We start from the raw sequence: 56612 nt of genomic DNA, 5'->3' as shown, positions 1-56612 counted from the left end.
CGCTTCTGTCCCTCATCACCGGCACGCTTGCGCCCGCGTTCCGCTTCGACGGCCGCGTGCTTCTGGACGGCGCCGATATCAGCAGGGCCGCGCCCGAGGCCCGGCGGATCGGCATCCTCTTCCAGGACGACCTGCTGTTCCCGCATCTTTCGGTGGGCGCGAACCTGGCCTTCGGGTTGAGCCCCGGGGGCAGCGCGGCGGAGCGGCGCCGGAAGATCGCCGAAGCGCTGGAAGAGATCGGCATGGCGGGCTTTGCCGAGCGCGACCCGGCCACGCTTTCCGGTGGGCAGAAGGCGCGCGTCGCGCTGATGCGGATGCTCTTGTCGGAACCGCGGGCGCTGCTTCTGGACGAGGCGTTTTCGGGCCTTGATGCGGATCGCCGCGACCAGATGCGCCGTCTCGTGTTCGACAGGGCCCGCGACCGGGGCCTGCCGGTGATCATGGTCACGCATGACAAGGCCGACGCCGATGCCGCGGGCGGGCCGGTGGTCACGCTTGGCGGTTGAGCGCGCCCGCCACCTGCCTTAGCGTCGCCGGAGCCACGCCGATGGAGGCCCCCGGATGATCCAGAACGTCGCGATCCTGCTGCTGTTCCAGCTGGGCGGAGAACTGGCCTCGCGCGGGTTCGGATTGCCGGTGCCGGGGCCGGTCATCGGCCTTGCGGCGCTGTTCGCCACCTTCATCGCCCTGCCCCGCCTTGCCGACCGAATGCGCGAGACGACATCGGGGCTTCTGGCGCATCTTTCGCTGCTGTTCGTGCCCGCAGGCGTGGGCGTCACGGCGCATCTCGGCACCTTCGCGGAGAACGGCCTTGCGCTGGCCGCGGCCCTGATCGGCTCCACCACGCTGGCGATCCTCGCCGGGGTCTGGGCCTTCATCCTGACGGCGAAGCTGACCGGTGCGGCCGCCGATGACTGATCCGTTCGAATTGTGGTCCTATCTCGCGGAAGAGCCGCTGCTGTGGCTAACCGTGACGCTTGCGGCCTATGTCATCGCCGACCGGATCGCCGAGGCGTTGCGCCGCCACCCGCTGGCCAATCCGGTGCTGATCGCGATCATCCTCATCGCGCTGGTCCTGACGATCAGCAGCACGCCCTTCGAGGCCTATTTCGAAGGCGCGCAATTCGTGCATTTCATGCTGGGGCCCGCGACCGTGGCGCTGGCCCTGCCGCTTTACGACAACCTCGGACGGGTGCGGAAGACGCTTCTGCCGATGCTGGCCGCACTTCTGGCGGGGGCGGTGACGGCCATCGGCAGCGCGCTTGGCATTGCCTATGCGCTTGGCGTGCGGGGCGAGGCGCTGCTGTCGCTGGCCCCGAAATCCGCCACAGCACCCGTGGCCCTGGGCGTGTCGCAGGCCATCGGCGGGGAGCCCACCCTGACCGCCGTCCTCGTGATCCTGACGGGGATCACCGGCGCGATCGTCGCGACGCCGCTGCTGAACGCGTTGCGGATCACCGATTGGCGCGCGCGGGGTTTCGCGGTGGGCCTCGCGGCGCACGGGATCGGCACGGCCCATGCCTTCCGCGTCAATTCGACCGCCGGCGCCTTCGCGGGCATCGGCATGGGGTTGAACGCGATGCTGACCGCCTTGCTGGCGCCGCTGGTGGTGGGCGCGCTGTTCTGAGCGGCGAAGGCCCCCTGCCCTACCGGATGGTGATCTCGACCCGCTGCGTGTCGCCAGTCGAGCCGGGGATCTTCAGCTCGTAGGTGCCGGGCTTGATCGCGACGAATTCGATCTCCATCTCGCCCGCCTCGTCGAATTCCACCGATTCAAGGCCGAAGGGCCGGATTTCGAGGCCGTTGACGACCACCTCGTTGACCCAGATCGCCCGGAAGAAATCGGGCCCCGTGAGCGCCAGTTCCGCCGATCCGTCCGCGGTGATCTCCATCTCGTAGACCTTGCCGGATTCGAGCGTGATGGGCCCGTCTGCGATGGGTGCGCCCACAGACAGGGTGAGGCCCGGCATCTCGCCGGAATTGCCGTTCGAGAGGATGCCCGCAAAGCCGTATTCATGCGCGGCGGCAAGGCTCGCCGACAGGCTGAGGGCGAGGCCCAGGACGATGGGTTTCAAGGTTTCACTCCTTTGGTTTCGACAGGATGGGGCGCGAGGGTCGCGGGGCTGCCGCGCAGCGCGAGGGTTCGGGTGGCAAGGCGCCGCGCCTCGGCCGCGGCATGGGTCACGAAGAGCGTGGCGGGCCGCGTCTCGGCGATAAGCGCCTCGGTCAGGCCGAGCATCGTCTCTGCCGTCGTTTTGTCGAGCGAGACGAAGGGCTCGTCGAGGATCAGAAGCTCCGGCGCGCCCGCGAAGGCGCGGGCCAGCGCAAGGCGTCGCTGCTGACCGAGGGAAAGCTGGCCCGGAAAATCCCCCGCCTTGTCGGCAAGGCCGACGCGGTCGAGCCGCGCGCGCGCCGCATCATCCCCAAGCTCCGGATGCACCAGCGTGAGATTCTGCAGCACCGAGCGCCAGGGCAGAAGCGTCGGTTCCTGGAACACCATGGCGATGCGCGGGGGCGTGGTCACGTGGCCTTCGAATTCCGTGTCGATCCCCGCGACGATGCGCAGGAGCGTCGATTTGCCGATCCCGGACGGGCCGGTGACGGCGACCGTCTCGCCCGGCGCGATATCGAAGCGGATCGGCCCCAGGACGGGACGGTCGCCGAAGGACTTCGCGGTGATGGCGATCTCGATCATACCACGCGCCAGCGCCGCACGCGCCGTTCCCATGGCTGCAGCAGCGCCCATTCGACCAAGAGCATCACGCAGATGAAGGACAGCGCGTAGACGAGGACCATGGCCACGTCGAATAGCTGGAAATAGAGATGGATCTGAAAGCCGATCCCCGAGGAGCGGCCGAGGAACTCCACCACCAGCACGATCTTCCAGATCACCGCCACGCCCGACCGCGCAGCCCCCGCGATGAACGGCGCAAGCTGGGGCAGCAGCACGTGACGCAGACGCGTGGCGGGCGGCATCCGGTAGACCCGCGCCAGGGCGTCGAGCGCGGGCGAGGTGGCGCGCGCGCCTTCGCGGATCATCGTGGCCACGTTCGGCACCTTGTTGAGCACGACCGCGACGATGGCCGCGGTCTCGTTCAGCCCGATCCAGAGATAGCAGAGCACGATGAGCACCAGCGCCGGCAGGTTCAGGAACACGACCAGCCAGGGATCGAGCCAGCGGTTCACCCGCTCCGACCGCCCCATGACGAGGCCGAGCGCGATGCCGAGCGCCATGGCCAGCGTGAAGGCCCAGGCGACGCGCAGCAGGGTCTGGCTCAGATGGTAGAGCAGTTCACCCGAGGCGAGCTCCGCCCGGAGCGGCGCGATCAGCGCGTAGGGCTGCGGCAGAACCGAGGCATCCGCGGTCAGCGCCGCCGCGCCCATCCAGAGCACGAGAAGCCCGAGCAGGGAAAGCGCCGTGACCGCGCGCTGATCCGGCCCGGACGTCACGGTCACTCGACCTCGGCGAAAAGGCCCGCGGGCACGCTTTGCGCGTCGCCGACAAGATCGGCGCCCCCAAGCGCGTTCATGAGCGCAAGGAAGGCATCCGCGCCCGCGCGGTCGATCGGTCCTCGCTCCGGCACGCCGGCGATCCAGTCCGCCTTGAGCTGCGCGAACTGCGCCTCGGTCTGGGCGTTCATGCTCGGACGGATCGCCTCCCACGCGGCGGGATCGGACATCAGGAGCGCCTTTGCCTCCCGCGAGGCGTTGTAGAAGGCCTGCGCGATGCCGGGGTTCTCGGCGACGAAGGCATCCTTGAAATAATAGCCGAGAAGCGGCGTTTCGGGATTGAGGCCAAGCGCCGTCGCGGCGGTCTCGACCGAGATCAGCTCACGCATCCCGGCGGCTTTCATCTTTGCGAGGAAATGCCAGAAGTTGATGGCACCGGCATAATCCCCGCCGAGGCCGGATTTGAAGATCAGCGGCGGGGCGCCATAGACCTGTTCGGTCCCGGCCTTGAGATCGAAGCCGTATTGCTTCTGCGCATAGGCCCGCAGGATCAGCCAGGACTTGTCCAAGGGACCGCCAGCGATACCGATCTTGCCGCCTGCGAGATCCGCCAGCGTCTGCGCATCGCTGCCTTCGGGCACGACGAGGCTGCCGACCGCCTTCGAATAGGGCACGAAGGTGTAGTCCTTGCCCCCTGCCCGCTGGCGCGCCACCCAGATCCAGTCGGCGACCGCCATGTCGGCCTCGCCGCCTTCCACGGCCACGCGGGTCGCGCCATTGTCGGCGAAGGGCATGATCTCGAGCTTGAAGCCGTGCTTTTCGTCGAGACCGTTCTCGACGATGGTCGCCAATTCCCAGTTCACGGTGCCGATCTTGAGCACCGCGCCGCGAATGGTCGGCAGGTCCTGCGCCAGCGCGGAGGTTGCCAGCACGAGCCCGGCAAGCGCCGCGCCGAGGCGGGTGAGGATAGGTGTCATCGAAGCCTCCCGTGCCGGGCGGCGGGCCCGGCTCGCTCCAAGACTGACACATGACCGGCGCCGGGGAACCGCGACTTTTGGGGGAGAGACAGCAAAACGCCCGGGCCGCCGAGATGGGGGCCCGGGCGTGATCGTTGCGACGAGGCGGCTTACTCGGTGGTGCGGGTGCCGTCGGCGTTGTAGGTCGCGAGATAGGCGATCACGTCGTTGCGCTCTTCTTCCTTGCGCAGGCCCGCGAAGGACATCTTTGTGCCCGGTGCCCATTCGCGCGGGTTCTCGAGGAAGGCCGCGAGGGTCTCGGGCGTCCAGACCACGCCTTCGGCGTTCTTCTCCATCAGCACGTCGGAATAGCGGAAGTCTTCGACCGCGCCCACGGTGCGGCCCAACACGCCGTTCTGCTGCGGACCGACACGGTTCTGCGCGTCCTCACCCACCATGTGGCAGGCCTGGCACTTGCGGTAGACCCGCTCACCCGCCTCGGCATCGCCAACGATCTCGAATTCCATTTCGCCCGACGAATGGCTCTCAGCCATGGCGAAGCCCGCGGGGAGCGCGAAGAGGCAGGTGGCTGCAAGAAGTTTCTTAAGCATGATCGTCCTTTCTGATCTGGTTTGACCCAAGGATACCGTCGCCGTTTCGCCGTCGGGCATGTTCTCCTCCCTCATCGAAACGGGTGCCGGTCGTCCTTCATCCATGCAGATGTCGAGCTTAGCCCTGTTTTCGTGATTGGCTATGCCTTCCTTGGTCTCAAAGCGAAATTCCACTATTTTCGAGCATATACATCCTCGTAGCGGATGATGTCGTCCTCGCCGAGATACGCGCCGGTCTGGACCTCGATCAGGACCATGTCGAACTTGCCCGGATTCTCCAGGCGGTGTTTCTCGCCCAGAGGGATGTAGACGGACTGGTTCTCGGTCACGAGCACCACCTCCTCGCCGATGGTCACGCGCGCCGTGCCCTGCACCACGATCCAGTGTTCGGCCCGGTGATGGTGCGATTGCAGCGACAGCGCGGCGCCGGGATGCACGACGATCCGTTTCACCTGGAAACGCCCGCTGATGACGAGGCTTTCGAACCAGCCCCAGGGGCGGTAATCGCGCGGGAAATCGGTGGCCTGATGCGCCTTCTTGGCCTTGAGCGCCGCAACCGCCTCCTTCACGCGTTGCGCCTGCGACTTGCGCCCGACCAGCACGGCATCCTGCGTGGCCACGGCGATGATATCGTCAAGGCCGATGCCCACCAGCTCGACCCGTTCGCTGTCAGAGCGCAGAAGCGTGTCGGTGCAATCGATGGCGGTGGCATGCTCGGAGGTCACGTTGCCCGCCGCATCGGGTCCGCCCTCGGCCCAGACCGCGTCCCAGCCGCCGAGATCGGACCAGTTGCCGCCATAGGGCATGACGGACAGGCGGTCGGACTTCTCCATGATCGCGAAGTCGATGGAGATGTCGGTGACGCGCGACCAGGGCTCGGGGGCAAGGCGGGTGAAGGCGAGGTCACGCTCGGCCTTCTCGACGGCTTCGGTGACGGTGGGGATCAGGTCGGGCGCATGCGCCTTGAAGGCCGACAGGATCGCGTCGGCCCGGAACAGGAAGATCCCCGCATTCCAGAGGAAATTGCCCGATGCGAGCATCGCCTCGGCCCGTTCGAGGTCAGGTTTCTCGACGAAGCGGGCGAGCGGCTGCACCTCCCCTGCCCCGGCATCGGCGTCGGGAGCGAGTTCGAGATAACCGTAGCCAGTCTCAGGCCGGTCGGGGGTGATGCCGAAGGTCACGAGGCGGCCTGCCTCGGCGGCCGGAAGCGCCGCCGTGACGGTTTGCCGGAACCGCTCCGCATCGGCGATCTTGTGATCCGAGGGCGCCACCAGAAGAAGCGCCTCCGGGTCGGTCTTTGCAGCCAGAAGCGCCGCGGCAAGAACGGCGGGGGCGGTGTTGCGGCCCTCGGGCTCGATGACGATGGCCTGCGCCTGGATTTCCAGCGCGGCCAGCTGTTCGGTCACGATGAAGCGGAACGGGTCGCCCGTGAGCACCATGGGCGGCGCGAAATCCGGGCCGGACATGCGCCGCGCCGAGGCCTGGAAAAGGCTTTCAGGACCCGTCAGCGGCGAAAACTGCTTGGGATAGGACCGCCGCGATGTCGGCCAGAGCCGCGTACCGGAGCCACCTGCCAAAAGCACGGGAATGATCGTCATCTCAAGCCTCGTTCTGCCCGCGGGCCCTTTTGCAGCGCCCTTCGCGCGCAAGGATGCCCGGACTGCGTGGCGAATTTAAGAAGAATTGCAGACGAAACTACGATTCCCACGCGGTGCGGAGCCCGGGACGCGTCGCGAAGACCCGATCCATGGTCACGAGCGTCAGATCGTCCAGTTCGGCCGTGGCAGCGAGGAAGCGATCGAACGGATCGCGATGCGGCCAGTCCATCTGACCGGCCAGAAGGGCGATTGCGGCAGTGACCGGCGCTTCCTGCGTGCCGTCGCGCCCGATCAGGTCCGGAAACCGGCCCACCAGATGCGCCGCTTCCGGCCATTTGCCGACACGGACCTTCTGCGCGATCTCGAACGCGCTGATGGGTGAGATGAAGATCGCATCGGCGGTTTCCAACTCCTGCATCATGCCGGTCGGGATTCGGGATCGGTCGAGATGAAGGAACGCCCAGGCGTGGGTGTCGAGCAGGAACCGGCTCACCGGCCCTCCCACGCGCGCAGGTCGTCTTCGTCCATCGGCTCGAGGAAATCGGGGATGGTCGCGACTTCACCTTCGAGCAGTCCGAAGGCGAATTTCGGCTTCTCCACCGGCACGAGCCGCACGACCGGATCCTTGCCGCGGGCGATCACGACCTCTTCACCGCGCAGCGCGGCTTCGATCAGTTTCGACAATTGCGTCTTGGCGGTGTGGACGGTGACTTTCATGGGCGCGACCTCTCTTCTTAGCTAAGTTAGCCAAGCATTCGGGCCATTTCAAGATATCTCAGAGATCGTCGAACGCGCCGGGCACCATTTCGTCCCAGAATTTCACGATCGCGGTGCGATTTGTGGCACTATCCCAGCCCGATTTGCCGAAATCCGCACGCGCCGCGCTGTCCTTCAACCGCGCGAGAAAGAGCCGCTTGTCCGCGTCGCGTTGGGTCGGGCTTCGATCCGCCACGAGCGCGCGGATGCGGTCGAGCTGGCGGCTGCGCAGCGCGCGCATCTCGTCGAGCGATCCGATCTCGGCGGCACCCGGAGCATCCGCGGCATCTGCGGGTTTGTAATCGTCGCGGATCGCGGCGGTGAGGTAGCGCACCGGGCTTTCCACACCGTCACGCCCGGCCAGGTAGTCCAGCTTTTCGTTCACGTAATCCTCGCCATGCTGGGCGATCCATTGCCGCGCCAGACGGTCGCTGACCCCGACCGCGATCAACCGCCGATAGGTCACGCCCTGCCGGATGCCGCCACCGTCGTCGATGTTCAGCAGACCGAGCTGCGGGTTCTCCTTGATCTTGAAGCGCAATTCCACGACCTGCCGGCCCATCTTCCGGAATTCGGGCTCCAGCAGGATGTTCGAGGTCTTGTTCACCTCGGCCACGGCGGGTTTGATGACCTTGGCGTTGAGATGCTTGAAACTGTCGTAATAGGCGGACCCATCGACCCCCATCAGGCGGCGGAACAGGTCAATCGGCCACCAGCCGGTCGATCCGGTGCGCACGAACCGGTAGCAATTCTCATAAAGCGCGAGTGCATGGCCCGAGGTGAAGCGGCGCTGGATGTTCAAGTTGATCAGCGCGAAGACCTTGGGGTCGTGGAGCTTCTCGGCCAAGGCGGGCGAATAGGCGTATTCGCAGATACCGCCCTTGAGCTTGGCATAGGACAGAAGCGAGGACACACCCCATTCCTGCCGTCCCTGCTCGTCGAGCATGTCCCATTCCGCCGTCGTCTCTGCAAGGCTGCGTAGAGACTGTTTCAGCGTCTCCATGTCGTTGGAATTGTACCCGACCATCAGGCACAGCGTGCGCGCGTCGATCTGGTGCTTGGGCCGAGAGATCAGCGTGTCGTAGGCATTCAGCAAAAGCACGTTCGAAAGCTTGCGCTGCAGAAGCGTGAGCTTGCCCGATACGTGGATTGCGGCCACGTTCTTCTTGACCGAGGGCCGCCGGAGCGATCCTGTCAGCTTGTCCCGGGGGATGCCGTCCCCGGATTCCGATTGGGTGAGATCCTGCATCGCCCTGCCCATATGTCTTGCCTGTTGCGGCGCCCGTTTTCGAGTCGCCCTGCCTCTCACACAGGATGGCCGAAAAGGCGCCCGCACACAATTGCGTTCTGGGTACCTTGTTTCGGGGAGCCTGCGCCGGGAAATGCGTCCCGCAAACGGGTGCCTAACGCGCTCATTCGTCCGGGAGGGCGGTCTTTAGGGGACCCGTTTACGGGAAGGCAGCGCAGGAGATTCGAGACTATTCAAGCCAATCGGCGCGCTCCCGAGTCTCGGCGCCCAAAAACCCGCGAATCGGGACCGATCACACCGCAGATGGCACCCCGTCATCCTGCAAACAGGTACCGAACGTCCTGTATCCGGCGACCAGAAGCCTTTTATATCATTGTTTTTATTTGGTATTATCTGGATAAAGATTCAAAAGACCTAAAAGATCCTTCAACATTATATGTCGTGTTGATCTTTGAATTTCTTGGATTTTCAAGAAAGGCGGGCTCGCGGACTGCGCTGATGCCAGAAAAACCGGCCGAGCCCGTTTCCACGATTCACCTTCAGCAAAAGATGTGCGATGATTTTGGTAATAACGCCGAAAACAGGCGATATCCAAGAGGTGAGCGAGCATGGCACGAAAACCGGAGGTCCCCCTCCCCCCCTATTTCAACCTGGACCCGAAGACGGCAGCGGGCAAGATCGGTGACCCGGTCGACACCGCGCGATTCGCCAAGGCGGCGGCCTTCGCCGGGCGCGGCCGCGACGACCTGGCCAAACGGGGCTATTCGCCGGACGGGCGCAAGCGGCTGCGCAAATTCTCGATGTGGGAAATCTGCCGGTACCTGATCCCGGTCGCTCCCGCGCATCTGCGGCGCGTGCTGAACAAGCATCCCGATCTGCCGCAGGGCGAAGGCCAGGGCAACGGGAAGTGGTTCACTCTCGAAGACGTCCTGAAATTGCGCGATCACTTCGCGGAAGAGGGCGTAAGCACGAAGGAATACCGCCCCTACCGGCCCGAAGGTCTGCCGGCCAAGGTCGTCGCCGTGGCGAATTTCAAGGGCGGTGTCGGCAAGACCTCGACCGCGGCGCATCTGGCGATGTCGGCGGCGCTCGACGGGTACAAGGTGCTGGTGGTCGACCTGGACAGCCAAGGCTCGATGACCTCGATCCTCGGGGGCCGGGTGGCGGATGAATGGCAGACGGTCTTCCCGCTGCTCGCCCGCGACTACGCCAACCATCTGCAGGCCGAGAACAAGGTGCGTGAGGCGGCGGGCGAGCCCCCTGCCCCGCTGGACGAAACCCTGACCGAGGCGCTTGGCATCGGCTTGCACGATGTCGTTCAGAAGACCCACTGGCCCAATATCGACCTGATCGGCGCGCAGCTGAACCTCTATTGGGCGGAGTTCCAGATCCCCGTCTGGCGGATGGGTCTCAGGAACTGGCCGCTCTGGGATGCGCTGACCGCCTCGCTGGATCAGGGCGGTGCGCTCGATGAATACGACATCATCCTGCTCGATACGCCGCCGGCGCTTGGCTACCTCACGATCAACGCGTTGGCCGCGGCGGATATCATCCTCGTGCCGCTCGGGGCGTCCTTTCTCGAGTTCGACTCGACGGGGCGCTTCTTCGACATGCTGTATTCGACCTTTGCCTCGATCGAGGACGGTGAGAACGCTGCGCGGGCGCGGGCGGGGCTTCCGGAAATGCGGTTCGAATGGGATGTCGTGCGGGCGATCATCACCCGGTTCGATGCCAGCCAGCAGACGGACCTTGCCAACGTGATCCAGGCCTATTTCGGCGACATGATGAACGCATATAGGCAGGAATACACCGCGCTTGTCGGGCAGGCCGGCGAAACGGTGTCGGGCATCTACGAAGCCGATTACCGCAACTTCAATCGTGAAACCTATACAAGGGGGCGGGAAGCCTTCGATCGGACCTACGCGGAATTCAAGGAGCTTCTGATCGGGTCCTGGTGGCGGGATGCGCAGGCAATAAAGGAGGCCGAGCATGGCGAAACGCAGACAGCTTGAGGTGCCGTCGGCCGACGCGCTGAAGGCCCTCGAAGAGGGTTTCGCGCGCGAAACCTCCCGAACCGGTATGCGTCCGCCCATCGCGGACGTGGTCGCCGATGCTGCCCGCCTGTCGGACCCCCTGCCCCACGGTGAACGTGCGGAGATCGCGCGCGACCGCAGCGATGCGGAGACACTGCGCGCGGCGCGCCAGAAAGGTCTCGTCGCGGTGGAGGTGCCGCTGGGCGAGATCGCGGTCGATACCCTGGCGCGCGACCGCATGGGCATCGACGACGAAGAGATGCAGGAGCTGGTCCGCTCCATCGACGCGCATGGTCTGCGCCTGCCCATCGAGGTCTATGCGCAACCCGATGGCAGCTATGCGCTGATTTCGGGCTTCCGGCGGCTTTCGGCGTATCGCCAACTCAATGCGAGCTACGGGTCGGTGCATTACGCCACGATCCCGGCCTTCGTGCGCGCGCCGAAATCCTCGGTTGAGGCGATCCAGGCGATGATCGAGGAAAACGAGGTTCGTGCCGGGATCAGCCAGTATGAGCGCGGACGAATCGCGGCGATGGCGGTGCATGGTGGTGTGTTCTCGAACCTGGATGAGGCCGTGTCGACGCTCTACGCGTCGGCGTCCAAGGCGAAGCGGTCGAAGATCCGCTCCTTCGCGCTGATCCACGAGGAGTTGGGCGACATGCTGCATTTCCCCAAGAGCCTCAGCGAACGCCAGTGCCTGCGGCTCGCGGGCGCGCTGCGCATGGGCTTCGGAGATGCAATTCGGGCAGAGTTAGAGACGCAAGTCATCGCGGATCCGGACCGGGAATGGGCGGCGCTTGTGCCGTCGATCGAAGCCGGGGAAGCCGCGGGCGCCGGTGAGGCGCGTCGCGACCGGGGCGGGCGTCCGAAAAAGAGCGCCAGCGCTGCTGATCCGGGGCGCGACCTCGGTCGGGGCATCCGTATGAAGGTCGGGCGCCGCGCCGACAGCGTGTCGATCACCCTGTCGGGTGCGACGCTCAAAGGCGACGATATCGACACTGTTCTTGCCCGAATCGAGGAATATTTCGCCGACTGACCTTCGCGAAATCGCGACATCGTTCCGACGGGGTTTCGCATGCGAAACCCCGTTTTTCGTGCAACGCGCGGTGGGGTCGTGCGCCATTAGGGTTTTCCGGCAAGGGTCTGGGCGTCCCCGATCAGGAGAGAGCAGATGCCGATTTACGATCCCTTCAAAGGCCAGTCCGCCGGATACGATTCCCCCGCGTCCCACGCCTTCGCCATCACACCCGACGATGCCGCCGACCTCGCGGCCCTGCCGCGCGGTCTTGTCCTTGGCCAGGGCGGCGACCTCTCGGTGGTGTTTCAGGGCGGCGAGACCGTGACCTTCCGAAACCTCGCCGAGGGCATCGTCTATCCCTTCCGGGTCCGGTCCGGTCCGTTCTGGCCACAGGCACCACGGCGACCGATATCGTCGGGGTGTATTGATGCTGGCGATCAAGGCGGGCCTGGGCATGGCGGCCCTGCCCGCATCGCGCCACGCGCCACCGGCGGGCCTTGGCGGCGGCTCGGTTCTGTCCGCGTTGACGCCGGTCTTGTCGCGGGGGCGCGTCACGACCGGGATCGACCCGCGCAGCCTTGTCGATCCGGCGATCTGGACCGGGCCGGTCTATCACGTGGACGGGTCCGCGGGCGATGACGCGAATTCCGGGCTGGGCGCGGTTGCCGGAGACTTCTCGAATGCGCTGCGCACGATCTACCGGGCCTTCGAGCTTGGTAACGCGACCAACGCCGCCTACCGGATCGCCGTCCAGCCTGGCTCTTAAGAAGAAGCAGCGTTCTCGAAGAACGGCCAGCGGGAGCCGTCCCAGCCCGTGGCGATCCTCGGATGGGGCGGGCCGGTGCGTTACCGGACCGGGCCTCACAGCGTCACCTGGAGCGACGCGGGCGGCACCTATAGCGCGGCGGTCTCGTCCGTGCGCCGGGTCTTCCGGTCCGATGAGACGAGCGCGGCAGGCATCGACCGGGAACTCGTCCAGGTCGCCGATGCGGCGCTCTGCGCGGCGACGGTCGACAGCTGGTGCGATGTCTCCGGCACGGTGCATGTGAATATCGGACGGGTCCCGGGCCCGAGCGATATCGTCCTGTTGCGCAGCTTTCACGGCGCGCGCTTTCTGACCCACGCGCATGACCTCTACATGGAGGATATCCATTGCGAGGGCGGGATCACCGGCACGTTGCATTGCGACGCGGCGGCGGCGCGCAACATCGTGGCGGTTCGGTCGAGCTTCCGGTTCTCCGCGCCCTCGAACCCGAGTGCGCCCTATGACGCGGTGCGGATCCGGCGCACCGCCGGGCTCTGCGCCTTCTTCGACTGCGAGGCGTCGGGCGGGGCGAAGGACGGCTGGTCTTTTCACGAGGACGGCACGCCCGGCATGAACGTGTTGCTGGTCAATTGCCGGGGCGTCGGGAACGGCGACGGAACCGCGACCTCCTGCAACGGCTTCACCACCCATGACGGCGTCGTGGCGGCGGTGCTCGGCGGAACCTACGGGCATTCGGTCAACGGCACCGAGGTGCATTGCATCCAGAGCACGAAGACCTGGTGCCTGGGAACCAGCGTCGTGGCGCGGGACGTGGACGGCACATCGGTGGCCTTCAAGTGTTCCAATGCCGGGACCATGTGGCTCGAGAAGACGCGCGCCGATGCGGCGGGGGCAGGGACCGCCTATGCGATCGAGGCAAATGCGGGCCTCGTGCTAACCCGCGGCCACCGCACGCTTGCGGGTGGCATCGCGACGTCGAACGGGGGTGCGGTCCTCGACTACTGAACCAGCGCACGGGCGAGTTCGGACCAATCGGGCAGCCGTTCCGGACGGCGCGTCCAGGTTTCGCAGCGAAACGCGGCGTCGGGCGCATCGTACCCGACGAGGGCCGGAATGGATGGATGGCAAAGCCGTTCCGGCCCGAGGATCGGCAGGCCGTAATGGCGATAAAGCTGGATTCGGTTGGAGTGCGCGCGCTGGTACTCGACGCCCGGACGATCGCGATAGGCGGCCAGCCCGACATCGGCATGGGCCACGAAGCTCAGCATGTCGCGATAGGGCATTTCTCCGTGCAGAACGAGATTTCGGGGCAGGGAGGGGGGGCGCGCCTTCACACCGCCGATCACGTGGCACCGCCAGGATGCGTGGCCTGCAGCCCAGTCGCACAGCGTCGGAAAGTCGATATGGCTGGTCCCGGCGCAGACCGCTTCCATCGGGTGGCGCGGCAGGAATGGGTCAAGAGTGCTGTCCTTTGACGGAAGCGCGCCGCGGGGCACTCCCATCGGGTCGATGGTCACGTTCGGATGCTCGAAGCGGCGTCCCAGCTCGGCGCTGGCCAGGCTGATCCGATCGCACATCGCGGCCAGCGGGGCTTCGGCCTCCTTGAGCCAGTCGGGCAGGCGCATCCCGGTCAGATCGTCGTTCACGCGGTAGACGATCGGTACGCGCGGCGCGATCTCGCGCAACAGCGGGACAAGGGTCAGGGGTGCGCCGCTTTCCACGATCACCACATCGGCTCTCAGGAGGGACGGACGCAGGATAGGTACCCATTTACGGGACGCCCTGCGCCATACAACGCCGAGGCCGTGGTCGAGGGGCGAAAGGCCGGTGCGCAGCGGATGAAGCAGCTGCGGCGTGAAGAGATGCCAGAGCCCCGGCGCGACCTCCGCGCGGCCGGCGACGGGCTGGCAGTCGGAGTGCCGCCCGGATCCCCGAAGCCGCGCGAGCCGCGACTGCCCGACCGTCGCGAAATCGACCTGCCATCCGGCGCCGCAGAGCGCTTCGGCGATCCAGTGGAAACTCGCGCGGCGGTCTGACCACGGCAGATGGGTCGACAGGAGGAGCGCGCGCTTCATGTGGGAACGACGCCGGGCCGGAACGCCATGAGGCGCGTGACGCCAGCATAGACCGCCGAACCGAGGCAGAGCAGCAGGCCCAGCCTGAGCGGCGAGGGCGGCAGCGCGAGAAGCGGCATCAGGCCGATCATCATGCAGGTTCCGGCGATGATGGCGGTGCGGGGCAGGGCAGGGGCCACGCCTCGGTGCCGCAAGGCCACGACCGCGAAGGGCGCGGCCCAGAAGACGCAGCCGATCACAGCAAGGGCATGCGCCGCCGCGATCACCGACAGATCCCTGCTGAGCCAGATCGCCCCGCCGGACAGGAGCAGAAGCGCTGCACTGCGCCACAGCAGGAACCGCGTGCCGCGCGCGGCGGCCACCGCCTGCAGCCAAGGCATCGAGAGTGCGCAGAATAGCCCGAACGGGGCCAGCGCGCGCAGCACCGGGGCCACGGCCTCGGCATGCGCGGGACCGACGGCGATAAGCGCGATGTCCGGCGCGGCCACGTAGAGCCCCGGCCAGGCCCAGAAGGCGATCCGCGCGGTGGCATCGGCGGTGTCGGACAGAAGGCCCGGCACACGGCGCAGCGCGGGCAGGGCGGCGAATTTCAGAGGCGCGAGAGTCAGCGCCTCGGTCAGCTGCACCAGCCGCACCGCCATCTGGAAGGCCCCGGCTGCGGCGAGCCCGAACACCGCGCCGACCAGCACCTGCGCCAGCGGATAGAGACCGGAGGACAGCATGTCCCGGCAGGTGATCTGCGCCGGTCTGCGCAAGAGTGCGATGCGCCGACGCGACGGCCAAACAGGCCCGATGGGCGCGGCACGAAGGGCAAGGAAAGACGCGGTGCCGGTCGCGACGACGGCAAAGAGGGCCAGCGCCTCGATGCCCGCGCCGCGCCACAACGCGATACCGGCGACCAGCGCGGCGAAGGTCTGCGCCAGCGCGGTCCGAATCGCGAGAGCGCGGAGGTTCATGCGCTTGCGCAGGATGCCTTCGGCGACCGCACCAAGGGCGCCCAGGAAGGGCAGGGGGGCCAAGGCCGCCAGAAGCGGCATGCCGAGACCCCAGGCGGCGACACCGAGGCCGAGCGTCGCAAGCGCCCCCGCCGCCATTCCGATCCCGCTCAACGCGCGGTGGTAGCCTTCACGATCCGGCCCGAGGATCACGGTCTCGGACAGGCCGACGCGCAGGGCGTTCTGGAACAGCCGGATCGGCGCCAGAAGGACGGCATATCGGCCGATCTCCTCGATCGGCAGCAGGCGCGCGGCCAGCAGGAAGACGAAGGCCGACAGGCCCACCCGCGACCATTGCAGAAGCGCCGCCCAGCCTGCACCGCTCATCTCTGCGGAACCGGCTGGCTGCGCGGCGATGCCGAGACGAGCGCGGCGACGGGCCGTTCCACGAGGGTGAAGACCAGCCAGCCGACGCCAGCCGCAAGCGCCACGGCAAGCACGCAGAACAGCGGGGCAGCCCAGGGCGCGGCGGGCAGCAGCGGCAGCAGCACCAGCGTCAGGGCGCGCAGGGTGAAGCGGTGCGAGAGATAGATCGCGAAGCTCGCATCGCCGATCCGTTGCAGCGGCCAGCCTTGCCACGGCGCCGGCCAGATGACCGCTCCCACGATCATCGCCGCCGGCACGCCCGCGGCGAGGAAGCGCGGCAGGTCGGTCGCATCGAGTGCGACAAGCAGCACCGCGCCACCGATGCCGAGGCCCCACGCGATCCGCGCCGATACGCGGCGCCGCGGCCAGAGCCGGGCCAGCACCATGCCGAACAGGAATTCGAGGCAGATGGGATTGGTCGCGAAGGCCCAGATCGTCTTGATCTGGGACGAGGTGGTGCTGGGGAAGGGGCCCTCAGGGCCGCTCAGCGCCCCGAGGAGCGCGAGCGCGCCGAAAAGCAGTCCCATGGCCAGTACGGGCCGTCTGAGCGTCAGGCAGAGACTCAGCGCGGCGTAGAAGGCCATTTCGTAGTTCAGCGTCCAGCCGACGGAGAGCACTGGCGCGATCCGGCCATCGTAGCGTTCGGTCGGCCAGAACGGGTAGGAGCCGACGATCTGGCCGGGCGCGAGGGCGGTGTCCTTCACCGCACCCGGTGCGGCGAGCAGTGTCAGCACCATCAGCGTCGTGAAGAGGTAATAGAGCGGGGCGATCCGCAGGAAACGCCGGGCAAGGAACGCCCCGGCCCCGGCCTGCCACCGATCCGCCGCGCGAATGACGATGAACCCGGAAATCACGAAGAACAGATCCACCCCGCGCGTCCAGGGGATCGCGTCGCCCGGCAGGTCGATGGCGAAGTAATGCTCGGCCTCGGCGATGACATGGCCGGTCAGCACCATCAGCACGGCGATGGCGCGGGCGAATTGCAATCCCTCAAGCCGGGGCATGATGCACCTCCTCCTGCAACTGCGCGGCCCGGCGCCTCCGGGTCCCGCGGCACAGCCAGAGAATGCAGAGCGCCCCGAAAAGCAGGTTCTGGTGCAGCATGTAATTGCCATGCGGTGCGAAGAGCAGCGCGGCGCCGATCTGCGCATAGAGAACCGCGCCCAGAAGATGGCTGCGGGCGGATTGGAACAGCATCTGCGCAAGAAAGACCGAAAGGGCCACGAAAAGCGCGCCGCCGAACGGGCCGAAATCGACGTAAGGTGCTGAGAAGAATGAAGACTCCCCGCCGCCGCGGGCCTTGTCGAGCGCTTCGATCTGGGCCGGGAAGGTGGCGTCATAAGCGCCGTCGAGGCTCAGCAGGATCAGGGGGCCGCGGAAGCTGACGGCGCCCAGGGCGTGCGGGATATCGCTTTCGAACGGGGCGAAGCTGTTCCACATGTCGTTGACGAAGTAGAAGGCCAGCTTCTGCTTCGCGACGTCGAAGACCGGATCGGACAGGGTGGGATTGGTCAGCGCTTCGCGCAGGAACCAGATGCCGCAGAAGAGACCGATGAGAAGCGGCAGCAGAAGCAGCCCGCGCAGCCGCCCGCGTGCGAGGCTCCAGGCGAGCCAGGCCGAGACCAGGAACTGCATCAGCAGGATGCGCTGGCTGAGCACGATGGGCAGGATCACGAGGCAAAGACCGGACAGCACGACGATCCGCCACGCGCGCCGTTTGCCGATCCGGGACAGCGCGCCCGAGGCCAGAAGCCCGGCAGCAAGGCAGGCGAGCGCGGGCAGCGCGCCATAGGCCAGCCGCATGCCCGGAAACAGCGTGTTGTCGAGCAGGATGGCGCGCAGGATCGCGGGCTCTTCCTCCGCCAGATGCAGGAAATGCGCGGGCCCGCCGGCCTTGGGCACGCAGAGCGCGATCCAGATCAGCGTGATGCCCACGAACAGCCGGGTCATGATCTCGACCCGCCGCACGACGCGGTCGGGTGAAAAGCCGATGCGGAAACCGGTGCGCGGCGCGGCCACGAGCTGCGCCGCAAGGCTGCCCGTCACCGCCGAAAGCGCCGCGACGATCAGCCAGAGCCCGCCGAGCAACCCGAACCGGCTGGGGTCTATGCCGGAGCGCGCCATGAAAAGCGGGATGAGATCGAACGTGTCGGGCAGGGCGAGCGCGATCCAGGCGACACCGCCCGCGACACACCAGGTCACGGTCAGGAGAGACAGGGGAGACAGAAGTCCGATCATGCGGCGCACCGGTCGGGGAACTGGGTCTCGAAAAGCTCCAGATCGGCGGTACAGACGGCTTCGATCCGCCGTCGTAGGGCGGCGGACAGGACGAAAGGCGCCGCGGCGCGGTTGCGCGTGAGGAAAGGCAGCGGCGTGCCCACGGCGCGCGCGAGATCGCAGCGGAAGGGGGCGGCGTCCTCGAGCCGTCCGACGAGGTCGTAGGCGTCAAGCGCCTGCCGCGCGCGGTCGAGTTGCGGCGCGAGGTCCAGGCCGGGCCGCGCCCAGTCGCCGCTGAAATAGAACAGGCACTGGCTGCCGATGCGCAAGGCGTCGGGCCCCTCGGAGAAGGCCTCGAGCGACGGGGCGCGGGCGGGGTCCGGGTGCCTGCGCTGAAGGTAATGGTAATGCGAGGCGAAGCGGGTCACCGGATCGCGCAGGAGCGTGACCCAGAGATGCGACCGACCCGGCCCGAGGCGCAGGTCGGGGGCGTCCAGCGCATGCGCTGCGATGACCTTGGTCCCGCGCAGGATCGCCCGGGTCAGCGCCTGTTCGCGCAGGGCGTAATCGGCCCGGATCAGGGCCGTGCCGCGAAGGTTGGGATCCTGCGCCAGCGCCGCCTTGCGGGTTGCCGCGATGTCGATCGTGGTCTGCGAAAAGAAGGCGCGCATCCGGAGCGCCGCGCCGAAGCTCGACCCGCCGCATTTCGGTACGTGGATATACACCACTCGGCGCATGCCGGGTCTCCTCCGCCGCATTAGGCTTTTGGTAACCATCGCGCGCCCAAGGTTAACGCGAGTTTAACGCAAGGAGGCGGAATGCGAATCGTTCACATCCTGACGCGGATGCAGCGCGGCGGCTCCGAGGAGAATACCGCCGAGGTCTGCCGCTGGCAGGCCGCAGCGGGCCACGAGGTCTGGCTGATCCATGGCGGCGACGCCCATCCCTGCTGGCACGGGGCCATGCCCGGGGTGCTGCGCCTCTGCCTGCAAAGCCTGGTGCATCCGGTCGATCCGGTGCGCGACCTGAATGCGCTGCGCACCCTGCGGCGGGTGCTGCGGGATCTCGCGGCGGACGTGGTCCACACGCACCAGTCGAAGGCCGGGGTCCTCGGGCGTCTCGCGGCGGCAGGGCAGGGGGCCCGCGTGGTGCATGGCATGCACATCATGCCCGCCGAGGGCACGCTGATGCGGGCGGCGGAACGGCGGGTCACCGCGGTCACGCACCGGTTCATCGGTGTGTCCCATGCGGTCTGCGCGGCGCATCTGCGCCACGGGCTCGCGCGGGAGGCGGACACGGTCTGCGTACGCTCCGGCCTCGATCTGGAGCGCTTCCGCAACGCCGCGCCGCCGCCTGACCGGGCGGGCCTGCTCGGGCTCGACCCGCTTGGCGCGGGGCTTTCGAGCCCGCCGACCGCACTTTTTCTGGCCGCGCTCGAGCCGCGCAAGAACCACGCGGCCTTCCTGCACGCCTGGGCCGCGGCGGCGGCGATCCGGCCCGATGCCCGCCTGCTGATCGCCGGCGACGGGCCGCTTGCGGCGGAGCTCGGGGTGCTGGTGCAGACGCTCGGTCTGGGCGACCGGGTGCGCTTTCTCGGCCATCGGGACGATCCCGAACGGCTGATCGCGCTGGCGGACGTGGTGTGCCTGCCCTCCGAACGGGAAGGATTGCCGCGCGTCGCCGTGCAGGCGCTGGCGGGTGGACGGCCCTTCATCGGCACGATGCTGCCGGGGCTGACGGAACTGGTCGTGCCGCAGCGCACCGGGCTGGTCGTGGACGGACCGGGCGCGGTGGCGCGGGCCACGCTTGCGCTTCTGGCCGATCCTGCGCGCCTCAGGTCGATGCAGGCCCAGGCACGCCGCGCCGATCTGTCGGACTGGGCGTTGAGCGGGCTCGGCCCCGCGACGACACGCGCTTACGCTCGGCAGACCGATGCCTCGGTGCAATCTTCCGACGCGCGGGCGACGCTTTTCGCATGACGCTGGCGATCAATGCGCGGTTCCTGACGCAACCCGTCTCCGGCGTGCAGCGCTATGCGCACGAACTTCTGGGCGCGCTCGATACGCTGCTCGATACCGATCCGGCGCTGGCCGGGCGGATCGGGCCGGTCACCGCGTTCACGCCGCGCCTGCCGGAGGTGATGCCTGCCTGGTCGCGGATCGCCCTGGCCTGCCGCCCCGGCGCGTCGGGCCATGTCTGGGAGCAGACGCAGCTTGCGACAGCGGCCCGCGACACGCGGCTTCTGAGCCTCGGCAATAGCGGGCCCTTGCGGCATCGCGATCACATCGTCGCCTTCCACGACACCCATCTGTGGGACATGCCCGAGGCCTATGACTGGCGCTACCGGGCGTGGCACAAGGCGCTTCGGGGCCCGCTCGCGCGGCGGGCAGCGCATGTGCTCTGCGTGAGCGATCATGCCCGGCGCGCGCTGTCGGAGCGGCTGAACCTGCCTCAGGCCCGCGTCACGATCGTGCCCAATGCGGCCGATCACATCGCCCGCCATTTGGCGGATCCGACGGTTTGTGCGCGCTACGGTCTTCAGGCGGGCGGGTATCTTCTGACCGTGGGCAATGCGTCTCCCAACAAGAACGTCGCGCGGCTTGTGGCGGCCCATCGGCGCCTTGAGGCCCCGCCGGTGCTGGTCGTCGTCGGTGGCGCCGTGCCCGGGATGGCGGCGGCGCGCGGGCTCTCGGCGGATGTGGCACACCGCTTTCTGGGCCGGGTGCCCGACGTGGATCTCGCGAACCTCATGCGCCATGCGCGCGGCTTCGTCTTCCCGTCGCTGCACGAAGGCTTCGGCATTCCGCCGCTCGAGGCGATGGCGCTTGGCGTCCCTGTGGCGGCGGCGTGGTCCGGTGCGCTGCCTGACGTGCTTGGCGCGTCGCCGGTCTGGTTCGATCCCGAGGACGTGGACGACATCGCCCGGGGTATGCGCGCGCTTCTCGACCAGACTGGGGCGATGCGGGCGCGATCCGTCGCGCTAGGCCTCGCGCAATCCGCGCGCTTCGGTTGGGCGCAGAGCGCGCGTCGCCTCGCGGAGGTGATCCTGACGCCGCGCGCCGCTTAACTCCCGGTCTTGGCGAAGAGCACCAGCGCGGTGCGGCCGAGGATCTTCACGTCGCCGCCGAAGTCGAGCGCGCGGGCATAGTCCCGGTCGCAGGCCACGCGTTGCACGTAGCAGCCCGATGTGCGGGCCTCGACCTGCCACAGGCCGGTGATCCCGGGGCGCAGCGCCAGGTACGAGGACAGGTCGTTGCCGTAGCGGTCGAGTTCTTCCGCCGTGACGGGACGGGGACCGACAAGCGACATCTCGCCCCGGATCACGTTCCAGAGCTGGGGCAATTCATCGAGGCTGGTGCGGCGCAGCAGGCTTCCGAACCTTGTGACGCGCGGGTCGCAGCGCAGCTTGCGGCCTTCCTGCCACTCGTGCGCCGCATCCGGGTTCTGTCGCAGATGCGCTGCGAGCAATGCGTCGGAGCGTGGCAGCATGGTACGCAGCTTGATGCATCCGAACCGCTGCCCGCCCCGGCCGACCCGTTCGTGCACGAAGAAAGCCGGGCCGCCCTGGCAGCGCAGAACGAGCGCCAGCACGACGATCAGCGGCAGGGCCAACACCAGAAGGAGGCTGGCCGCGACAAGATCGAAGAGCCGCTTGCCGAGGCGGCCATAAGACAAAGCTGGCGCATGCTGAAACAGGGCGCCTTCGGTGATCGACACGTGATGAACTCCAAAAACGCGAGCCCACCCACGCTTTGGTCCATCTCAGGTGACAAAATTTGTCTTAATACATCGTTAAGCCTGACGGGTCGTGTCGCGGTTTTTCACGGCCGCGACCGTGTTTGCCCGGTCAGGTGGCGATTAGCTCGATGCCCTCGGGCGCGATGACCGCCGCCGTCAGACGCCCGGTGGCAAATGCCCCCGTATCGAGGGAAATCCGGCCCTCGGACACGATCGCCTCATCGACGATCGTGTGCCCGTGCGCCACCCACCAGCCATCCTGGCGCGGCGTCGTCATGAAATCGCGATGACCCCAGATCAGCGTCTTGGGCGGATTGTCCTCGATCGGGACCGCGGGATCGGCCCCGGCATGGACCACGGCGATGTTGCCCGACCACCGGATCAGCGGCAGGTCCTCGACCCATTTCACGAGGTCCTCGCCCATCTCCTTCACGAGCGTGTTGCGCGCCTCGCGCAGTTTCATGCCGCGCGTCATCTCGGACAGGCCGCGCACGCCCAGATCGGCCAGCGTCTGCAAGCCGCCATTGCGGATCCATCGCGGCCCCTTCTCCTCGGGCTCCTTGATGAAGCTCAGGAGCATGTCCTCGTGATTGCCCTTGAGGCAGGTGATGTCGGGACGGTCCTTGAGAAAGCGCAGCGTCTCGATGGATTGCGGTCCCCGGTCGATATAATCGCCCACGCAGACCACCGGGACGCCGTCGGGCAGCTTGGCGAGAAGGCCCTCGAGCAGGTCCAGCCGGCCATGCACGTCGCCGATCACGGCAAAGGTCGCATCGGGCCTCGGATCCTCGAAAACAGCCGTCGGAGCGGGACGAAGCCGGGTGAGCAGGGATTTCAGCATGAAGCTTCCAGTTTTTTGGGCATCGCGTGATTTATCCCGTGGGTCGCGGCGTGACAACGCATTTTACCGCGAGCGCATCTGCCGCGCCGGCAGCGGGTTTCCGCGCAGGGCCGGCACAACATGCGCAATCCCGTGGCAATTTTGTGTCGCTTGGGCAACACGGTCCGCGGGCGCGACGAATTGTGAGGGGGGCAGGGGGTGCCCGTCACAGCGTCTTGGCCTAAGGACAAGCTGTTTCCAAGGGGGGCTTCACGTGACTCGCGCACCGGCTACGATTGCGTTCATCTGCGCAGCAAGCAGTGCCGTAGCGCAATCGAGCTTCGAGACACGCTACAACTTCTTCGGCATGCCCGGCATGGTCGACATGCCGAACGCGCTTGTCCTGCCGGATGCGGAGCTTGGCTTTTCCGTGAGCCAGTTCGAGGGCACGACGCGGATTACCGGCGCCTTTCAGATCCTGCCTCGGGTGACCGGATCTTTTCGGTATTCCAGCATCGATGACTTCCGCGGCGGCGACACGAATTTCGACCGAAGTTTCTCGATCCATTACCAGATGCTTGAGGAACGGCAGTATCGGCCTGCCCTTGCGCTCGGCATCAACGACCTGTTCGGCACGGGCATTTACTCGGGCGAATACCTTGTCGCCACGAAGCATCTGATGCCCCGCCTTCTGGCCACTGGCGGTATCGGTTGGGGGCGACTTGGAGAGCGGAACGGGTTCCGCAACCCGCTGGGCGTGCTCAATGACGCCTTCGAGACGCGCCCGGGCCGTGATTTCGGGGTCGGTGGCGAAGCCGAATTCGACCAGATCTTCCGCGGCGATGCGGCCTTCTTCGGGGGGCTCGAGTTTCAGGCCAGCGAGCGTCTGAGCTTCGCTGTCGAATATTCCTCTGACGAATATTCGACCGAAGACGGCCCGACGTTCGACTACGAGTCGCCCTGGAACTTCGGGATGACCTACAAGGTCCGGCAGGACCTATCCCTGACGGCGGCCTACATGTACGGCTCCGCCGTCGGGCTGCAGCTGACCTACGCCATCAATCCGAAACGGCCGCCGAATTCCGTGGGTCTGGAGGCCGCGCCCTATCCGGTCACGCCGCGCTCCTCCGTTGATGCCGAAGCGCTCGGCTGGACGCTGCCGGACAATGGGCAAGCGGCCATCGGCCAGGTACGGGACGTGATGCTGGCCGACGGGATTGCGTTGCACGCCTTCCGGCTCGACGCCAGCACCGTTCGCGTGGAAATCGAGAACCAGCGCTACCGCACGACGGCGCAGGCGGTGGGGCGGACGGCGCGCATCCTGACGGCCTCCATGCCGCCGGCGGTCGATACCTTCGTCATCGTGCCGACCGTGCGCGGTATCCGCGCCTCGCAGATCGTCATCCGGCGCGACGACATGGAAGAGCTGGCCTATGACCTCGACAACAGCTGGTCCAGCTATGCGCGGGCACGGATCGAGGCTGCGACCACCGAGGTCCGGCCGTTCGCCGATATCTACCCGCGCTTCGACTGGAACATCCGACCTTACCTGACGCCCAGCTTCTTCGATCCGGACGATCCTGCGCGCTTCGACGTTGGCGTGGAGGTGAACGCCTCGGTCGAGCCTGTGGCGGGCGTTCTCTTCGAGGGCGCAGTGCGCCAGCGCATCGAGGGGACGCTGGACGAGTCCACCCGTCCGTCGGATTCAGTGCTGCCGAAGGTGCGCTCCGAGACGAACATCTTCCAGCGCAACGCCGACACCTTCATGACCTACCTGACGGGCAACTATTTCTTCAAACCCGCGCAGGACTTCTATGCGCGCGTCACGGTCGGCTATTTCGAGACGCAATATGGCGGCATCTCGACCGAGCTTCTATGGAAGCCGGTAGGCAGCGACCTCGCCTTCGGGGTGGAGGCGAATTACGTCAAGCAGCGCGAGTTCGAACAGGGGTTCGGCTTCCAGGACTACGAAGTGGCGACCGGCCACGCCACGGTCTACTACACCTTCGAGAACGGTTTCGAGGCGCGGGTCGATGCAGGGCGCTATCTTGCGGGTGACTGGGGCGCGACCCTGACGCTGCAGCGCACCTTCAAGAATGGCTGGCGCGTGGGCGCCTTCGCGACCTTGACCGACGTGCCCTTTGACGAGTTCGGCGAAGGCTCCTTCGACAAGGGCCTGATGATCACCATTCCGATCGACTGGGTCCGCGGTACGCCCACGACGAACGAGTTCAACTACATCCTGCGGCCGATCCTGCGGGACGGCGGCGCCAAGGTGAATATCCGCAACCGTCTCTACGAGTTGGTGGACGACAATCATCGTCCCGACCTGCAGGACGATTGGGGCAGGTTCTGGAAATGACGCGGATCATCAGACTTTTCCTTCTGACGGCCCTTCTGGCGGCCTGCACAGAGAGACCGCCGCTCGGCACGTTGCGCGCGGGGCTGACGCCCGAGATCGTCGCGACCGTCGAGAACGAGCTTCTCTATATCGCGGTCGAGGGCATTCAGACCGAGTCGACGGTACAGCCCGCGGAACGGCTCTACGGTGTCATCAACTGGCGCACGCTCGACAATTTCTCCGAGATCTCCACCAGAAACGGCGTGATCGTGGCGACGCGGTCGCTTGGCGACGACCTGATGTCGGCGGATGTGACCGGCACCATAGCCGCGCTCCAAGGGCGCGACGGCGGCGATTATTACCCGCGGTTCCACACCATGCTCGACGGCGAATACCAGCCGTACTTCGAGAGCTTCCAATGCATCGTGGAAAGCCGCGCGCCCGAGACGCTGACCATCATCGACCGGACCTACCGCACCACCCGGATCGAGGAAGTCTGCGCCACGCCGGAACGCACGGTCACCAATCGCTATTGGGTCGGGTCGGACGGGACCGTGTTGCGTTCCCGGCAATGGATCGGCGAAAGTGTCGCCCACATCCAGACCGAAAGACTGAAATGATCCGGCCGCACCGGATCGGAAAGAGGGACGTGTTATGAACAGAGCGCTGTTCGGATCGATCTTGGCGACACTGGCCATCGCGCTGGCAGGCTGCGGGATCAGTTACAATTCACCCAGCGTGTCCCAGCAATCGGGCGGCACGGAGGTGCGCGTCGTGGATGTCGACCCGCAGACCGTGCTCGTGGCCAACCGGCAAAGCTACACGCCGCGGTCGCTGCCCGAGATCTATTTCCGCGCGGCGGGTGGCTCGCAATTGCGCGGCATCGACGCGCTGCCGCCCGAACCCTTCCTGCCTGACGAACAGCGTCGCACGCTGGAACTGCGCATCCCCCCCGACGTGGCGCCGCAGCCCTACCGGATCGGTGTCGGCGACGTGGTCCTGCTGGCGACGAAATCCGCGGGCACCACGGTCGAGGAATTGTCGGGTCTGCTGGCGGCGCAGAACGCGCGGCAAGGCTACACGGTCCGCGACGACGGCGCGATCGCGATCCCCGATCTGGGCACGGTGCAGCTGGCAGGCATGACGATCGAGGAAGCCGAGGCCCGCGTCTTCGAGGCGCTGGTCGACAACCAGATCGACCCGGCTTTCTCGCTCGAGATCGCGGAGTTCAATTCGAAGCGCGTGGTCGTGGGCGGTGCGGTCGGCAATCCGACCCTCGTGCCGATCACGCTCAATACGCTCGATCTCGGCGAGGCGATCACAGCGGCCGGCGGTGTCCAGGTCTCGAACGAGGAATTCGCCTCCATCCGGATCTATCGCGACGGCTCGCTCTACCAGATCCCGTTCGAGGATTTCCTCGCGCGGCCCGACCTGCAGCGCAAGACCCTCATCAACGGGGACGCGGTCTACGTGGATACAAGCTATGACCTCGAGCAGGCGCTGGAATTCTACCGGTCGCGGATCGACGTCATCAATGTCCGCCGGGATGCGCGCACCGCCGCCATCGAAGAGTTGCAGGCGACGGTCAATCTGCAGCGCGGCGAGCTGAACGAGCGGCGCGAAAACTTCACATCCCGGCTCGAGCTTGGCGCGGAAGCCCGCGATTACGTCTATCTCGCGGGCGAGGTCACCGAACAGAGCCGCTACGTGATGCCTTTCGAGCAGCAGGTGACGCTGGCGGATGTTCTGTATGACAGCGGTGGCATGCCGACGGTCACGGGCGATCCGTCGGAGATCTACGTGCTGCGCGCGTCAAACAACCCTGCGGAGTTCGGCGCGGTGACGGCGTGGCACCTGGACGCATCTAATGCGGCCAACCTGACGCTGGCCACCCGGTTCCAGATGCGCCCGAACGACATTGTCTTCGTCGAGGAGCAGCCGATTACGAAGTGGAGCCGCGCCCTGAACCAGGTCCTGCCGTCGCTGATCAACGTGGCGGCGTCCTCGCTGCGGACGGCCGTGCAATAAACTCAGGAAACAGCCCCGCTGCGCGGCGGGGTCATCTTCGAAGCCCCTGCGACCGGTTCGCAGGGGCTTTCCTTTGTGTGGGCCCGTATCGGATTTGCGAACGATTTGTTTCGAATTCGGAAAATTGCAAAGCCATGTTTTCCGCCCTGACACGGAATGGGGAAAGACTGCCCCGGACTTGCCCCATTTCGACCACGATCGGTCGCCATGCTCGACCCGATATAACAACGCCCTTCTCGGAACGGACAGGAGCCCATCATGCGAATCCTCGCGGTCGACGATGACCCCATCATCCTGGACTTGCTGGAAACGAGCCTCGGGCAGGCGGGCTATACCGACCTCGTGACGGCGCGCTCGGCCGAACATGCGCTGTCTGTGCTGGAAACCGTCGAGCAGCCGTTTGACTGCCTGCTGTTCGACATCGTGATGCCGGGCATGGACGGTGTCGCGCTGTGCGAAACGGTCCGCCGCATGCCGACCTATGCCACAACCCCGATCCTGATGATCTCTCGTCTCGACGAGAAGAAGCATTTCGACCGGGCATTCGCCGCGGGGGCCAACGATTACGTCACCAAGCCGCTCGACGCGACCGAGCTTGGCGTGCGCCTGCGCCTTGCCGATCAAATCTCGAGCCAGCAGCGCCAGATCGCGGCGCAAACCGGCACCACGACGGCCAGGAAGGTGCTGGTGTCCGAGGCGTTCATGCTCGACGACGTGCCGGGTGCGATCGACAACATGGCGCTCGACGCCTATCTTGAACGGATCCCGAACGGCTTTGCAGGCATGCAGTTCTTCGCGGTCAAGATCGCCAATATCGTCGATCTGCACCGCAAGGCCACGCCCGACGAGTTCCGCCTGATCGTCAATTCCGTGGCCGATGCGGTGACCGACGTGCTGGCGGGCAGCAGCTTCTTCATCACCCATAGCGGCAACGGCATCCTGTCCTTCGTGGTCCACGGGCACACCGACATGACGGTGGACGAGGTCGCGCGGATGGTGCTGACGGAAGCGGGCGGGCTCGATTTCGTGCTTGCGTCGGGCAACACGGTGATCCCGGAAATCATTATCGGGACCGGCACCACGCGTACCCTGACACGCGCGGGCCGGATCCAGGCGCTGCGCGAGGCGGTGATGGATGCCGAGGAGGTCGCGGCGACGATCACGCGGCTCGGTGTGCAAAGCATGGCGCATTCCGCGCCGCGCAGCGGATTTCTCGATCGTTTGATGGCGGGGATCTAAACAGTGTCGCAGGCCAATGCAGTCAGATTCGCGACGGATGATCCCATGCAGGCGATCCGTCAGCGCTTTCTCGATGGTCTCGAGGAGCGGCTTGCCGAGATGGAAAGCCTGGTCGACCTGCTCGACGACCCCAACAGCGCTTCCCGCGTCTGGGCCGAGATCCGGATGCGGGTGCATCGCATTGCGGGCGTGGCCGGGAGCCTCGGGTTCGCGGCGCTTGGCGCGCGCGCGGCGCAGATCGACAATGCCATCGAGGCGATGCCGCAGCAGGGCGCGCCCCTGAAGGACGCCACGCTGCGTGCGGCCATGGATTCCCTTTTGGACGATATCGACGAGATCCTCGAAATCGAAAGCGCCGCTTAACCCTGTTTCAGAAGCGCCTTGATGTCGTCGGTCAGGGTCATCGGGTCGAACGGCTTCGAGATGAAGCCCGCCGCGCCCGTCCGTGCCACCAATGCAGCGGAACTGTCATGCGTCTGCGCCGACATGAACACCACCGGAAGCGTCTCGTAGCCCGGCACCTCCCGCAGCGCGGCCAGCGTTTCCTCGCCGTTCATCTCGGGCATCATCTGGTCGAGCAGGATCAAATCGGGCGAAAGGGAAGGGGCCGCGGCCACTGCTGCCTGGCCCGCCGAAAATTGGTGCACCTGCAAGCCGCCCACCATTTCGAGCGCAAGGCGGGCGATTTCCTGAATGTCGGCGTCGTCCTCCACGTGGAGGACAGTGTTCAGTGCTGGCATCTTCGACCCCGTTTTGGAGATGCTACTCGAAACCGGAAAAGATGCCATCCAACATTGCGTTGACTTTTGGCAACGTATTTACGGCCAGAGTGTTTTAGGCCTGTAATATCATTGGATTATCCGGATAATCCTCCCGGATTGGTTGTAGCCCCGTTCTGTGTTTCGCGTATCAAAAAATATCGGTAACCTGGGTGGTCTCCGTGATGCTGAAGAAACGGTCTTCTCTTCCACGCCATACGACTATCGCGATTTCGATCCTCATCGCGGTCTGCGTGGCAAGCCTGTTCGTCGTTGACAAGTCCCTGTCATACGACAAGGCGACATCACGGCTGGAGGTCGAAGCGCAGGCACAACGGCTTGCCGATCAGATCGAAGCCAACATCGAAGGCCTCGCCTTCATTGCGCGGGGCGTGGCCACGGCCGTCGCGCGCGATACCGATATCTCTGACGAGGTCTTCGCCAAGATCGCGGCGCGCTTCAGCGCGGATGCCGTGGGATTGGACGACGGGATCGAAATCCTGAACATCGCCGCGGCTCCGGATCTCGTGGTGCGCCATGTCTACCCGAGGGGCCCGAACGACAGCGTCATCGGCATCGATTACCGAAACCTGCCCGATCAATATCCCGGCGTCCTGACGGCCATGGCCAGCCGGAAACCGGTCATTGCGGGCCCCGTGGATCTGGCGCAGGGCGGACGCGGACTGATCGTCCGGGTCGGGGTGGACGATTTGATAACCAATAGCCCCTGGGGCGTTGTGTCGATCGTGGCCCGGATCGACGATGCGTTCGACGCGGTTGCAGATGTCGCGACCGCCAGCGGGCTCGATTTTGCGGTTATCGGCGATCCGGTCACGGGCAGACCTTCGGTGTTCGGTGCCTCCGACCTTCTGCCTTCCGCGGCGATCGAGGTGCCGGTCGAGGCCCTCGACCAGAAATGGACGCTGACCGCAGCGCCGAGCGTGGGATGGCCGACCTCGGCCTCCGATACCGCTTCGATCTGGGCGCTCTTCGCCGGTCTCGGCGCGTTCGTCTTCTTCGTTTACATTCTTCTCGACCGCTTTCATGCCGCGCGTCGCCGGGCCGAGGACCGTCTTCAGGATTCGATCAACGCGATTGACGACGGCTTCGCGATCTACGACGCCAATGATCGCTTCCTGACCAGCAACGATGCCTATCGCAATTACTACCCGCTCTCCGCAGAGAAGATGACGCCCGGCACCTCCTTCGCCGACATCATCCGGTTCGGCGTGGACAGGGGCGAGTACCTCGATGCGATCGGTCGCGAAGACGCCTGGTTCGAGGAACGGATGCGGCGGCATCGCACCCTCGATGGTGCGACCGTCCAACGTCTGACCGATGGCCGCTGGCTGAAGGTGTCGGAGAAACTGCTGGCCGATGGCAGCACCGTGGGCTTCCGCGTCGACATCACCGAGCTGGTTCAGGCGCGGCAGGCCGCCGAGGCCGCGAACCATGCCAAATCGATCTTTCTCGACCAGATGAGCCACGAATTGCGCACGCCGCTTTCGGTGCTGCTGGGCTATGCCGCGTTTCTCGAAAATCCGCAGAACCTCGGAAGCTACAAGGGGCTGCCGGAGGACGTGTCCAAGGAATCGCTCAGCCCGTTCGTTGAGGATATCGCGAGAACCGGTAACCGCATTGGTGCCTCGGGGCGGCAGCTTCTGGGGCTTCTTGACCGCATTCTGGATATCTCCGACATCGAGGCGGGTGGCAACGCGGCGCCAGTGACGGACCTTTGTCTCGAAGGCCTGCTGTCGCCGCTCGTGCAGGGCCGCACGGTGCTGGGTGAGCCGATCGCACGGGTCATGCCGGATTACGCCCGCCTCTCGGTTCAGGGCAGCGCCAACGAGCTGTCGCGCGCGCTCAATGCCGTGTTGCGCCACATCTCGCACGCCTACCCGGCGCCCGATCTGTCCGTCGATCTGCGGGAAGAGGACGAATTGCTCGTCCTTGTCTTCGAGGTGACGGGCCCGCGCTATCCGAATGTGCTTCCGGGCACGGTCTTCGGGGATCGTTTCACGCTGGATTGCGGCAGTGCCGAGGGCGACGATCCCGGCCTCGATCTGGTCATTGCGGATCGTCTCGCGCGCAAAGGCGGGGCCGCGCTTCGGTATCGGCGGGTCGGGTCCGAGACCGACCGGATCGAGTTCGTGTTGACGCGCACGGCATACCGCGCGCGCACCAGCGACGCGGCATGACCCGTAAAGCGTCCCTTACCTGCCAAAGTCTTGTCCTAATTCGGGGATAATAAAGGATTTACGAGCCGAATTGTGCGGCAGGAGGGGCAAGGATGAGAGCAGAACGGATCAGGCGGGCGCTGTCCCGGTATCGTTCCACTCTGGGCGGTGCGCTTGTCGTGTCCGGTCTGCTGGTTGCGTTCGCGATCCTGACCATCCTCGAATTCTCGCCCGCGACCGATTACCTGTCCTTCGATATCTACCTGCTGACCAGTACCGTGCTGATCGTGGCGAGCTGCGCGTTCTTCCAGTTGCAGACCTATAACAAGCAACAATCGCAGATCCTCTCGATGCAGTTGAAGGAAAACGCGGCGATGCGCGGCGCGCTCGATACGCATGCCATCGTGTCGGTCACGAATTCCGCCGGAGAGATCATCGACGTGAACGAGCGGTTCGCCGAGACCTTCGGCTATTCGCGCCATGAATGCATCGGCCGGACACCCCATTTCCTTTACGACGGGAAGGACGGGACGCGGGTCTTTCTCGAGATCCGCGAAAAGATCTCGAAGGGCATCTCCTGGTCGGGTGAACACTCCGCCGTAATGAAATCCGGCGAGCGACGCTGGTTCCAGGCGACGATCGTGCCGATCACCGACAAGTCCGGGCGGCTCATCAAGGCGATCTCGATCCGGTCGGATGTGACCAGCCTGCGCGCTGCGGCGGCGGACAGGCAGGTGCGCGGCCTTCTCGATAACCTGCAGGACGAGGTCTACATCTACCGGCTGACCGACCTGTCGATCACCTACATGAACAATTCCGCCTGTCAGCGCCACGGCTGGACACAGGACGAGGCCTTGCGGCGGCGTATCCTCGACATCGATCCCCAGCTTGACGAGGCCCGTATCCGCGAGCGGCTCGCACCGCTGGTGCGCGGTGATGTCGAGACGACCTTCTCGCTGACCAACGAGTCCGAGACACCGACCGAGATCTCGACCCGGCTGTTCGAGCAGGCCAATGGCGAAATGGTCTTCATCTCGCTCGTGCGGGACGTGACCGAACGGCAGGCGCTGGCGCGGGCCAAGCTGTCCTCAGTGTCCATGGTCAGCCATGAATTGCGCACGCCGCTGACCTCGATCGCGGGCGCGCTGAAGATGCTGGAGGGCCGCTTCACGAGCGATCTGACCTCGCAGGCGGGCGAGCTTCTGAAGATCGCGGCGCGCAACACCGACCGGCTTTTGTTCATTGTCAACGACATACTCGACCTCGAGAAGATCGAGGCGGGCCAGATGCGGTTCGAGAAGGAGCATATCGACCTCGATGTGCTGATCCGCGACGCGGTCGTCTCGCACCAGACCTATGCGAGCGGGCTCAAGGTCGGCCTCGCCTATTCCTCGGATCGGTCGGGCGCGATGATCGAGGGCGATCCGGCGCGGCTGATGCAGGTCATGGCCAACCTGATCTCGAACGCGGCGAAGTATTCCTACGAAGGCGACGTGGTCGATGTGTCCGTGACCGATCACGGCACGGCGTGGCGCGTCGCGGTGCGCGATCGCGGTCCCGGCATCTCCGAGGACGGGATCAAGAAGCTCTTCGATACTTTCGCGCAGCTTCAGGCCGCCGACGGCGTGCGCCGCGAAGGCACCGGCCTCGGCCTCGCCATCACCAAGCGCATCCTTGACAAGCACAGTGCCTCCATTCACGTGGAGAGCCGCCTGGGCGAGGGCAGCTGCTTCTACTTCGACATGCCGAAGGCGCAGATGCAGGCGCTCGAGACCGACAAGGCCGCCTGAGCCATCCGGGCCGTCGCGCCGGCGCATCCCCAGGTTTCCCACAACCGCCAAGCCCTGTCGTCCGGCGCGCGAAGATGCGCCGGAAGCCTGCGTGACGCCGCGCGGGACGGTTTATGTCATGCCCCTTCCTGTGCGATACAACGGCAGACGGATCACGCCCGTTTCCGATGATCGCCGGTGCGGGATCGCGGGGTTCAGATCTTGGGACCCACAAACGCACAGGCTGCAGAAATTTCGGTAGACCATGGTATACCGAACGGGTATAGAGCGCTCAAACGGATGAAAGGACACCAGCCATGTCGGATTCGCACACGCCCGATATCATCTACACCAAGGTCGACGAGGCCCCGGAACTCGCGTCGCACTCGCTTTTGCCGATCATCCGCACCTTCGCGGCGGCGGCGGGCGTGTCCATCGGCATGAAGGACATCTCGCTCGCGGGGCGGATCCTCGCGGCCTTCCCCGAGCGTCTGAGCGACGCGCAGAAGCAAAGCGATGACCTCGCGGAACTGGGCAAGCTGGTCAAGGAACCGCATGCCAACGTCATCAAGCTGCCGAATATCTCCGCTTCGGTGCCGCAACTCGTCGCGGCTGTGAAGGAACTGCAGGCGCAGGGCTACGACATCCCCGACTATCCCGACGCGCCCGAAACCGACGCCGAGAAGGACGCCCGCGCGCGCTACGACGCGATCAAGGGCTCGGCGGTGAACCCGGTGCTGCGCGAAGGCAACTCGGATCGGCGCGCGGCGGCGGCGGTGAAATCCTACGCCATGGCCAATCCCCATTCGATGGGGGGCTGGAGCCCGGACAGCAAGACGCGCGTGGCCTGCATGTCCGACGGCGACTTCTTCTCGAACGAGACCTCCACGACGCTGAACGGCGCCCAGGCGGGGGCGGCGAAGATCGAGCATGTCGCGGAAGATGGCAGCGTCACCGTGCTCAAAGACGGCGTCAGCTTCCCCGAGGGCACGGTGGTCGATGCGACCTACATGTCGGCGGCGAAGCTCGATGCCTTCCTGGCCGAGCAGATCGGGGCCAGCAAGGAAGACGGCATCCTCTTCTCGCTGCACATGAAGGCCACGATGATGAAGGTCTCGGACCCGATCATCTTCGGCCACGCGGTCAAGGAATTCCTCAAGCCGGTCTTCGAGAAGTACGGCGAGGACCTGAAAGCCGCCGGCGTGAACCCCAATTCCGGCATCAAGGACCTGATGGCGCGGATCGAGGACATGCCGAACGGTGCCGAGATCAAGGCCGAGGTGGAGCGCGTGATGGCGGAGCGTCCGCCGATGTACATGGTCGATTCGGCCAAGGGCATCACCAACCTGCACGTGCCGTCGGACGTCATCATCGACGCCTCGATGCCCGCGCTGATCCGCGCCGGCGGCAAGGGCTGGGGTCCGGACGACCAGCAGCACGACACCAATTGCGTGATCCCCGACAGCTCCTACGCGCCCGTCTATGACGAGACGATCGAGTATTTCAAAAAGACCGGCGCGTTGGACCCGACGACCTCGGGCACGGTGCAGAATATCGGCCTGATGGCCCAGAAGGCCGAGGAATACGGCTCGCACCCGACGACCTTCGAGATCCCGGCCAACGGCAAGGTGCGCATGATCGCCGCCAATGGCGACGTGATCCACGAACACAGCGTCGAGGCAGGCGATATCTGGCGTTCGGCCTCGGCCAAGAAGGCGCCGATCGAGGATTGGGTGAAGCTCGCCATCGACCGTCAGCGCGCGGAAGGCTGCGAGGCGATCTTCTGGCTCGACGAGAACCGGGCCCATGACGCCGAGCTGATCAAGATGGTCAAGCCGATCCTCGAGGCCGAGGGCGTGGCCGACAAGTTCCAGATCATGGCCCCGCGCGAAGCGACCCGCCAGACGCTGGAGACCATCCGCAAGGGCGAGAACTCCATCGCCATCACCGGCAACGTGCTGCGCGACTATCTGACGGATCTCTTCCCGATCCTCGAGCTCGGCACCTCCGCCAAGATGCTGTCCATCGTGAAGCTGATGAATGGCGGCGGGCTCTTCGAGACTGGGGCAGGGGGCTCGGCCCCGAAGCACGTCCAGCAGCTCGTGGAGGAAAACCACCTGCGCTGGGACAGCCTGGGCGAGTTCTGCGCGCTTGCGGAAAGCCTGAAATTCCTGGCCGATGCGCGCGACAACGAAAAGGCCCGGGTGCTGGGCGAAGGCGTTGAGGCCGCGACGCAAGGGGTGCTCGACAACGACCGTTCGCCCTCGCGCAAGGTCGGCCAGCCGGATAACCGCGACAGCCATTTCTGGTTCGCGCTCTACTGGGCGCAGGCGCTGGCCACCCAGACCAAGGACACCGAGATCGCGGCGCATTTCGCGCCCATCGCCAAGGTGCTGACCGAGAATGCCGACGCGATCGTCGCGGAGCTTGCCGAAGCGCAAGGCCAGGCAGTGGATCTCGGCGGCTATTACCATACCGACGAGGCGAAGACCTCGGCGGTGATGCGGCCCTCGAAGACGCTGAACGACATCATCGGCTGATCGCCGCGTCTCGCGACATGCTGAACCCGCCGGCCCCGTGCCGGCGGGTTTTTTCATTGCATGCTGCGGTCAGCGGGTGACGGCAGGTGGCAAGAACTGTGCTCCGTATCGCCGCGATCATTGTGCGGAAGGCCCGCCCGGCGTAAAGCATCGGCATGGGATCACGGGCAGGATAGACGCCACCGATGGGATTGTCGCGACGCCAATTGCGCCTCGTCCAGATCGCGGTGAGCGTGACGCTGCTGACGCTCTTGTGGATGGCGGTGGACGGGCAGGAAGCGCTGCGCATCCTGCGCCGCGCGGATCCGGGCTGGATCGCGCTGGCGGTGGCGGTGATGACGCTGCAGACGCTTCTGTCGGCCTGGCGCTGGAAGCTGATCGCCGGGCGGCTTCGGCAACCGATGAGCTACCGTCACGCGGTCCGCGAATATTACATGTCGCAATTCGTCAACCAGTCGCTGCCCGGCGGCATGATGGGGGATGCGGGCCGGGCCTACCGGATGCGCAAGCCCGCGGGCCTGCTCAGGGCGGCGCAGGCGGTCTTCTTCGAACGGCTGTCGCAGCAGGCGGGCATCTTCGCCATCTTCGCGGTCACCTATGTCATCACCACGATCCAGCCGGGCGGGCTGCGCTGGCCGGTCTGGCTGACCTCGATCACGGCGCCCCTGTTGCTGGTCTGCCTCGGCCTGCCCTTCATCCTGTGGTTCGGCTGGCTCCTGCCCGGGCCGCAGCGGCGGGCGCTGCAGGATCTGTGGTCCGCGCTCGAGGCGTCGCTTCTGGGCCGGAAGGCCTTGCCGCTGCAATTGCCGCTGGCGCTGACCACGGCGGGGTGCAACATCTTCGCCTTTCATGCCTGCGCGATGGCGATCGGCACGTCGCTGCCACTGGCCGCCGTGCTGGGGCTGGTGCCGCTGATCCTGTTCATGATGCTGGTGCCGGTCACGGTGGCTGGCTGGGGCCTGCGCGAAGGTGTCGCCGCCGCCCTCTTTCCCATCGCGGGCGCCAGCGAGTCGGCGGGTCTTGCCGCCTCCATCGCCTTTGGGCTGGTCTTTCTTGCGGCCGTGTTGCCGGGCGTGTTGCCGATCCTAATTCGTCGCAGGCGTGTTGAGGCCGAGGACCCGCCCACTTAGGTGTGACCTCTGACCTTCCCAAAGGATAGTTCGCTGCAATGATCGGCCCGGTCCTGATTTTCCGTCATCTCGACGACACGCATCTGCATCTCGCCGCCGTCGTCACGGCGGACGGGCCCGACGCGCCCGGTCCGTTTGTTGTGGACGGGCACGAGATTGCGGCGACGCTTCTGACGCGGATCGACGCGACCGGCATCTGGCGCTTCGATTTCGCGGTGCCGCGCGGGCAGAACGCCGCCTATCGCTTCGCCGGGGAGGATCACCCGATCGCCACCGATGTGGACGGCGATCTGCGGATCGGCTTCGTCTCCTGCAACGGCGAGGAGCATGGCGATCTCGACCGCGACGGGGACGAGCGCAACGCGATGTGGATGCGCATGGACGAGACGCATCGCGCCGCACCGTTCCACCTGCTGATCCATGGCGGCGATCAGGTTTATGCCGACGAGATCACCCACACCCATCCGCTGACCGCCGACTGGCCTGAAGCGGTGCCAGACCGTGTCTCCGAGGCGGAGCTTGACGATCTGCGCGCGCATCTGCGCCGGGGCTTCCTGCACCGCTATGTCGAGACCTATTCCGGCGCGGGGTTCTCCCGCATGTGCGCGCAGGTGCCGTCGCTGATGATGTGGGACGATCACGATATCTGCGACGGGTGGGGGTCGCTCGACGAGGACAAGCTCGGCTCGCCCGTGGGGCAGCTGCTGTTCGAATGCGCGCGCGAGGCGTTCCTGCTGTTCCAGCACGGGGCGACCGATGCGGATGTCCCGGCACTGTTCCTCGATGAAAGCGGCGCGTCCCTGTCCTTCCGGCGCGATCTGCCGGGTGTGACGATCCTCGCGCCCGATCTGCGCTCCGAACGGACCAAGGCGCGGATCATGGGCCCGGCGGGCTGGGCGGCATTCGATGCGGCGCGGCAAGACGTGGCGGATCGGGTGATCCTCGTCTCCAGCGTGCCGCTTCTGGGGCCGCGCCTGTCGATCATCGAGCGCATCATGAACGCGCTGCCGACGATGCAGAAGTACGAAGACGACCTGCGCGACCAGTGGCAAAGCCACGCCCATCGCGCGGAATGGCAGCGGATGCTGCGCGCAGTCCTCGCGATGGAGGCGGCGGGGTCCTCGGTGACGGCGGTATCGGGAGAGATCCACCTCGCGACGCGCGCCACCCTCGATGGCGGGCGCGGCCCGGTGCATCAACTCGTGGCGTCGGGCATTTCCCACCGCGCGCCGCCCAAGGCCTGGGCCTGGACCCTCGGCACCTTTGCGCGGCTGGGCGAAGCGCCGCTGGCGGGCCATCCGATCCGCATCCGGCCCTTGCCGGGGCAGGGCACGAACTACACCGCGGAGCGGAACTTCCTGATGATCGACCGCCGCGACGAGACATGGCAGGCGCGCTGGTCACTGGAAGAGAGCGGCGTCACGCCGTCCCTCGCGATCTGAGCGCTCGCCGCTTCAGCCGAGATAGATACGCCCCTTCGGATAGCGCACCCGCGCCACGCTGTGGGTGGCAAGGAAGAAGCCAAGAGTCAGCGGGCCGACCCGACCGAGAAACATCACCACCATGATCGTCGCGCGGCCAAGCGCGTCGAGCTCGCCCGTGGCCCCCATCGACAGCCCGACCGTGCCGAAGGCCGAGACCACCTCGAAGGCCAGTGTCAGAAACAGGCCGTCGAAAGTGATCGAAACCACGAAAAGCGCGAAGGCGAGGATCAGGATCGAAACGACTGTGAGAGCGAGCACCTTCATCACCTCATCAAGGGCGAGGCTGCGGCCAAAGGCGTGCAATTCCGTGCGCTTGCGGAAGAAGGCGATGGTGGCGAGCACGAGCACGACCGCCGTGGTCACCTTGATCCCGCCGGCGGTAGAGGTGGAGCCGCCACCGATCACCATCAGCGCCATGGTCATGAGTGTCGTGGCCTCGTGCATGCCGGCGGTATCGAGCGTGTTGAAGCCCGCCGTGCGCGGCGTCAGCGCCTGAAACCAGCTGGCCTGCAGCTTGTCCCAGATGGACAGGGGGCCCAGCGTTGCGGGGTTGGTCCATTCCAGCGCCGCGAACAGCACCCAGGGCACGATCATCAGAACGGCAGTGCCGTAGAGCATTATCTTCGTATGCAGGGACAGGCCACGCCACTGGCGCGTCTCGTAGAGATCGGCCAGCACCACGAAACCCAGCCCGCCGAGAATGAACAGCGCGGAGATCACGAGGTTGATCACGGGGTTGCCGACCCAGGGCGACAGGCTTTGCGACTCGAGGCTGAAGCCCGCGTTGTTGAAGGCCGAGATGGCGTGGAAGATCGCGAACCACAGGCCGTCCAGCCAACCCATCTCGGGCACGAAGACGAAGGCCAGGATCGCGGCGCCGCCTGCCTCGCAGATCAAGGCGACCGACAACAGCAGCTTCACGAGCTTCAGCAGATCGCCCATTGAGGATTGGTTCAAATCCTCGCGCAGGATCAGGCGCCCGCCGAGCCCGACCTTCACGCCGATCGCGGAAAGCACGAAAACCGCGAAGGTCATCAGGCCCAACCCGCCGAACTGGATCAGCAGCGCAAGGATGACCTGCCCGATGAAGGTGAAGTCGCCGCCGGTATCCACGACCGCAAGGCCGGTGACGGTCACCGCCGACGTGGCGGTGAAGAGCGCGTCGAAGAAGCTGATCCCGGCCTGTTGCGAGATCGGCAGCCACAAAAGGATCGCGCCTGCCAAGATGACGGTCAGATAGAGCGTGACCAGGAGCGCGGGAGGCGACAGCCGGACGATTCGGCCCCAGAGCGTGGAGCGGATACCGATCAGAGCCATGTCAGAGGCTCGCAGCAAAGCGGCGCAGGTCGTTCCGCTTGCCGAGCAGCAGTAGCAGATCGTCGCGCTCGAAGGTGCAAGGCTCGCCGTCCTGCGCGATGAACTCGGTGCCGCGCATTACGCCGACGCAGCGCAGGTCGAAATCCGTCTTGTGCGCCAGATCCTCGAGGCTCTTGCCCTCGAGGCTTTCGGGGATCCGGAAATTGACCACGTAATAGCTGTTTCCGAGGCTGATATAGTCCCGGATCAGCGGGTTGTGCAGCACCTGGGCCACGTGTTGACCCACCTCCACCTCGGGATGAACGATGCGGTCGACGCCCAGCCGGGACAGGATGCGATGATGGGTCTTGGTGCGGGCCTTGGCCCAGATCGTCTCGACGCCGACGAGCTTGAGGTTGATCGCCGACAGGATCGACGCCTCGAGATCGGACCCGAGTGCGATGAGCGCGATATCGCACTCGCCGAGGCCCGCCTCCTTAAGCGCCTTCTCGTCACGCGCATCCACGATCAGGGCCTGGCTGATATCGTCGGCATGGGCGGTCACTCGGGCCTCGTCGACATCGACGCCGATGACCTGATTTCCGAACCGGGTCAGCTCCTTGGCGACCGTAGATCCGAAATTGCCAAGTCCGATGACAGCAAAGATGCGAGCTTTTTCGGCCATGATCTCCTCAGGGTTCCGTGGTGGGTGCGAGAGAGCATGGAGCGGGTGCGACCTGCGACAAGGCGTAAACTGCGGAAGGGTTCAGTCGTCGACTTTTTCGACCATGTCCATCGAGACGGACAACCTCGATTCCTGCCCCATGAAATGCATCAGAAGCTGGATGCGCGCGTTGTCATCCATCCGCTCGATGCGGCTCACGAGATCTGCCATGGGGCCGGCTACGACCCGGACCCGATCGCCGGGCTTCAACTCCGGCGGCGGTTTCAATAGCCCCGATTCGTCGCTGCGCTCCATCAGGGCGGCCATGAAGTCGTCGGGCAGGGGGGTCGGATGCCGTGGATCGTTCACGATGACCCGCGTCAGCCCGCGCGTGGCGTTGAGGGCGCGCCATTGCGGGGCGAGCGGATCGAACTGAACGAAGATATAGCCGGGAAAAAGCGGCCGCGGTGTGGTCACGACCCGATTGGACTGCCGCCGTGTTTCCAAACGTTTCGGCGTGAAATGGCTGAAGCCTTGCCGCGAAAGGTTCCGTTCCGCGATGCTGAGACCGTTGGGTCTCAGTTGCGCGGCAAACCAGTTCGAAGAGGTCTCATGGACAAGACGATGCAGCACGCGCCCTCCGGACAATCGGTAGCTGGCCGGGATGTGACACTTCGCCTGCGCAAGTGCAACGGCTCAGCCGGCGACGTCCCGCTCACGAATTGTAGTAATCCGAACCATAGGCCGAGTAGGCGCCATGCTTGCCGCCGTATCCGTAGCGCTTCATGCCCTTGGGATCGATCTGCGCGAGTACGAGGCCCGACACACGCAGATTGGCGGTGGCGAACTGGCGCATGGACTCGCGGACCTGCACTTTCGTCGTCCTGTCCCAAGCGGTGGTAAACACGATCGCGTCGCAATGCTGGCCGATCACCCGGGCATCGGGTACCACCAGAACCGGCGGTGTGTCGATGATAATGATGTCGTAGAGGCCTCTGATTCTCTTCAGGAATTCCTTGAATTTCACGGAGGAGAAAAGATCGGCCGCATTGAGGTTCGACTTGTCGCCCATCAGGATATCCACCGGCATGCGTGGATCGCGAATGACGGCCTCCTCGATCGGGCATTCCTCCATCATCGCGGCCACGAGACCGGGATGGTCGTCCCCGGTCTTGAAATATTGCTGGAAGGTGCGGCGGCGGATGTCGGCCTCGATCAGGAGCACCTTGCGGCCCATACCGGCCAGGTTATGCGCCAGGGATATCGCCTGCGTGGTCTTGCCCTCGCCGGGAAGCGAAGAGGTCGACATGATCATCTGGGGCGGATTGTCGACATTCGACAAGAGGACCGAAGTGCGCAGATTTCGAATCGCCTCGGCCGCGGCAGAGGTGGGCTTGGCGTTCAGGTAATCGATCAGCTGGTCGCGCCGCTTGATGGGCATTTTGGGGATCTGACCGAGAATCGTCTGCCCGGTATGCTCTTCGAGGTCGTCAGCGGTGCGGAAGCCGGAATGCATGAACTGGCGCGATAGAATGATCGCAGCGCCAAGCATGATTCCAAGGATGCCTGACAGCGCCAGGATCAGCGACTTGCGCGGCTCCACGTACTCTCCGGGTGTTGCGGTGGACAGGACCCGGCTATCCGCTTCCTGAAGGCCCCGTTGCACCGAGGCTTCCTTCAAACGACTCAAGAAGGTTTCGTACAGCGTCTGAATGGACTGAATTTCGCGGTCCAATTGCTCCAGGCGCGCGAGGTCGTCGGATTGTTCGGCGAGCTCGGTTTCCTGCCGCTGAAGCGAGGCGGCCAGCGCCGTTTCCTGCGACCGGGACCGGTTGAGGCTTGTTTCTTCCCGCGAGATCAAGAGCTCAGCGCGTGACCGGAACAAGTCGATGGCGTTGCTGTCGCCAGAGAGCGCCTCGGCGCGCAAACGGTTCAGCGTCGAGTCCGACAGGCGGGTGGCAAGGGCGTCGAAATCGTTCTCGGCGAGCAGATCGCGATATTGCTCGAGCCGCTGCTCCTGCACCGCAATCTGCGCCCGGGTTTCCCCGAGGCGATTGCGCAGGTCGATCAATTGCCGGTTCAGGGCCTCGAGCGCTTCGGGACTGATCAAATCCGTTTCGGTGCGGGCGGACTGCAGCTCGTCCTCACGTTCGAGGAGGTCGCGTTCAAGCTCGGTGACGCGCTCTGACAACCAGCTGACGGCGTTTTCCGTCGCCTGGAATTTCTTGGCCACCTGATCTGTGATGTAGATTTGCGCCAAGGTATTCACAAGGCGCTGAGATTTCACGGCATTTTCCGTGCGCATGGAGATTCTGAACACATATGTATCGCGGATCACACTTGCCGAGATGGCCTCGCGGACGGCGGCGATCGTGTCGTTCCGAATTTTCTCTGATTCAGGCACTTCGCTCTCTGCGGGCGTGGCGCTGGCAAGATTGCGCAGAAACGTCATGATCGGATCGAGAGAGATGGCGGGTTCCGGGCGCAATGCTGCGTTGAATTCCGGATCGTCCAGCAGGCTCATCTCTTCCACGAGCTGCATGATGATACCGCGGGAGCGGATCACTTCCAGCTCGGTATTGAGGCTCGCATCTTCGGTCGACACGCCTGAAACGACGGCTTCGATGTCAACGATCGGAGGTGCCTGCAGTTGGATGGCAAGGGTCGTGGAAGCCGAATATTTTGGAACGGCAATAACATATGCGTAAACGCCACCGATCAAGATCGCGACGGCGGCACAGAGCGCGATGACCCACTTGCCACGCCACAAGGTGCCGGCCAGCTCCATCAGGTCGATTTCATTATCCTGAAGGTCATCGCGTTGCGGCGGGTCCTGAGGACGCTGAATCGGGGATGAGTACGAAGTGTTCACGTGGCCTCGAATGATGGTCCGGTTCTCGCCCCTTCATAAAGCCGGGGAGAGGGTATGCAACCTGCACAGATGCACTGATTGCGCAGTACGAACAAAAAGGGCAGCCCTTCGGGCCGCCCTTTCGTAGCTGGTTGCCTTGGAGTCGGCGATTAGGTGCCGCTTGTTCCCGACGTGCCGGTCGTGCCGGACGAGCCGTCACCATCGCCCACGGACGAGATGATCGCCACGAAGACGAGGCCGGCTGCACCGACAGCGGCCGGTCCAAGACCTCCACCGAGTTCCGCCATTCCGGCACCCGCGCGAAGGCAGGTCACGCGGATTGTCGTCGCATCGATGAACTCTGCGGACTGGATGGTTGCTTCGGCGCCGCATGCGCCTTGGTCGGCTGCGATTTGCAGCGCCTCGGCGGTCGTGCCCTGAGCGGAGGCAGAAAATCCGGTCAGCGCAAGCGCGGCGGATGCAACGATTGTGCGAATATACATTGGTGGCTCCTGAATCTGGCGTGTAACTCCACGGCGTTCTACGAAACAGCACGCATGATGACCAGAAAAAATTTCAATCCAATTTGGTTTAAGAGAAAATTAGCGCTTATGAGCCTCAGCGGCAGGCATCCTCTTGGAATGATGGTTCACTCGACGTGGTCAGAGCACGCACACAGAAAGATGGTGGGGTCATAGTGCAGGACGGTCGCTGGGTAGTGCGCTCTGCAACGTCTCTAAAAATTTTTGTATGGTTTTGTGATGTTGACCGGCCGCTCCACGGATGCTCGGCGTCGTAGCGCTTGGCTGAATTAGTTGTCGGAGTTCTCTCCGATCTGCTCTTGCGGCGCGAGGGCAGGCGGACGCTTGCCTGATGTCACAAGAATGCTTGGTTAAGATCGCAAAATCGACTAGGGGGTCTGGCTGTGGGACTTGCTGACATTTGGCTACCTGGGAAGACATTCGATATGAAGTATTTGATATGACGCATCTTCTGGGACGTTTTCTCGGGCTGTCGCGCCGTACAAAGCGCAGCCTGCTCGTCATCGCCGATCTCATAGTCGCGCAGGTTGCCATATATTCCGCCTTGATGTTGCGCTACGGTACGCTCAACCCCGAGAATGTGCCGTCCTTCGGATGGCCTCTTTTCTTCGCCGTGCTGTGCATCAGTGCCGTGGCTGCATTCGGGCTGCGGCTAGATCGCGTGAAGTTGCAGTCGGTCGAAGGTCGCGCCGTTGGAAATATCGCCGCGTTTGCGATCCTTGCTGCCGTTGGTGTGAGCGCGTTCTTTCACATGACTGCGCTGCCGGGTCCCCGGTCTGTGCCGATTATCTTCGCGGCTTTCTGTTTCTTCGGCGCTGCAGGTTACCGCCTTTTGGCGCTTCAGATTTTCCAGAGCTTCGCGACGGGTGACAGCCGCAAACGCGTCATCATCTACGGCGCCGGTGCAGCCGGAATTCAGCTTGCTTCCGCGTTAAGAGCGGCGGCTGAAGCGCGGCCGATGGCATTCATCGACAACAACCCGAATCTTCGCGGACTAATCATTGCCGGACTCGATGTTCATGCACCTGGTCGGCTGCGCGATTTGGCCAGGAAAATGAAGGCAGAGCAGGTCCTGATCGCCATCCCGTCGCTGGAAAAGCCGCAACTTGCCAAGCTCGTGCAGGAGGTGCGCGATGTCGGCCTGGAAGTGCAAGTTCTGCCCTCATATATCGACATGATGAGCGGGGTGGTATCCACGCCTCAGCATCGCACGGTCGTCCCCGAAGAACTCCTCGGACGTGACGCCGTCGATCTGGCGCATCATGAAATCGACGATGCCTACGAAGGGCGTTCGATCATGGTGACCGGGGCGGGAGGGTCGATTGGATCGGAACTGTGCCGGCAACTCATGAATTGCAAACCTAAGCGAATCGTTCTGTTTGAGCGGAGCGAGTTCGCGCTTTACAGCATCGATCAGGACCTGAAAAAGTTGGCCGCCAAGCGCGGGATCGAGATCATTCCTGTGCTGGGCTCCGTGACCAACAAGATGCGGGTTTCTTGGGCGATTGCGCAATATGATGTGCAGGTCGTACTGCATGCTGCAGCTTACAAGCATGTCCCATTGGTTGAGGCCAACGAACTCGAGGGTGGGCGCAACAACATTCTCGGAACGATGGTTGTCGCGGATGCGGCGATCGAAGCGCAGATCGAGCGCTTCATCCTTGTGTCGACCGATAAGGCTGTGCGCCCCACAAACATCATGGGCGCCACGAAACGTATGGCGGAACTGGTCGTCCAGGATCGGCATACACGTTCGGGTCGTACGGTTTTCTCGATGGTGCGCTTCGGAAACGTCCTCGGCTCGTCCGGGTCGGTAATACCGCTATTCCAGAAGCAAATCGCGGCGGGTGGTCCGGTCACTGTGACCGATCCCGAAGTGACTCGCTACTTCATGACGATCCCTGAAGCGGCACGGCTTGTGCTTCTGGCTGGCGCCTATTCTGAAGGCGGCGATGTGTTCGTGCTGGACATGGGAAAACCGCACAAGATCATTGAGATTGCAAAGCGTATGATCAATCTGTCTGGGCGAAGCGTAAAGGACGTTGAGACAGGTGTTGGCGATATCGAAATCGTGACGACCGGCTTGCGCCCGGGCGAGAAGCTTTTCGAAGAGCTGCTGATCGACAATGACACCTTAGGTAGCACTCCGCATCCCAAGATACTTCGGGCTCAGGAATACGCGCTGTCGCAGGAACAGGTGCGCGAAATGCTGAACGAGTTGGGACGCTGCATTCGGGAAAACATCCCGCATGAATTCCGCAATCTCGTTGCGCATACCGTACGCGAGTACCGGCCTTGGAAAGACGTTTCGAAACCGACGCGAAGCGAAGACACCGAGAGAAAAGATGAGGCCAGGCTATCGAGTTGAGGATCTCAGGTAGGCCCTTCATCCCGGTTCTTCATTTTTCGGCAAGTGCTCTTTTCAACCAATTTTCAGAAGTACTTGAAGCTCCTCAACGCCCTGCGACACGAGGTTCGTAGCGCGCGCGACGTCAGACATCTTTGCAGAGCGTTTTTTTTCTCCGCCATGGAGGCTCTGGTTCGGCTTCTGTTTGAAACTCGCCGGCAGCGGTTTGGTGTTGGAAGCGACGCTCTCGGATTGCCTGCTTTTTCGTGACTTGAGATTGGGCTTCTCTCAAACCTTTGAGAGAAGCCGTCGTTTGATTTTTGGCCTAACTAGCTACCCCCCCCATCAATTGGACGGTTTCCGCCGCGGCTTAAGCTTGTCTCCTGCGGCTTGAAGATCGAGATCATCTGCTCCTCGGTGAACCGTGCCCACTTCATTCTGTCGGTCTCTTCGGTTGGAGCGGACGCTACCTAGATCGGCAGAGGAGGCAGGTGTCAGTTCTCCGGATTTCCAAGAGGCAAGATGCGAAGCTCTTGCAGCGGTTTTTCGGAAATTTTGTGCCTGTGTGCTATGACTGACGTTACGCGTTACGGATGTTCAATACGCGGTCAGCAGGGTCTTGGGCTGCGGAGCCCAGCCAGTCGGAGACGCGAGCCACCGTCACTGAAGATCAGCGGCCCGGATTTTTGGTGATGGCAAATCCGAATTCATATATTCTTTCTGCACCTTGCTTGGGGTGGTGCTGATGCGCTATATATTCGTTTTCATTTAATGGCTTAAGGCTTTTTTAAGGTGTCAGTTCTCGAGATTATTTTCGATTCTCGCTCTGAGGCGCATCCAAGTGCGCCATAGAAGCGCCGGAACGAGTAATTTCTGCTCGAATGAGCACTTTGTCGGATGGCGCACTGCGGCCTGCGCCAGCATTCCAGCAGGAGGGCACGCGACATGGAGTATCTCATCTACCGAAGCCGAGCGCTTGTCGCGCCTCGCTCGGCCGCATGCGATTCGATTGTCGTGGTTTCTCAGCGCAACAACACACTCCTCGGTTTGACGGGATTCTTGCACGCGGAGGAGGGGTTATTCATCCAATATTTGGAAGGGAGTCCAGACGTCCTTTGGCCGCTTTATGAACGGCTACATAGCGACTTAAGGCATACTGACCTTGTCATGCTTGGTCATGGCACTGTCGGTAGGCGCAGATTCAGCGATTGGAGCATGGGGTACTCGTCGACCAATGTTCTCGTGTTTGAAGACTTTCTCGGAGAAGTGTCGTTCAAAAAGCAAACGGAGCAGGCCTCCTGTTCGGAAGCTCTGACATTTCTTGCGGTTGCGGCCGCACGCCTTGATTTGGGAATCTCAGACCCGCTCTGAACACTCGTCCGCCGAACAAGGTGTCCGTCATCAATGGATGTGATCCGAGTGAGCTAACAGCGTTAAGGACGGTCTGCCGGCGACAGTATCGGAACGGCGAACTCGCGACCGGGAGCGGTCAGGCGTTCGTGCCGGTGAAGATGTCGCGGGGCATTGATGCCCAGTCGCCGCGGCAACCGATCCCCGACGTCCAGCTCTAGATCGTTCTGAGGATCGGACGTTACCTGTGGTTGTCCTCGTCGGCGGACCCGGACGCATTGCCTCGGCTGCAGCCGAGCCTCGAGGGCAAATGGTCGCCTTCCCGGCCGGGGCGCGCGTAGACCGTTCATCCTCCCGTCGCAAGAGCACCACCAGGCGCCAGTAGCCGAACCTGCGCCGTTCGTTGACCAGGTCGCGCAGCCGCGGCGCAGTCCCGTGTCGGGGGGCCTGACGCACCGTCTTGCGATCTGCCCCGATCATCTGGCACGCCCGCCGTTCCCACCGGCTCATCCAGGCCCGCAGATGCGCAACGGCCGCGCGCTTCACAGCTGGCCTTAACATTTTTGAAAGCAGTTCCTTCATCGCCGCTGAATAGAGCATCTGCTCTGCCAGCAGCTTCTTCAGCCGGCGTTCTCGTCTTCAGCCGCCTTTAGCCGCTTCGCATCCGAAACCGTCCTGCCGCCAAAGTTGGCTTTTCACTTGTAGAAGGTCCGGTCCGACATGCCGTGCTTGCGGCAGAGTTTGCCGCACGTCGCGCCAGCCTCATGCTCGGCTAGAATGCCGACGATCTGTTCTGCCGAAAACCTTGATCGCTTCATTATCTGTCCCTTCGGTAGGACGGACCCTAGTTCCAAGCGGAGGAATAATCCCCTGGCTGGTCAGTCTATTCTGTCGAGATGCTTGACCCGATTTGCCGCTGAAGCGTGCAACTTTGGCGCGAAACCGACGCCGTTTCGGGAAGGGCGCGTAGGATCCGCTTTTCTGCGAGCGCCACGATACTCAAGCACCTCTTTTCCCGCGGCGGCGCACCGCCGCGGGAGAGCTTGTGTGTCACGATGTCAAAGAGCGAGCTGCGGCGGCGCGCAAGAGAACAGCCCACGCACCCTTGTTGCTATCTTTCTGTCGCCTCCAGTGGTAGCGGCATGGGCTCTGCTTCCAGTAGCGCCTTTGTATAGGCCTTCAGGGCTCGCCTCCGAGCGGTCTCAGCTTCGCGCCGATAGCGTTGAAGCTTGCCGGCCTCGCGCCAGAAGGCACGCTCGCGCTGTGCGGCAACACGCGCTGCGATGTCCCTCGTCTCCGAGGCGATAATGGCGCGGAGGTCCTCGACGTTCAAAGTCATGAACTCGCCGCTTGCCTCCCCCGCCTCGCCGGCGCCCTGAATTTGGGCCTGGGCAAAGCGGCCGCAGAGAAAGGACCGCTCCGCCGCTATTGCGCGTGCAAGCCGCGCCTCGCATTCTGCCAAGAGAAAGGCATGCCGATCGATGTCATGCGTCGCATAGCTCGCTGGCACCCGTTCCGGTTCGTTCAGGATCAGCCGATACTGTACAAGGGCTTCGTTCACACCCAAGGCGGCTGTCACTCCGTGACGGCGAGCGTTCTGTGCAGGATCGCGCTCAGGCATGGCGCCGAACCCGCGGGGCAATGACACGCAGCGTCTCGTAATCCTCGAGAAGCTCGCGGCGGCGCTTTTCCAGAGATGCAATCCGCGCTTCGTGATGACCGAGGGGCTCGGCCAGGATGTGGTATGCTTCTGCGTGCAGCGCAACCGGATCAATGCTATAACTCGCCATGGCGTCGAGCGCCGCGTTTTGTTTGTCCAGGTTTTCAGAAAACAGGTCCCGAGCTTTTGCCTGCTCCTCGGGATGCTCATTCCGCGGTATTACTTGGATTATGCCGGTTGCAAAAAGCCCCGCGGCAAGCTCCTGCGTCTTGGAGACGAGATGGGCATCGCGCATACGTCTGTGCTGCTCGAGTTCAACCTCCATATCAGCAATCTCGCGCGCGCGGCGGCGTTCATATTCGCTAACAGGACTTAACATGTCCAGCATGGCGCGACGGATCTCGTCGACGCTCTTGCGGCCGCCGTTGAGCAAGTTATCGGCAAGCTGGAGGAGCGGATCGGCGGGTGGTTTGGTCTTGGAAGCCATATTTGGGTCCCTTCAATAGGCTGTGTAATACCGTTGGAGAACGGATGCTCCAGGGGGGGGGGTGCATGGTGGCGCGCGCAGTCTCCTGCGCATTTCGATAAGGCGCGCAGCTGGGCGCGAACCCAGGCCGAAGTGTGGTTTTCGGCCCAAGCAGACACGCCGCAGGAGACCCGGGAGGCGGTCTTATTTTGATTTGAGTGCCCATTGTGGTGCCTCCGGCGCAGATGAGGAGGCACGAGCATTATGCGCGATCACCTCCGCGATTAACGGATTCAGATCTCAGCACATCATGCGCGAGGTATAGAGTTGTTATGTACCAGATATAGTAGTGGGTCTGGCAACACAAGCCCGGTCTGGCCGCCACGGCTGACAGCGAGGTCTGACTGCGACGAGACCCGTGGACTTGCAGCGGCGAAACAAGCGCTGGATCAAGCTATCACTCTTGGGTGCCGTAAATTCGCAGACCCGGACCCTCCTCTGGTGTGCCGACAAAGACAATTCCGGCGGCCTCGAAACAGCTGCGCAGGGTCTCGAGGTTGTTCTTGCGGGATTTTGGCAGGCCTCTCTCGACCGCCTCATATCGCACAATTGTCGCCGAGCCGACGCCTGTGGCATCGGCGAGGTCCTGCACTGTCCAGCCCAATGCGGCCCGGGCCGCGCGAATTTGTTGTCCGGTGATTGACATGAGGTTAGTTATGATCAATCATTTATCATAACTAATGTTTATCAAAGGCGGGAGGATGAGACGTGTTGGATTGGAAAGTGGCATTGGAAGCTCTCGATGGTGCGTATTCTGATGCCACGATGCGCGCCTATTTCGCCGATGTGCAAGCCTACGTGTCCTGGTGTGATGAAACCGTCTGCGATCCTTTGCCGGGAAGCGTGGCGCAGATCTGTGCCTTCATCGAAGACCAAGGACGGAACAAGGCGCCCTCGACGGTGCGGCGGCGTCTCTACGCCATTCGAAAAGTCCATCGTCTGCTTGGGCTTCCCGATCCCACGGAGGATGAAGCCATCAACCTTGCTTTGCGCCGGGTCCGGAGGGCCAACCCGGTACGGCCTCAGCAGGCGCGCGGTTTGAACGCTTCGGACTTGGAGCGATTTCTGGCGGTGCAACCCAAGACGCCTTGGGGCCTGCGCAACGCCGCAATGCTGGCGCTTGGATACGAGCTAATGACGCGACGTTCGGAATTGATAGCGTTGCGGGATTCCGATCTCGAGTTGCGTTCGGATGGCACGCTGCGCGTTCTCATTCGCCGCAGCAAAGCGGATCAGGAAGGGCAGGGACGTCTGGCGTTCACATCTGTGAAAACAGCCGATCGTGTGCGCTTCTGGCAGGAGTGGCGCGGCTGCGTCACCGATTGGCTGTTCTGCCCGATTTATCAAGGCCAACCTATCGATCGAGGTCTGAGCGACACCACGGTCAAGACCGTCATCAAAACGGCTGCGAAACGTGCCGGATTTCCGCCCGAAGACGTCAGGGCCTTCAGCGGGCACTCGATGCGGGTTGGCGCCGCGCAGGATTTGCTGAAGCGCGGTTTCGACACATCCGCCATCATGCGGGCTGGCGGCTGGAAATCTGTCTCTGTCCTTGCCCGATACCTTGAAGTCGCCGAACAGAATGTCTGGGAGATGTGATGAGAGACTCTCAGCGTCTGGGCATGTGCCAGCGGCTGTCCAATAGATGATTAGATCGCCGCGCGCATTTTCATACATATGCCGAGCTGGACTCAGCCGTGATCAATGTCGAAATCCGCGAGCTTGGCAACTCCAGCAGTCGTCACGCTGTGCTCCGAGATGCTTGCAATGCTCGACGCCAAAATGGCGACACGCGCAACGCGGTCTGAATGCATGACGAGGCCCTGAAGCTCATGCTTGAGATCCAGAGTTGCAGGCAGCGCTGGAAGCTGCGGAAATCGCCACGAATGAGAACCGAGGTCTCTTCCAGGCGGTTGCATGACGCTGTGGAGCTGGCGTCCAACCCCCGATGGGCGTCCGCATGATGGAGGACCTCTCTTCCGGCACCGTCAACGAACAAGGCTTTGCTCCGTTGTAGGTTTCGCTGCCACCGAATGGTGCTTAGATGACTTCGCGCATTTCTTTGCTTTGATTGCTGAGGCAGAGGCGCGCAGGTCCATCCGCGGTCAAGTCGGCGCTCTTGATGGTGCATCGCTTCGATGGCATGGCCGCGGAGCGAAATTAGGTCTCAAATAGGTTGCGCTCGGCGGCGTGGATGTGGACCCAGCAACCTGTCTTCGCGCGCCATGTCTGCTCGTGCCTTTGCAATCAGTTTCTTGTCTTCTTTTCGTTTTTTATCGGGCTCGAGCAAGCCAAGGTGCCGCATAGCCAGGTCAAGAACCTCTAGGCGATTGATATGTTTGATCGCGATCGTTCGCTCAACGACTTGACCGCGGCGGCTCTTGGTCTTGATTGCCAGACCAGAGAGCGCACCACTTACAAAGTGCCTTGACCAATCGGCCGGGTGTTTGATCTTGTTTTGTTCGTCAAAAATGTCGCGTATGTCCGCGTCAAGAATAGCCTTCAACTCGGCCAATACTTCCTCTCGCGCGGTTTCACTGCGATCGCGCAACTCTGTCACGCGAAATCTGATCGCTTGCTGGATCTTGCGCATGTTGAGCAATTGGTTTGCGATCTTCTTGATATGCCGCGCCTTGAACCCGGCTTCTCGCGCCGCGCGGTCCGGTTCAAAATGATCAACATAGCTCACGACAAAGGCCGTCTGCTGTGGTGTGAGATTGAATTGCAACGCCCATAACGGGACGTCCAATCCGGTCAGCTCATTGGATAACATGTTCATGATGTTGGCCTACATATCGCGTAACTATGGCATAATCTGTACCATATGTTGTATTGTTTTGCAAAAAACGAGCATACAACAGAGGGTACACTGCGGCCGGAGCGATATCGGCGGAATCCGCGAATGGTTCGTCCCGGCCAGTGGGTGCAAGCTCTGATTAAGGAGAAGCATTCGCGAGGCGTACTGAGATTATCCAGCGAGATGCTTGATGCAGCCTATGCCTCGGCCTCGTTTCGGTCAGTCAATCTCCAGCAGTTGCCGGATCTCGACGACGCCTTTATCCACGAGCGCGGCGTCTTCTCGAGCTTCCACATTCAGCCGCACGATCGGCTCGGTATTTGAGCTGCGGAGGTTGAACCGCCAAGTACCAAGGTCGATCCCAAGGCCATCTGTCTCGTCAATGCTTCGGGCGTCGGGTTCAAAGCGGGCACGCACCCGCTCAATCGCCGCAGGCGGATCAGAGAGCTTGAAATTGATCTCGCCGGACGACGGGAAGGCCGCTTGGCGGTCTGCCACCAACTCCGCCAATGGCCCGGACCGACTCACCAACTCCGCGATCAGCAGCCATGGGATCATGCCCGAATCGCAAGAGCAGAAGTCGCGGAAGTAGTGATGGGCTGACATCTCTCCGCCATAGACGGCGTCATGGTCTCGGAGAGCCTGTTTGATGAACGCGTGTCCGGTGCGCGCCTGGATGGCAGTTCCGCCCGCTTTGGTCACGAGATCCTGCGTGTTCCAGATAATGCGGGGGTCGTGAATGATCCGAGCTCCGGGGTCTTTGGTCAAAAACGCCTCGGCGAGCAGGCCCACGACATATTCGCCGTCGATGAAGCGGCCCTCATGGTCGAAAAAGAAACAGCGGTCAAAGTCGCCATCCCAAGCCACACCGAAATCAGCGTTGCAGGCGCGAACGGCCTCTGCCGTGGCCGGTTGGTTCTCGGGTAGCAGCGGATTTGGGATGCCTTGCGGGAAGCTTCCATCGGGCGCGTGGTAGAGCCGCTCGAACGCCAGAGGGCTTCGTAGGGCCCGGAGTTTCGCGGCTATGGCATCGAAGGTGGGGCCCGCTGCGCCGTGACCCGCGTTTACCAGGATTTTGAGAGGGCGGAGCGCAGAGATATCAACGAATGAGATAACCCGCTCAACGTACGCGGCACGCGCCTCCGCGGCGACATCGCGGACTGTGCCGCCGTCAGCGGTCCCGCCGAATGCATTCTCCTCGGCCAGCGCCTTGATCGAGGTAAGTCCGGATGCGGCATCGAGCGGCGCCGAGCCTGCGCGGACCATTTTCATGCCGTTATAATCCATCGGATTGTGTGAGGCGGTCACGCAGATGCCCGCATCCGCCGCGAAGTGGGTCGTCGCAAAATACATCTCTTCCGTACCGGAAAGCCCGAGGTCGAGCACGTCGCACCCTTCGGCCACAAGCGCCTGCGCGACTTGGGTCGCCAGACTTTCTGAAGACGCTCGTACGTCACGGCCCAGAACGATTCGCTTGGCGCCGAGCGCTCTGGCAAATGCGCGGCCGATCCGATAAGCTATCTCTTCGTCGAGATCGACACCGAGACGCCCGCGAATATCATAGGCTTTGAAGCAGGTGAGCGCGCTCATCCCATGGCTTCCTGGCCGCGGCAGCAACGGGTCTCGTCTTGCAGGATATCATCCTCACCGGGGTTTCTCCCGCTTTGCAGCTCGATCAGAACCGTGGGGATTTTTCCAAGGTTCTCCATGCGGTGCACCGCGGCAAGCCGAGTGTAAACTGATTGATTTTCCGTCACGAATTGGCCCTCCACATCTGTGGTGATATTGGCTGTGCCTTGCACAACAATCCAGTGCTCAGATGGGTGGTGAGTGCCGAATTCGCCTATGAATTGGTAGCTCATGCGAAGCAATCCCGTTCGTCGCGCACCTTGGCCGCGACCATGGGCGCACGGCCAACTTGTGCGCAGAACAATCCGCCGTCTGGGCGAATTATCGCCCGAAAATGGCGCTCGGCGGGTCATCGTGTTGCCCTTGATTCGACGCGTTGCTACGTCATCGTCGCAAGCAAGAAATAAAGCAGTAGCGAGTAATCAGCGAGATCAAACTGTGACATGTCCACCTCGGTATGAGGCTTGGACGGCCGGAGGTGTGTCTCTGCAGGTCCCTGATAGTAAACGCAAAAATCGTAGTGGTCTGCGGCAATGGGCGACTCGAAGAGCCCGTCACCTCCCGGGTGTGACCGTACGGGAAAAGAAAAAAGGACACTCTCTGATGCAGGGCGTTAACACACCGAATTTCCGCCGCTCGACGACCGAAGTCGTATCGGGCTGCTCCGCCAAGCAAACCATCGTGATGCAGCAAAAGTGGATTTGGGCATGATCAGCGTAACAACGCGCGCGCAGCTTGAAAATGCGCTGGCATCCGCACAGGCCGGCGATGAAATCGTCCTCGCGGCGGGCGATTACGGATCGTTCGACTTCAATGGCTACAACTACAGCGGCTATGTCACGGTGCGTTCGGCGGATCCGGACAACCCCGCTGTGTTCGATCAGATCGACATCGTCGGGTCCAGCTTTCTCGCCATAGACAGCGTGCACGTGGACAACCCGTCGAACGGCGCCGCTTCGTCGAAAGTGGTCAATATCGACGGCAACAGCCATGACATCGTGTTTTCGAACTCAGAGGTGAACGGCTCCGTCACGACCAGCACGAATTACAACGAGTTCCAGGGCCATTACGGCATCTATACCGGCGGCAATGTGCGGAACATCCGCATCGAGGAGAACGAGGTCCACGACGTGAAGAACGGCTTCGTGGCCTTGGGCAGCGACAACATCGAGGTTGTCGGCAACCATTTCGACCGGCTTGGCAACGACACCATGAAGTTTGCCGGCGTCAATGGCGTCCTGATCGAGAACAACATCGGGCCGACGTCGAACTTTCCGTCGCCGACCGCCCATGTCGACTTCATTCAGTTCCAGGGCTCGTCCGAGAACATCACCATTCGCGGCAACGTTTCCCTCGCCGGCAACATCGGCACGACCCAGGCCATCTTCATGGCCGACGGCAGCTACAACAACGTGCTGATCGAACAGAACATCCTCTATACCGGGATGCTTCACGGGATCACCCTCTATTCCGGCGCGAACGTCACGATCCGCGACAACACCGTGTTGAACGCGCCCGATCTGGTACACAAGGCAACGGTCATTCAAAGCCCTGACGGTGCCACGGTCACCGGCAATATCATCTCGGCCACCGGATATGACGGCAAGGTGAGCGGCGGCAACCTGTACGTTCAGCATGACCAGCCCAACCAAGCCCATCACTACAGCGACTATTTCCCCAACGCAGAGACCGGCCTCGGGGTGACGCTGCAAGACCTCGTCCCGCTCGCCGGCTCATTGGCCGAGCAATACGGGGCCTATGAGCGGCTGATGGAATTGTTGAACGGCGACACCTGGGTGCCCGAGCCGGCTCCGCAGCCGGACCCCGATCCGCAACCCGAACCCGATCCGCAACCGCTGCCCGACCTCGATCCAGCCGAAGGAACCGTCTTCAGCCTGCCGGGTGAGCTCACGATCGCGGACGCGGGGGACGTGTTTGAAATGGCACACAGCGCCGAGCTGGAGATATCTTCCGGCACGGTTGCGTTCTCTTTCACGGCAGACGATGTCGCCGGTGTGCAGGGCCTCGTCGCCAAGGATGCCAGCGGATATGTCGGCGGCGGTCACCATTTTGCCGCCTACCTTGAGGGCAACACCCTGATGGTCCGCCTGCAGGATGCCGCAAGCGACGCCTACCTGAGCCTTGATGGCATCGAGGCGGGAACGACCTACGACGTCGCGGTGACCTTCGGGCCTGACGGCGGTGAACTCTGGGTCAATGGCGAACAGGTCTCGACCACCGAGCTGGTGATGGACTGGACGCAAAACCAGCAACATCTTCAATGGGGTGGCCTCGGCTGGGGCAGCGCGGACCAGGCGGCGGGCTATGACGCGAACTTCCGGGGCACGATCAGCGATGCGACTATCTATGACACCAAACTGACGACGGGCGGAGTCACGACCCAGACGGGCACCGAATTCGCCGATCTTTTGGTGGGGGATGACTTCGCGAACCGCCTCCAAGGCTTGAACGGCAACGACACGCTGAACGGCAATGGCGGCGACGACTTTCTCGACGGCGGCGCTGGCACTGACCGGGTCTCTGGCGGAGCGGGCAACGACGATCTCGACGTGGGCGCGGGGAATGGCAGTTTCCAATACGCGGACGGAGGCGCCGGTAATGACACCTATCACTACGCGAAGGACGCCGGGAGGCTTTATCTCTCGGGCGAAACGGCGAGCAGCGGGTCAGCCGACCGGATTGTCTTCAGCGATCTGACGCTCGACGACTTCACCTTCGATACGCTCGACTACGGGCCGCTGCCCTATGGCGGGGACCAGGTCGCGCTCCGGATGCTCTGGAACGACGGCGAGAGCTCTGGCGAGCTGCGCGTGGC

General features: G+C 63.9%; 51 protein-coding genes and 2 pseudogenes (1 of these 53 running past the window's edge). 24 read left to right on the top strand and 29 right to left on the bottom strand.

Annotated features, from left to right (window positions below):
* The 3 genes in view from BW990_RS16480 to BW990_RS16470 are tightly spaced (at most 55 nt apart) and all read left to right on the top strand, a layout consistent with a single transcriptional unit that may run on beyond the window.
* Window positions 1–506, top strand: partial view of an ATP-binding cassette domain-containing protein gene (locus tag BW990_RS16480; RefSeq protein ID WP_076449740.1) — the 3' portion only. 130 nt of this gene lie to the left of the window's left edge; the window shows 506 of its 636 coding nt (coding positions 131–636); its start codon lies beyond the left edge, outside the window; it ends in the stop codon at window positions 504–506.
* A 55-nt stretch (window positions 507–561) separates the two neighbouring features.
* Window positions 562–918 carry a CidA/LrgA family protein gene (locus tag BW990_RS16475; RefSeq protein WP_076449738.1) on the top strand — a complete coding sequence of 119 codons (357 nt, stop codon included), beginning with the start codon at window positions 562–564 and terminating at the stop codon, window positions 916–918.
* Window positions 911–1627, top strand: coding sequence for an LrgB family protein (locus BW990_RS16470; protein ID WP_076449737.1), 717 nt, complete (start codon window positions 911–913; stop codon window positions 1625–1627). Before BW990_RS16475 ends, BW990_RS16470 begins: the two co-directional genes overlap by 8 nt.
* Window positions 1628–1646: 19 nt before the next feature.
* Here BW990_RS16470 and BW990_RS16465 read toward each other — a convergent pair whose 3' ends face one another.
* The 9 genes from BW990_RS16465 to BW990_RS16425 all read right to left on the bottom strand — a co-directional run bounded on the left by BW990_RS16465 (window position 1647) and on the right by BW990_RS16425 (window position 8620).
* On the bottom strand, window positions 1647–2075 hold the full coding sequence (locus BW990_RS16465; RefSeq protein ID WP_076449735.1) for a cupredoxin domain-containing protein: 429 nt from the start codon (window positions 2073–2075) through the stop codon (window positions 1647–1649).
* On the bottom strand, window positions 2072–2695 hold the full coding sequence (locus BW990_RS16460; protein ID WP_076449733.1) for an ABC transporter ATP-binding protein: 624 nt from the start codon (window positions 2693–2695) through the stop codon (window positions 2072–2074). Before BW990_RS16460 ends, BW990_RS16465 begins: the two co-directional genes overlap by 4 nt.
* Window positions 2692–3384, bottom strand: coding sequence for an ABC transporter permease (locus tag BW990_RS16455; protein ID WP_083950682.1), 693 nt, complete (start codon window positions 3382–3384; stop codon window positions 2692–2694). Before BW990_RS16455 ends, BW990_RS16460 begins: the two co-directional genes overlap by 4 nt.
* Before the next feature lie 68 nt (window positions 3385–3452).
* Complete coding sequence (locus BW990_RS16450; RefSeq protein ID WP_076449730.1) at window positions 3453–4427, bottom strand: ABC transporter substrate-binding protein; 975 nt, start codon at window positions 4425–4427, stop codon at window positions 3453–3455.
* A gap of 149 nt (window positions 4428–4576) precedes the next feature.
* Window positions 4577–5017 carry a c-type cytochrome gene (locus BW990_RS16445; protein WP_076449728.1) on the bottom strand — a complete coding sequence of 147 codons (441 nt, stop codon included), beginning with the start codon at window positions 5015–5017 and terminating at the stop codon, window positions 4577–4579.
* Between the two features lie 173 nt (window positions 5018–5190).
* Window positions 5191–6615 carry a mannose-1-phosphate guanylyltransferase/mannose-6-phosphate isomerase gene (locus BW990_RS16440; protein WP_076449726.1) on the bottom strand — a complete coding sequence of 475 codons (1425 nt, stop codon included), beginning with the start codon at window positions 6613–6615 and terminating at the stop codon, window positions 5191–5193.
* Window positions 6616–6712: 97 nt separating this feature from the next.
* Window positions 6713–7108 carry a type II toxin-antitoxin system VapC family toxin gene (locus BW990_RS16435; protein WP_076449724.1) on the bottom strand — a complete coding sequence of 132 codons (396 nt, stop codon included), beginning with the start codon at window positions 7106–7108 and terminating at the stop codon, window positions 6713–6715.
* Window positions 7105–7332 (bottom strand): type II toxin-antitoxin system Phd/YefM family antitoxin, encoded by a 228-nt coding sequence (locus BW990_RS16430; protein WP_076449722.1) that lies wholly within the window; start codon window positions 7330–7332, stop codon window positions 7105–7107. The genes BW990_RS16435 and BW990_RS16430 overlap by 4 nt, the downstream gene beginning before the upstream one ends.
* A gap of 58 nt (window positions 7333–7390) precedes the next feature.
* Complete coding sequence (locus BW990_RS16425) at window positions 7391–8620, bottom strand: replication initiation protein (protein WP_076449799.1); 1230 nt, start codon at window positions 8618–8620, stop codon at window positions 7391–7393.
* A gap of 608 nt (window positions 8621–9228) precedes the next feature.
* Here BW990_RS16425 and BW990_RS16420 point away from each other — a divergent pair.
* The 5 genes and pseudogenes from BW990_RS16420 to BW990_RS16400 all read left to right on the top strand — a co-directional run bounded on the left by BW990_RS16420 (window position 9229) and on the right by BW990_RS16400 (window position 13442).
* Complete coding sequence (locus tag BW990_RS16420) at window positions 9229–10632, top strand: AAA family ATPase (protein WP_076449720.1); 1404 nt, start codon at window positions 9229–9231, stop codon at window positions 10630–10632.
* Entirely contained in the window at window positions 10610–11689 is a 1080-nt protein-coding gene (locus BW990_RS16415) for a ParB/RepB/Spo0J family partition protein (protein WP_076449718.1), read from the top strand. Before BW990_RS16420 ends, BW990_RS16415 begins: the two co-directional genes overlap by 23 nt.
* Window positions 11690–11824: 135 nt before the next feature.
* Window positions 11825–12031, top strand: a pseudogene (locus BW990_RS22615) (spike base protein, RCAP_Rcc01079 family); the annotation flags it as partial.
* A gap of 67 nt (window positions 12032–12098) precedes the next feature.
* Window positions 12099–12437, top strand: coding sequence for a hypothetical protein (locus BW990_RS16405; RefSeq protein ID WP_076449716.1), 339 nt, complete (start codon window positions 12099–12101; stop codon window positions 12435–12437).
* A 48-nt stretch (window positions 12438–12485) separates the two neighbouring features.
* Complete coding sequence (locus tag BW990_RS16400; RefSeq protein WP_076449714.1) at window positions 12486–13442, top strand: hypothetical protein; 957 nt, start codon at window positions 12486–12488, stop codon at window positions 13440–13442.
* On the opposite strand, the gene BW990_RS16395 is transcribed toward BW990_RS16400, so the two are convergent.
* From BW990_RS16395 to BW990_RS16375, 5 genes are read right to left on the bottom strand one after another with little or no spacing between them, the layout of a single operon-like run.
* A complete protein-coding gene (locus BW990_RS16395) occupies window positions 13436–14512 on the bottom strand; it encodes a GumK N-terminal domain-containing glycosyltransferase (protein WP_076449713.1) in 1077 nt (358 codons plus the stop codon). The genes BW990_RS16400 and BW990_RS16395 overlap by 7 nt on opposite strands.
* Window positions 14509–15834, bottom strand: a complete 1326-nt coding sequence (locus tag BW990_RS16390; RefSeq protein WP_076449711.1) for an oligosaccharide flippase family protein — start codon at window positions 15832–15834, stop codon at window positions 14509–14511. Before BW990_RS16390 ends, BW990_RS16395 begins: the two co-directional genes overlap by 4 nt.
* Window positions 15831–16877, bottom strand: coding sequence for an acyltransferase family protein (locus tag BW990_RS16385; RefSeq protein WP_076449710.1), 1047 nt, complete (start codon window positions 16875–16877; stop codon window positions 15831–15833). The genes BW990_RS16390 and BW990_RS16385 overlap by 4 nt, the downstream gene beginning before the upstream one ends.
* The gene (locus tag BW990_RS21940; protein ID WP_076449708.1) at window positions 16864–18111 is read right to left on the bottom strand and encodes a hypothetical protein; all 1248 of its coding nucleotides are present in this window, start codon (window positions 18109–18111) and stop codon (window positions 16864–16866) included. Before BW990_RS21940 ends, BW990_RS16385 begins: the two co-directional genes overlap by 14 nt.
* Entirely contained in the window at window positions 18108–18827 is a 720-nt protein-coding gene (locus tag BW990_RS16375) for a sulfotransferase family 2 domain-containing protein (RefSeq protein WP_076449706.1), read from the bottom strand. The genes BW990_RS21940 and BW990_RS16375 overlap by 4 nt, the downstream gene beginning before the upstream one ends.
* Window positions 18828–18908: 81 nt before the next feature.
* Here BW990_RS16375 and BW990_RS16370 point away from each other — a divergent pair, with 81 nt between their 5' ends.
* On the top strand, window positions 18909–20069 hold the full coding sequence (locus tag BW990_RS16370; RefSeq protein ID WP_076449704.1) for a glycosyltransferase: 1161 nt from the start codon (window positions 18909–18911) through the stop codon (window positions 20067–20069).
* Complete coding sequence (locus BW990_RS16365; protein ID WP_076449702.1) at window positions 20066–21157, top strand: glycosyltransferase family 4 protein; 1092 nt, start codon at window positions 20066–20068, stop codon at window positions 21155–21157. Before BW990_RS16370 ends, BW990_RS16365 begins: the two co-directional genes overlap by 4 nt.
* On the opposite strand, the gene BW990_RS16360 is transcribed toward BW990_RS16365, so the two are convergent.
* Both BW990_RS16360 and BW990_RS16355 read right to left on the bottom strand, forming a co-directional pair.
* Window positions 21154–21807 carry a sugar transferase gene (locus BW990_RS16360; protein ID WP_076449700.1) on the bottom strand — a complete coding sequence of 218 codons (654 nt, stop codon included), beginning with the start codon at window positions 21805–21807 and terminating at the stop codon, window positions 21154–21156. The two genes, BW990_RS16365 and BW990_RS16360, sit on opposite strands and share 4 nt — an antisense overlap.
* Window positions 21808–21937: 130 nt before the next feature.
* On the bottom strand, window positions 21938–22669 hold the full coding sequence (locus tag BW990_RS16355) for a metallophosphoesterase (RefSeq protein WP_076449698.1): 732 nt from the start codon (window positions 22667–22669) through the stop codon (window positions 21938–21940).
* Between the two features lie 253 nt (window positions 22670–22922).
* Between BW990_RS16355 and BW990_RS16350 the strand changes: the two genes are divergently transcribed.
* The 5 genes from BW990_RS16350 to BW990_RS16330 all read left to right on the top strand — a co-directional run bounded on the left by BW990_RS16350 (window position 22923) and on the right by BW990_RS16330 (window position 28619).
* Window positions 22923–25010: a YjbH domain-containing protein gene (locus tag BW990_RS16350; RefSeq protein WP_076449696.1), complete on the top strand. Its 2088-nt coding sequence runs from the start codon at window positions 22923–22925 to the stop codon at window positions 25008–25010.
* Window positions 25007–25609, top strand: coding sequence for a YjbF family lipoprotein (locus BW990_RS16345; protein ID WP_076449694.1), 603 nt, complete (start codon window positions 25007–25009; stop codon window positions 25607–25609). Before BW990_RS16350 ends, BW990_RS16345 begins: the two co-directional genes overlap by 4 nt.
* Window positions 25610–25643: 34 nt before the next feature.
* Window positions 25644–27017, top strand: coding sequence for a polysaccharide biosynthesis/export family protein (locus tag BW990_RS16340; RefSeq protein ID WP_200798065.1), 1374 nt, complete (start codon window positions 25644–25646; stop codon window positions 27015–27017).
* Between the two features lie 258 nt (window positions 27018–27275).
* A complete protein-coding gene (locus BW990_RS16335) occupies window positions 27276–28256 on the top strand; it encodes a response regulator (protein WP_076449692.1) in 981 nt (326 codons plus the stop codon).
* 45 nt (window positions 28257–28301) lie between these two features.
* A complete protein-coding gene (locus BW990_RS16330; protein WP_076449690.1) occupies window positions 28302–28619 on the top strand; it encodes an Hpt domain-containing protein in 318 nt (105 codons plus the stop codon).
* Here BW990_RS16330 and BW990_RS16325 read toward each other — a convergent pair.
* Window positions 28616–28996, bottom strand: a complete 381-nt coding sequence (locus BW990_RS16325) for a response regulator (RefSeq protein WP_076449688.1) — start codon at window positions 28994–28996, stop codon at window positions 28616–28618. The genes BW990_RS16330 and BW990_RS16325 overlap by 4 nt on opposite strands.
* Before the next feature lie 203 nt (window positions 28997–29199).
* On the opposite strand from BW990_RS16325, the gene BW990_RS16320 reads away from it, so the two are divergent.
* The 5 genes from BW990_RS16320 to BW990_RS16300 all read left to right on the top strand — a co-directional run bounded on the left by BW990_RS16320 (window position 29200) and on the right by BW990_RS16300 (window position 38072).
* A complete protein-coding gene (locus BW990_RS16320) occupies window positions 29200–31212 on the top strand; it encodes a PAS-domain containing protein (protein ID WP_076449686.1) in 2013 nt (670 codons plus the stop codon).
* A 92-nt stretch (window positions 31213–31304) separates the two neighbouring features.
* The gene (locus BW990_RS16315) at window positions 31305–32981 is read left to right on the top strand and encodes a PAS domain-containing sensor histidine kinase (RefSeq protein WP_076449684.1); all 1677 of its coding nucleotides are present in this window, start codon (window positions 31305–31307) and stop codon (window positions 32979–32981) included.
* A 296-nt stretch (window positions 32982–33277) separates the two neighbouring features.
* Window positions 33278–35500, top strand: coding sequence for an NADP-dependent isocitrate dehydrogenase (locus BW990_RS16310; protein ID WP_076449680.1), 2223 nt, complete (start codon window positions 33278–33280; stop codon window positions 35498–35500).
* Window positions 35501–35685: 185 nt separating this feature from the next.
* Window positions 35686–36630, top strand: a complete 945-nt coding sequence (locus tag BW990_RS16305) for a lysylphosphatidylglycerol synthase transmembrane domain-containing protein (protein WP_076449679.1) — start codon at window positions 35686–35688, stop codon at window positions 36628–36630.
* Window positions 36631–36668: 38 nt separating this feature from the next.
* Complete coding sequence (locus tag BW990_RS16300; protein ID WP_076449677.1) at window positions 36669–38072, top strand: alkaline phosphatase D family protein; 1404 nt, start codon at window positions 36669–36671, stop codon at window positions 38070–38072.
* A 12-nt stretch (window positions 38073–38084) separates the two neighbouring features.
* On the opposite strand, the gene BW990_RS16295 is transcribed toward BW990_RS16300, so the two are convergent.
* From BW990_RS16295 to BW990_RS16275, 5 genes are all read right to left on the bottom strand, one after another.
* Complete coding sequence (locus tag BW990_RS16295) at window positions 38085–39431, bottom strand: TrkH family potassium uptake protein (RefSeq protein ID WP_076449675.1); 1347 nt, start codon at window positions 39429–39431, stop codon at window positions 38085–38087.
* A 1-nt stretch (window position 39432) separates the two neighbouring features.
* Window positions 39433–40095 (bottom strand): potassium channel family protein, encoded by a 663-nt coding sequence (locus tag BW990_RS16290; protein WP_076449673.1) that lies wholly within the window; start codon window positions 40093–40095, stop codon window positions 39433–39435.
* 81 nt (window positions 40096–40176) lie between these two features.
* Window positions 40177–40707, bottom strand: a complete 531-nt coding sequence (gene nusG, locus BW990_RS16285; protein WP_159441678.1) for a transcription termination/antitermination protein NusG — start codon at window positions 40705–40707, stop codon at window positions 40177–40179.
* Window positions 40708–40789: 82 nt separating this feature from the next.
* A complete protein-coding gene (locus BW990_RS16280; protein ID WP_268794343.1) occupies window positions 40790–42946 on the bottom strand; it encodes a polysaccharide biosynthesis tyrosine autokinase in 2157 nt (718 codons plus the stop codon).
* A gap of 149 nt (window positions 42947–43095) precedes the next feature.
* On the bottom strand, window positions 43096–43428 hold the full coding sequence (locus BW990_RS16275) for a hypothetical protein (RefSeq protein ID WP_076449671.1): 333 nt from the start codon (window positions 43426–43428) through the stop codon (window positions 43096–43098).
* A gap of 478 nt (window positions 43429–43906) precedes the next feature.
* Here BW990_RS16275 and BW990_RS16270 point away from each other — a divergent pair, with 478 nt between their 5' ends.
* Together BW990_RS16270 and BW990_RS16265 are read left to right on the top strand one after the other, a co-directional pair.
* A complete protein-coding gene (locus tag BW990_RS16270; protein WP_076449669.1) occupies window positions 43907–45835 on the top strand; it encodes a polysaccharide biosynthesis protein in 1929 nt (642 codons plus the stop codon).
* Window positions 45836–46759: 924 nt separating this feature from the next.
* Complete coding sequence (locus BW990_RS16265; RefSeq protein ID WP_159441677.1) at window positions 46760–47185, top strand: BLUF domain-containing protein; 426 nt, start codon at window positions 46760–46762, stop codon at window positions 47183–47185.
* A gap of 318 nt (window positions 47186–47503) precedes the next feature.
* On the opposite strand, the pseudogene BW990_RS22335 reads toward BW990_RS16265, so the two are convergent.
* The 4 genes and pseudogenes from BW990_RS22335 to BW990_RS16245 form a co-directional block, all read right to left on the bottom strand.
* Window positions 47504–47982: pseudogene (locus BW990_RS22335) on the bottom strand (transposase); the annotation flags it as partial.
* A gap of 293 nt (window positions 47983–48275) precedes the next feature.
* The gene (locus BW990_RS16255) at window positions 48276–48785 is read right to left on the bottom strand and encodes a hypothetical protein (RefSeq protein ID WP_143526251.1); all 510 of its coding nucleotides are present in this window, start codon (window positions 48783–48785) and stop codon (window positions 48276–48278) included.
* Window positions 48778–49311, bottom strand: coding sequence for a hypothetical protein (locus BW990_RS16250; protein ID WP_076449661.1), 534 nt, complete (start codon window positions 49309–49311; stop codon window positions 48778–48780). Before BW990_RS16250 ends, BW990_RS16255 begins: the two co-directional genes overlap by 8 nt.
* Window positions 49312–49747: 436 nt before the next feature.
* Window positions 49748–49996 (bottom strand): helix-turn-helix domain-containing protein, encoded by a 249-nt coding sequence (locus BW990_RS16245; RefSeq protein ID WP_076449659.1) that lies wholly within the window; start codon window positions 49994–49996, stop codon window positions 49748–49750.
* Window positions 49997–50058: 62 nt separating this feature from the next.
* Here BW990_RS16245 and BW990_RS16240 point away from each other — a divergent pair, with 62 nt between their 5' ends.
* The gene (locus BW990_RS16240) at window positions 50059–50949 is read left to right on the top strand and encodes a tyrosine-type recombinase/integrase (protein ID WP_076449657.1); all 891 of its coding nucleotides are present in this window, start codon (window positions 50059–50061) and stop codon (window positions 50947–50949) included.
* Between the two features lie 568 nt (window positions 50950–51517).
* Here the strand turns inward: BW990_RS16240 and BW990_RS16235 are convergent.
* From BW990_RS16235 to BW990_RS22330, 3 genes are all read right to left on the bottom strand, one after another.
* Window positions 51518–52129, bottom strand: a complete 612-nt coding sequence (locus BW990_RS16235) for a terminase small subunit (protein WP_083950669.1) — start codon at window positions 52127–52129, stop codon at window positions 51518–51520.
* A 237-nt stretch (window positions 52130–52366) separates the two neighbouring features.
* Window positions 52367–53737, bottom strand: coding sequence for a phosphohexomutase domain-containing protein (locus BW990_RS16230; protein WP_076449653.1), 1371 nt, complete (start codon window positions 53735–53737; stop codon window positions 52367–52369).
* Window positions 53734–54009, bottom strand: a complete 276-nt coding sequence (locus tag BW990_RS22330) for a cupin domain-containing protein (protein ID WP_076449651.1) — start codon at window positions 54007–54009, stop codon at window positions 53734–53736. The genes BW990_RS16230 and BW990_RS22330 overlap by 4 nt, the downstream gene beginning before the upstream one ends.
* 474 nt (window positions 54010–54483) lie before the next feature.
* On the opposite strand from BW990_RS22330, the gene BW990_RS16220 reads away from it, so the two are divergent.
* Window positions 54484–56612 (top strand): right-handed parallel beta-helix repeat-containing protein (locus BW990_RS16220; protein ID WP_200798064.1); only part of this gene is annotated, 2129 nt, incomplete at its 3' end.

The sequence above is a fragment of the Roseivivax lentus genome, assembly GCF_900156805.1.
Lineage (GTDB): Bacteria > Pseudomonadota > Alphaproteobacteria > Rhodobacterales > Rhodobacteraceae > Roseivivax > Roseivivax lentus.
Note: the sequence above shows the minus strand (reverse complement) of the source record. Positions and strands in the feature narration are given on the sequence as shown.

Excerpts from the sequence above, each read along its gene's own strand:
- BW990_RS16475 (WP_076449738.1), top strand. The coding sequence starts at position 562 with ATGATCCAGAACGTCGCGATCCTGCTGCTGTTCCAGCTGGGCGGAGAA.
- BW990_RS16470 (WP_076449737.1), top strand. The coding sequence starts at position 911 with ATGACTGATCCGTTCGAATTGTGGTCCTATCTCGCGGAAGAGCCGCTG.
- BW990_RS16460 (WP_076449733.1), bottom strand. The coding sequence starts at position 2,695 with ATGATCGAGATCGCCATCACCGCGAAGTCCTTCGGCGACCGTCCCGTC.
- BW990_RS16455 (WP_083950682.1), bottom strand. The coding sequence starts at position 3,384 with ATGGGCGCGGCGGCGCTGACCGCGGATGCCTCGGTTCTGCCGCAGCCC.
- BW990_RS16450 (WP_076449730.1), bottom strand. The coding sequence starts at position 4,427 with ATGACACCTATCCTCACCCGCCTCGGCGCGGCGCTTGCCGGGCTCGTG.
- BW990_RS16445 (WP_076449728.1), bottom strand. The coding sequence starts at position 5,017 with ATGCTTAAGAAACTTCTTGCAGCCACCTGCCTCTTCGCGCTCCCCGCG.
- BW990_RS16440 (WP_076449726.1), bottom strand. The coding sequence starts at position 6,615 with ATGACGATCATTCCCGTGCTTTTGGCAGGTGGCTCCGGTACGCGGCTC.
- BW990_RS16430 (WP_076449722.1), bottom strand. The coding sequence starts at position 7,332 with ATGAAAGTCACCGTCCACACCGCCAAGACGCAATTGTCGAAACTGATC.
- BW990_RS16425 (WP_076449799.1), bottom strand. The coding sequence starts at position 8,620 with ATGCAGGATCTCACCCAATCGGAATCCGGGGACGGCATCCCCCGGGAC.
- BW990_RS16420 (WP_076449720.1), top strand. The coding sequence starts at position 9,229 with ATGGCACGAAAACCGGAGGTCCCCCTCCCCCCCTATTTCAACCTGGAC.
- BW990_RS16415 (WP_076449718.1), top strand. The coding sequence starts at position 10,610 with ATGGCGAAACGCAGACAGCTTGAGGTGCCGTCGGCCGACGCGCTGAAG.
- BW990_RS16405 (WP_076449716.1), top strand. The coding sequence starts at position 12,099 with ATGCTGGCGATCAAGGCGGGCCTGGGCATGGCGGCCCTGCCCGCATCG.
- BW990_RS16395 (WP_076449713.1), bottom strand. The coding sequence starts at position 14,512 with ATGAAGCGCGCGCTCCTCCTGTCGACCCATCTGCCGTGGTCAGACCGC.
- BW990_RS16390 (WP_076449711.1), bottom strand. The coding sequence starts at position 15,834 with ATGAGCGGTGCAGGCTGGGCGGCGCTTCTGCAATGGTCGCGGGTGGGC.
- BW990_RS16385 (WP_076449710.1), bottom strand. The coding sequence starts at position 16,877 with ATGCCCCGGCTTGAGGGATTGCAATTCGCCCGCGCCATCGCCGTGCTG.
- BW990_RS21940 (WP_076449708.1), bottom strand. The coding sequence starts at position 18,111 with ATGATCGGACTTCTGTCTCCCCTGTCTCTCCTGACCGTGACCTGGTGT.
- BW990_RS16375 (WP_076449706.1), bottom strand. The coding sequence starts at position 18,827 with ATGCGCCGAGTGGTGTATATCCACGTACCGAAATGCGGCGGGTCGAGC.
- BW990_RS16370 (WP_076449704.1), top strand. The coding sequence starts at position 18,909 with ATGCGAATCGTTCACATCCTGACGCGGATGCAGCGCGGCGGCTCCGAG.
- BW990_RS16365 (WP_076449702.1), top strand. The coding sequence starts at position 20,066 with ATGACGCTGGCGATCAATGCGCGGTTCCTGACGCAACCCGTCTCCGGC.
- BW990_RS16355 (WP_076449698.1), bottom strand. The coding sequence starts at position 22,669 with ATGCTGAAATCCCTGCTCACCCGGCTTCGTCCCGCTCCGACGGCTGTT.
- BW990_RS16345 (WP_076449694.1), top strand. The coding sequence starts at position 25,007 with ATGACGCGGATCATCAGACTTTTCCTTCTGACGGCCCTTCTGGCGGCC.
- BW990_RS16340 (WP_200798065.1), top strand. The coding sequence starts at position 25,644 with ATGAACAGAGCGCTGTTCGGATCGATCTTGGCGACACTGGCCATCGCG.
- BW990_RS16335 (WP_076449692.1), top strand. The coding sequence starts at position 27,276 with ATGCGAATCCTCGCGGTCGACGATGACCCCATCATCCTGGACTTGCTG.
- BW990_RS16330 (WP_076449690.1), top strand. The coding sequence starts at position 28,302 with ATGCAGGCGATCCGTCAGCGCTTTCTCGATGGTCTCGAGGAGCGGCTT.
- BW990_RS16325 (WP_076449688.1), bottom strand. The coding sequence starts at position 28,996 with ATGCCAGCACTGAACACTGTCCTCCACGTGGAGGACGACGCCGACATT.
- BW990_RS16320 (WP_076449686.1), top strand. The coding sequence starts at position 29,200 with ATGCTGAAGAAACGGTCTTCTCTTCCACGCCATACGACTATCGCGATT.
- BW990_RS16315 (WP_076449684.1), top strand. The coding sequence starts at position 31,305 with ATGAGAGCAGAACGGATCAGGCGGGCGCTGTCCCGGTATCGTTCCACT.
- BW990_RS16310 (WP_076449680.1), top strand. The coding sequence starts at position 33,278 with ATGTCGGATTCGCACACGCCCGATATCATCTACACCAAGGTCGACGAG.
- BW990_RS16305 (WP_076449679.1), top strand. The coding sequence starts at position 35,686 with ATGGGATTGTCGCGACGCCAATTGCGCCTCGTCCAGATCGCGGTGAGC.
- BW990_RS16300 (WP_076449677.1), top strand. The coding sequence starts at position 36,669 with ATGATCGGCCCGGTCCTGATTTTCCGTCATCTCGACGACACGCATCTG.
- BW990_RS16295 (WP_076449675.1), bottom strand. The coding sequence starts at position 39,431 with ATGGCTCTGATCGGTATCCGCTCCACGCTCTGGGGCCGAATCGTCCGG.
- BW990_RS16290 (WP_076449673.1), bottom strand. The coding sequence starts at position 40,095 with ATGGCCGAAAAAGCTCGCATCTTTGCTGTCATCGGACTTGGCAATTTC.
- BW990_RS16275 (WP_076449671.1), bottom strand. The coding sequence starts at position 43,428 with ATGTATATTCGCACAATCGTTGCATCCGCCGCGCTTGCGCTGACCGGA.
- BW990_RS16270 (WP_076449669.1), top strand. The coding sequence starts at position 43,907 with ATGACGCATCTTCTGGGACGTTTTCTCGGGCTGTCGCGCCGTACAAAG.
- BW990_RS16265 (WP_159441677.1), top strand. The coding sequence starts at position 46,760 with ATGGAGTATCTCATCTACCGAAGCCGAGCGCTTGTCGCGCCTCGCTCG.
- BW990_RS16255 (WP_143526251.1), bottom strand. The coding sequence starts at position 48,785 with ATGCCTGAGCGCGATCCTGCACAGAACGCTCGCCGTCACGGAGTGACA.
- BW990_RS16250 (WP_076449661.1), bottom strand. The coding sequence starts at position 49,311 with ATGGCTTCCAAGACCAAACCACCCGCCGATCCGCTCCTCCAGCTTGCC.
- BW990_RS16245 (WP_076449659.1), bottom strand. The coding sequence starts at position 49,996 with ATGTCAATCACCGGACAACAAATTCGCGCGGCCCGGGCCGCATTGGGC.
- BW990_RS16235 (WP_083950669.1), bottom strand. The coding sequence starts at position 52,129 with ATGAACATGTTATCCAATGAGCTGACCGGATTGGACGTCCCGTTATGG.
- BW990_RS16230 (WP_076449653.1), bottom strand. The coding sequence starts at position 53,737 with ATGAGCGCGCTCACCTGCTTCAAAGCCTATGATATTCGCGGGCGTCTC.
- BW990_RS22330 (WP_076449651.1), bottom strand. The coding sequence starts at position 54,009 with ATGAGCTACCAATTCATAGGCGAATTCGGCACTCACCACCCATCTGAG.